Raw genomic sequence first — 56,290 nt, forward strand, 5'->3', positions numbered from 1 at the left:
GATGTTCCGCGCGCTGCTGCGCCAGCGCCGCGACCCCGAATACTACATCCGCAAGGAACTGCCCCCCACCGCGAAACCCTACCGCGAGGAGTTCCACGACCTTCACATCGCAAGACCGGGAGTATGAGGCGGGCGCGACGGCCGCACGTCGCCCCGGGCACAGCCCGCGCCCGAGCGCCACCCGCGGCCCGCCGCACCGTCCGTATCGGCGCAAGGACGGCCCGACCGCCGGGCAAGCGCGGGATTCCGCCCGCGCCGCCCGGCCGCAAGCGACCCTAGGCCGCCTCGAACCGGATCGGTTGCGCCCCTTTCCAGAGCACGAGGTTGCCCAGCTCCATCAGGTTTTCCTGCCCGCTGGTCACGGTGATGAAGTGGTTCCCCGCCAGCTGGCCCATCTTGGACGAAAAATCGACGCCGCCGTAGGCCAGCAGGATCTCGGTCTCGCTGATGCCGCCGGGATAGAGGATGAAATGGCCGGGCGCGGGATGGCTCGTGTGGTTCTCGTAGCCGAGGCCGAAATCGGTATCGCCCAGCGGGATCCAGACGCCCTCGCCGCTCCAGCGGACATGGACCAGCTGTCCTTCATAAGGCAGCAGGGCCGCGAAGGCGGCGGTGGTCTTGGGCGCGGCCTCGGTCTCGAGCTTGGCGTCGAAGCTGAACGGCCCCGCGGTGATCTTGAGCGTCGTCATGTCGTCATCCTTCAGTCATTGAAATCTGTCCATGGAAAAGGCGCCCAGGTCCTGCCTGGCGCGCCCGGTCATGGCGATGGTCACGGCCTCCCGGCCCATGAGAGGGCCAAGCGTATAGCCATTCGCCGTCGCCGCAACCGTCACGCCGGGATGCCCCGGCAAGGGTCCTATCAGCGGGGCGCCGTCGATGTCGATGTTCATCGCGGCCCAGCTGCGCAGCACGGACAGGCCACCCAGCGCGGGCACCGTATGGGCCGCGACCCAGGCGTTGCCTTCCAGGCTTTCCGGCAACACCAGCGGCTGGCCCGAGGGGCCGGTGACCGCGGGCCAGGCGCCGCCGATCAGGACCGTTCCCGCATCGGTCTGTTTCATCGTCAGGTGGCGGTCGGCATGGGCGATCAGGCAGGGCACCAGGGGCGGACCGGGCTCGGTCACGACCATTTGCAGCGGTGCGCCCCGCACCGGGATCTCCGCGCCCAGCAACCGCGCGATGCGGGCCGACCAGCCCCCCGCCGCGATCAGCACCCGGCGGGCCCGGACCCGGCCCCGGGGCGTGTCGATCACATAGCCATCGCCCTCGGCCGCGATGCCGGTCACGTCGGTCTGTTCCTCCAGCCGCGCCCCCTGGGCCATCGCCGCCCGGGCGAGCGCCTGCGTCGCCGCGAGCGGGTTGATCTTGCCCTCGCCGGCGCACCAGGCCCCGGCCACCACCCGGTCCGAGATCGCCGGGACGATCTGCCGGATCCGGTCGGCGCCGATCACCTCGGAGGCGATCCCCATCCGGGCCTCCGCCGCGCATTTGCCCTCGAGGAAGGCGATCTGGGCCTCGGTCTCGGCCACCATCAGCCCGCCGGTCACGCGCATCTCGAAATCGGCGCCGGTCTCGGCCTGCAGGTCACGCCAGAGCGCGATCGATTCCTTCTGCAGCGGCAGGGTCCGCAATTGCGGGGAACCGCCGGCGACCGCCTTGGCGCCGAAGTCCCACGACAATAGCTGCAGGTGAAGGCTGCCGGCGTTGCCGCCCGACGCCTCGCCGTTGACACGGCCGCGGTCGAGGCAGAGCACATCCACCCCCTGTCGCGCGGCAAAGAGCGCCGCCGAAATGCCCGTGACCCCGCCGCCGATCACCACGAGCTCCGCCTCGGGGCGCGCGATCGGCGCCACGGGGGGCCGCGCGGGCCGGGCCGAGGGGGCGCTTTCGCGGTGCCCGCCCCATTCCGGCTTTTCCCGCGCGAGATGGCCCAGGGGGACCGGCCGCGCGGGGATCTGCGGGGCGAACAGCGCCTCGGGCGGCTGCGGCGCCCCGGCTTCGGCCAGCATCCGCAGCGCCATCGCGGTGCAATAGCGGCCCTGGCACAGCCCCATCCCCAGTCGCGTCGCCCGTTTCAGCGCCCCCGGATCGCGCAGCCCCGAAGCGATGGCACCGCGTAGGGTGGCCGCGTCGACCTCTTCGCAGCGGCAGACGATGGTGTCGTCCTCGGGCAGGGCCCGTAGCGGCGCGGCGAAGAGCCCCCGCAGGCCACGCTGAAAGGCGCGAGCGCGGCGGGCGGCGGCGCGGGCGGTGGCGGTGGCGCGGCTCGGGACGGGAACGCCGAGGTGGGCCAGAACCCGCGCCGCGGCCAGCCTGCCCTGCGCTTCGGCCAGCGCGGCGCCGCCCAGCCCGCCCGCGTCGCCCGCGATCCAGAGGCCCGGCACCGGCGTGGCGCCGTCGCCGTCGCGTTCGGGCACCACGAGGCCGGTGCCCGGGTCGGCCGAGACCGGCACGCCAAGCAGCCGCGCAAGCTCCGCCTGCGGGGCGAAGCCATCCCCGAGGCAGAGCGTCCGCGCCGCGATCTTCCGGGTGCCGGCGCCGCCCACGCGCCGCAGACGGGCGCCCGTGGCGCGGCCGTCGCCCAGCACGTGGTCCACCTCCCAGCCGGTCAGAACCGGGACGCCGGCCCGCAGCAGCGCCGCGCGATACCCCAGCCCGTCCCGAACCAGCCCCGGATCGCTCGCCAACATCCGCGCCAGTGCGCCCGGCGCCCGCATCCGACCGCGTTCGGCCACGGCGACCACCTCGCCGCCCGCGCGGATCAGCTCCACGGCGAGCTGCAGGCCAAGCGGGCCGTTCCCGGCGATCAGCACCGGGCCGGGCGGCACCGCACCATAGCGCCGTACCAGGGTCTGCCCCGCGCCGATGGTCAGCACGCCGGGCAGGGTCCAGCCCGGCACGATGGCGGGCCGCTCTGCCGCACCGGTGGCGAGGATCACCGCCCGTGCGGTCACCTGTGCGCCGCCCGCAGCGCCATCGCTGCGCAGGGCGAAGCCGTTGTCGCCGGCGCGGGCGTACCAGACGGTCTGCCCGGTCAGGATCTCGGCGCCACTGTCGGCCGCGCGGCGCCGCAGGCCGGTGCCGCGGCGGTGCTGGCCGTCGGGCGGGACCACGCCGCGAAACCCCGTGCTGCGCGGCTTGAAATATTGCCCGCCGGTCTCGCCCCGTTCATCCAGAACCGCGACCGAGAGCCCCCCCGCCCGCGCCAGGATCGCAGCGTTGAGCCCGGCGGGACCGGCACCGACGATGGCCAGGTCGACCGCCAGCACGCGGGGCGCGGGCGGCGTCCGCGTGGCGCGGGGGGGCGCTCCGCCCAGCGCGGGCTGGGCCACCGCATCCATGCCCTCGGTCACTTCGGTCATGCAGGCCCGGCGGGAGCGGATGCCGTCGATCGTCACAAGGCAGTCGTGGCAGACCCCCATGCCGCAGAACACGCCGCGGCCCGCCCCGCTGCGCCGCGCCCCCAGCCCGGACACCCCCGCGGCAGCCAGCGCCGCGGCGACGCTGTCGCCCGGCGCGGCCGCCATTGGCTCTCCGTTCCAGAGGAAGGTCGGCATGGTCCCGGCGTCCTACCCGTAGGCCACACCGGCGCTGTCGAGCGCGGCCCGGACCTTGGCCCAATCCTCGGCCGGCAGCGGCAGGCGCGGCGACCGCGGATCGCCCATGGCAAAACCCATCAGCGTCAGCGCCGCCTTCGAGGCCGAGACATAGCGGTGCCCGCCGACCAGCCGCACGACCTCGAGGATCTGGCGGTAGATCGCCCGCCCTGCGTCGAGGTCCTTGCGGTCCGCCGTCACGGTGAAGAGATCCGCCGAGAGACGGGGCAGGATGTTGGAGCCGACGGCCACCCAGCCGTCCGCCCCCTCGCAGAAGCTCTCGAAGCCCATGATGCCGCCGAAGACGGTCATCCGGTCCCCGCAGAGGTCGATGATGTCGCGCACGCGGGTCACGTCCATCGTCGATTCCTTGATGTAGTCGACGCCCGGGATCTCTGACAGCCGGGCGACGATGGGCGGCGTCAGGTCAACGTTCGCCGTGGCCGGGTTGTTGTAGATCATGATCGGCAGGTCGGTCGCAGCGGCGATGCGGCTGTAATGGGCGACCAGCTCGTCCTCGGTGGGTGTCGAATAGAACGGCGGGATGATCATCACCCCGTCGGCGCCGAGCTCCTGCGCCATGTGGCAATTGTCGATCACGTCCTCGGTCCGTTCGGCGCCCGCCCCGACCAGCACCGGCACCCGGCCCGCGGTCGCGTCGATCACCGATTTTGCCACCGCGCGACGCTCCTCGGCGGTCAGCGACAGGAATTCGCCGGTGGAGCCCAGCGGGATCAGACCGTGGATTCCCTCGGTGACCTGCCAGTCTGTGAACCGCGCCTGGGTATCCAGATCAAGCGCTCCGTCATCGTCGAAGGCGGTGACCATCACCGTGTATGTCCCGCGGAAGCGCTGTGTCATGCTGGTCTCTCCAATAGTGTCAGGTATCGCAACGGGGTGTCCCGCAGGAGCGCCCGGATCAGGTCTTCCGCAAATCCCGCCCGTGCCATCAGGGGGCGCATGTTGCGCAGGATGTGGCCATAGCCGTGCCCGCCCCAGCGCCGCATCCGGGTCTTGGTGCAGATGTCCTGCGAGACCAGAAGCTGATCTGCATGCCCGTGCGCCGCGAACCCGCCGATAAGGCGCAGACGGCCGAGGTCGGTCGGCAGCTCGACCTCGCCCATCCAGTAATGCGATTGCTCGATGCCGAAGAAATCCCACTCGACCGCAGCACCGCGGTCCAGCAGCGCCTGGATGCCGGTGCCGTCGGGATGGGTGCGGTCCATGTGGCACAGGATCACGCGCGAAAGGTCCGCGCCGGCCCCATCTAGGATGTCGAGGATCTGGCCGCAGGCGGCCGCATCGCGGCCCGGATGAACACTGATCGCGGCCCCCGTCGCCTGCTGGGCCCGGGCGGCGGCGATCAGGGCGCGGTGCTCGACCGGGGCCAGCGGCCAGGAACAGCCGATCTCTCCGATCAGGCCGGCGCGGACCTCCGTGCCGTCGAGCCCTTCGGTCACTTCGGCGATGAACCGGGCGGCCAGGGCGTCGGCGTCCATCGCCGCGGTCGCCGGATCGAGGAACGGCGCGGTATAGATCCCGGCAGCCGCGACCACGTGAACCCCGCTCTCGCGTGAGATCCGGGCCAGGCCCTCGGCATCGCGGTGAATACCGGCCACCGACTGGTCGACGATCAGGCTGCCGCCGTCCTCGGCGAAGGCCCGCAGCTCTGCCACGGCCACGTCGGGTTCGGTCTGGTGCGCGTTGGCCGGCGCCTCGTTGGAGCGGTAGTCGATCTGCCAGCGATCCTCGGCCCGGATCGGGGCGCCCCGATCGCCGGTGGCGCCGGGCGGGACGATGTCGAACAGCAGGTGCTCGTGGATCATCGCGTTGCCGATTCGCGCGGCGGGCACGTCGCCGAGGACGGTGCGGACAGATCCCATGCCGGCCTCAATGCGCCAGTATCTTGGAGAGGAACAGCTTGGTATGTTCGCTTTCCGGGTGGTTGAAGAAGGTCTCGGGGGCCGCTTCCTCGACGATATGGCCCTCGTGCATCAACAGCACGCGGTCCGCCGCCGCGCGGGCAAAGCCCATTTCGTGGGTGACCACGATCATCGTCATGCCCTGCCGCGACAGATCCACCATCACGTCGAGCACCTCCGAGATCATCTCGGGGTCGAGCGCCGAGGTCGGCTCGTCGAACAGCATCACCTTGGGCTGCATCGCAAGGGCGCGGGCGATCGCCACGCGCTGTTGCTGTCCGCCGGAAAGCTGCCGGGGATAGGCGTTCTCCTTGTCGGGCAGGCCGACCCGCTTGAGCAGCGTCCGCGCCTCGGCCCGGGCCTCGGCCTTGTTGCGTTTGAGGATCCGCACCGGGGCCAGGGTGATGTTGTCGATCACGCTGATATGGGGAAACAGGTTGAAGTTCTGGAACACCATCCCGAGGTCGCGCTGCTGCCGCGCGACCTGGGCGTCGCCCAGGGGGATGCGCTTTCCGTTCTTCTCGCGAAAGCCCATCAGGTGGCCGGCGGCGTGGATCGTGCCGCCGTCGATGGTCTCCAGCTGGTCGACGCAGCGCAGCAAGGTGCTCTTGCCGCTGCCCGAGCGGCCGCAGATCACCACGACCTCGCCCCGGCGCACGGTCAGCGAGACGTCCTTGAGCACGTGATGGGCCCCGAAGTATTTCTGCACGCCGTCGATCACGACGATCGGCTCGCCCAGGGTCTTGTCGCCGGGACGCGCGTCCGTGGGCGGGGTAAGGTCTTGCGTCGTCATGGGTCTCTCCCTCAGGCCGGCCCGGCTTTCTCGATCGCTTTCGCGAGCTCTTTCTCCGCCTCGGGCGAGACGGCGGCGGCGGGGCCGAACGGCTTTTCGTAATGCGCCTCGATCCGCACCTGGATCGCGCTCCATATGCTGACGAGCAACAGATACCAGAGCGCCGCGACGAGATAGACCTCGAGAACCCGGAACTCGATCTGCGCCAGCATCTGCGCATTGCGCATCAGCTCTTCCATCGAGATCACCGAGGCGAGCGAGGTGGTCTTGAGCATGCCGTTGAACTGGTTGCCCAGCGGCGGAATGATGGTGCGGGTGGCCTGCGGCAGGATCACCAGCCACATCCGTTCGCGCCAGGTCATGCCGACGCTGCGGGCGGCGTCGTTCTGGCCCTTGTCCACCGACATGATGCCGGCGCGGATGATCTCGGCCAGATACGCGCCCTCGTTGAGCGCGAGGCCCAGGATCGCGCTTTCGATCACGTTGAGTCGGATCCCGAGCTGCGGCAGGCCGGTGTAGATGATCACCAGCTGGATCAGGATCGGCGTGCCGCGAAACAGCCAGATGTAGAACTCCGCGATCCAGCGCAGGGCCCTGTTGCCGTACATCTTCATCATCGCGGCGATGACCCCGAGGCCGAGGCCCAGAACCATGGACACCACGGAGAGCCAGATGGTCGTCCAGGCGCCTTCGACCATCAGGCCGTTGGTCAGGTATTCAAAGAAGTAGCTCCAGCTCCAGTTCACATCCGGCTCCTGCTCTGGGGTATGTCACACGGATTGACCGGGCACGTCCGCGGGAGCCGGACGTGCCCGGAGACCGCCCCGCTCGCCCGTTTCGCTGCGCGATCGGGGCAAGGGGTCGGGGCGATTTGGACGGGCCTATTCGGGCGAGTAGTAGACCTCGATCTGGCCGTCGTACTCGTCCCAGTACTGGATCTGCGTGGCGCCGTAGGCGCTCATCATCTCGTCGTAGGTGCCGTCGGCCACCATGTCGCGCAGGACCTGGGCCACGGCTTCGGCCAGGACCTCGCCGGTTTCGCCGTCAAAGCCGAACGACGAGGGCAGGCCCGGGTTCAGACCGGAGGCGCCGACATCGAAAGAGCCGCGCTCGGCATAATAGGCCGCCGTCGCATCGGGGCCGAAGACCGCCTTGACCTGGCCCGCGCCCAGCGCCGCGAAGGCCTCGGCGAAGGAGTTGAAGGCCTGGATGCCCATGGGCTCCATGCCCTCGGCGACCTGTTCCTCGTTGATCGTGCGGATCAGGTTGTCGGCGAAACCGGCGATCTCGGTGCCAACGGGCTCACCGGCCAGATCGGCGTAGCCTTCGACCCCCATCGGGTTGCCGCGCTCGACGACGACGGCCAGCGCGTTCACGACATAGGGCACCATGCGCATGATCTTCACGCGGTCGGTGTTATAGTACATCCCGGTGTTGACCATGTCCCAGCGCTGGTTGGCGAGACCGGGGATCTGCACCGCGAAGTCCACGTTCATGTAGACCGGCTCCAGGCACAGGCGGCGGGCGATCTCGTTGCCGAGGTCGGGGTGCAGGCCTTGCAGGTTGCCTTCGGTGTCGATGAACTGCCGCGGCGGGATCGTCGCGTTGATCGACATCGTCAGCTTGCCCGGCTCGACGGTCGGCAGGTCCTCGGGGCAATCCTGCGCCGCGGCAATGCTCCCCGAGACGCTCAATCCGAGCGCGACGGCTGCGAGGGTCAGATTTTTCATGGGTTTTGTCCTCTCCTGTTGGGTCGTGTCGTTTCCTGGGTCGGGTGCGCCGGTCATGATCCGTCGCCGCGGGCGCCGCCGCACCAATCGCGGGCGACGCGGGCGGTGACGGCGACCATCTTGTGAAAGTCGTCGAGGTCGACCCATTCGTCATGGCAGTCGTTCTGGCTGAGATCGCCCCCCAGACAGCCGAGCCCGACGCAGGCAATCCCCGCCTCGATCATCGGGTTGCGAATGTCGCTGGAGGTGTGCATCGGGTTCACGTGGGGCGCGTCGCCGGTGACCGCCCGGACCGCCGCATGGGTCGTCAGGTAAAGCGGATGGTCCTGCGGCACCTCGGCACCGGTCACGCCAGAGCGCCAGGTGACGACGGGCCGGTGGGTGGACAGGAACGGATCGGCATCCGCTGCGGCGGCCACGGCGGCCTCGACCTCGGCGCGGACCTCGTCCATGGTCTCGCCCGGCGGAAAGGACAGCGCGCAGCCCATCTCGCAGGTCTCCACCAGCTTGGAGAACCGCCGCATCTCTCCGCATTTCATGTTCGAGACATGCAGGTTCGTCGCCCGGCCCACGACCGCCTCGATCAGCGGGTGGCGGATCCGCGCGGCCCGCGCCTCGGCCAGAGCCATCAGCGCGTCGCGGATCACCAACGCTTTGTCGAGCGGATTGACCCCGAGATGCGAGAACGCCGTATGCCCCGGCTCTGTCGTGTCCGGCAGGCGGCCCGTCACGGTGATGGCGAATTCCAGCTGGCCGGAGGCGACGGCCTTGATCTCGCGCATGCCCACGCCGCTTTCGGCCGGGTGGAGATAGAGCGAGGCATCGGCCTGCAACCCCTGATGCAGCAGCGCGGCCACCCCGCGGGCGTAGCGCTTGCTGGGCGTCGAAGCAAAGACCGCGCGACCCATCGGCACCGGCGACCGGGCCAGCGCCTCGAGTGCCAGCACGGCGGCGGCGCAGCCCGCGAGGTCGTCGGCGATGCCCCAGCCGTAAAGCCGGCCGTTCTCGACCTCGCCGCCGAAGGGGTCGTGGGTCCAACGCTCGGTGCCCGCGACCGGCTCGCCGTCGGGATGGGCGAACATCAGCAGGCTCGGCAGGTCAGGATCGCCCGGCAATTCGCCGATGATCGCGCGGCGCTGTCCGGTGCTGCCCGCCTCCTGCGAGGCAAACTCGCCGCGCACCGGCACCGTCGCCGGCTCGTAATCCACCGCGCGGACACTGCATCCGCTGTCCGTCAGCCGCGTGGAGATCAGCGCCTGCACGGCCGCCTCGCCCTCGCGTTGCGCCGCGACAAGGTCGCGCAAGAGCGCGGTGGCACGTGCCGCGTCGGTTGACTTTTCGAGCGTCTCGGTCAAATTCTGCCCCATCAAGGTGGATACTACGTGTATACAATTCGTCTCACGGAATACGTTTGGACCGCAAGAGGGATTTGCTTAGCTTACCTTGTGAAATCCGTTTGCGGTGACTAATCATTCCGCGTTGATCGGGTTTTAGGCAGTAATGAGTCTGATGGCCGGGGGCGCGCGGCGATCGTCACGCCAGCGGCCCGCAGACGATACAACATGAAGGGGGCAGTTTTGGATCAGGCCTCACCGCTTATAGACCGACGGACCTGGACGCGTCGGGACGGCCCCCTCTGGCAGATCGCCTATGACACGCTGCTCCGGATGATCCAGCGCCGGGAGCTTCCCGCCCACGTGCCCGTCGTCGAGAACCAGCTTGCCCAGCAACTGGGGATCTCGCGCACGCCGCTGCGGCAGGCTCTGCTGCGGCTCGAGATCGAGGGGCGGCTGCAGAAGACCGTCAACCACTCCTATGTGGTGCGCCGGGTCGAGCTGAAGGAATACCTGCAAAGCCTGCGCGTCCGCCAGTTCCTGGAACCCGAGGCCGCCGCGCTGAGCGCGGGCCGCATCCCGGCCGACCACCTTGCCGCGGCCCATGCGAACCTGCTCGCCGTCAAGGAGACCGAGCCCTACAGCATGCCGCTGCATTGGAAATCGGACGACGAGGTCCACGACCTCTTCATCGAAAATTGCGGCAACGACACCATGGCGGACATCCTGCGCTCCCTGCGGGTCACGACCAACCTCTTCGAGATCGAGCGGCTGTCCGAACGGCTGATCCCGGATTCGCAGCAGCACGAGCGGATCCTCGAGACCCTCGAACAGGCCGATGCCGGCGCGGCCCGCGAGGCGGTGGCCGACCACATCCAGTCGCTGTTCGAATTCGCGGTGCGCACGGTCGCCTGACCGCCGCCGCCGGGCGCCGGGCGCCGGCGAGCCGTCCCGATCGCGCGGCGGGGCACAGGGCCGCCGGCCGTGCCTGAAATTTGTGCGCGTTGACACCCACCCTCCAGCGCCTAAGGTCGGTCGGCGCTCCCAAGGCGCGGGAGGTGACCATGGACGTTTTTCTCAACGCTGTCGCGACGGCCGTGCCGCCCAATGACGTGCACGGCGCCTTCCTCCAGATCGCGCCCCAGTTCCTGAAGGATCCCCGGGAACGCGCGGTGTTCTCACGGATGGCGACCCGCTCGGGGATCGAGCATCGCTATTCCTCGCTCGAACCCTCCGCCGAAGCCGACCGTCACGACGTGGTGGGGTTCTACAAGACCGGGAATTTTCCCTCGACCGGCGCCCGCATGGCCCGCTTCAAGGCCGACGCCATCGTGCTGCTCGACAAGGTCCTCGCGGAGCTGGCAAAGCGCGAGGGCGCCGACTGGGCCGATGGGATAACCCATGTGGTCCTGGCGACCTGCACCGGCTTTGCCGCGCCCTGGATCGACGCGCACCTGGTCAGGGCCCACGGGCTGGCCCCGACCGTGCAGCGCCTGCTGATCGGCTTCATGGGCTGCAATGCCGCGCTCAACGCGTTCGGCACCGCCGGCAACATCGTCACCGCCAACCCCGAGGCGCGGGTCCTGGTGCTCAACATCGAGCTCTGCACCCTGCATTTCCAGGAGGGCACCCCCCTGGCCACGGCCCTGACCTTCATGCTGTTCGCCGACGGCGCGGCCGCCAGCATCGTCAGCGCAGACCCCCACGGCCTGCAATTCGAGCGTTTCGCCTCGCGCATCGCGCCCGACAGCGAAGAGGCGATCAGCTGGCATATCGGCGACAGCGGCTTCGACATGGTGCTGTCGGGCGAGGTGCCGCGGATCGTGGGCGACGTCTCTCCCGCCCATGTCCGGGCGCTGGTGGACGACCCCGACGAGGTCGCGCTCTGGGCGATCCACCCGGGCGGGCGCACCATCCTCGACGCGGTCGAGCGCCATTGCGACCTGCCGCCCGAGGCGCTGGCGGTGTCGCGCGGCGTGCTTCGGGATTTCGGCAACATGTCCTCGGCCACGATCCCCTTCGTGCTGAACCGCATGCTGGAGGAGCCGAGCCAGGGCCGGCTCGGGGTGTCGCTGGGCTTCGGCCCCGGCGTCAGCGTGGAGGGCATGGCGTTCCGGGAGGTCCCGTGACCGGGCTGTCCCCACCCGGCCCGTCCGTGCCCACGCTCTCGCTGCCCGGACGGATCCAGGCAGACGAGCTGATGGACATCGAAGAGGTCACCGACGCCGACCTCGCGCGCTGCCTGCGCGACCTGGAGCGGGTGAACCGCGCGAGCCTCGGCTACCGGCCGACCCTGCGCTGGCTCGATCGCGCGGCGCGGGGGCGGACGCATCTGACGATCCTCGACGTGGGCTTCGGCGGCGGCGACATGCTGCGCCAGGTCGCCCGCTGGGCTCGCCGGCGGCGCAAGACCGTCACCCTGATCGGGCTCGACATCAACCCTGCCGCGGCGCGGGTGGCCGCCGCCGCGACGGACACGGGACTCGGCATCGCCTTCGAGACCGCCGACCTCTTCGACTGGCCCGCCGACCGGCCCGTCGACATCATCCTGAATGCGCTTTTCGCCCATCACCTTGCCGACGCGGACCTGCCGCGCTTCCTGCACTGGATGGAGGAACGGGCCCGCGTCGGCTGGTTCGTGAACGATCTGCACCGTCACTGGATCCCCGAATGGGGCCTGCGGATCCTGTTCGCGATCCTGCCGGTGCATCGTTTTGTCCGCCATGACGGGCCGGTGTCGGTCCGCCGCGCCTTTTCCGCCGCCGATCTGAGGGCCGTCGTCGCCGCCGCGGGTCTGGAACCGGGGGCGGTGACGCTCCGCTGGTGGTTTCCGTTCCGCTGGGGCCTGGGGCGGCTGAAACCCGCACCCCCCCGGCCATGACCGATGCAATCGTCGTGGGCGGCGGGCTGTCGGGCGCCACGGCCGCGGCGCATCTGGCCCGGGCGGGCCGGTCCGTCTGCCTGCTGGAGCGGGAGGCCGCCCCCGCTCACAAGGTCTGCGGAGAGTTCCTGACCGCCGAGGCCATGTCAGAGCTGGCGCGGCTCGACATCGACCTGCCAGCCCTGGGCGCGGTGGCGATCACCGACGTGCGCCTCTTCGCCGGGGGCCGGTCCGCCGCGGCCGCCCTGCCCTTTGCCGCGGCGGGCCTCTCGCGCCACGCGCTCGACCCCGCGGTTCGCGCCGCGGCCGGGGCCGCGGGGGCGGACGTCCGACTTGGGGCGCGGGCCGTGGCCATCGACCGGACGGGGGTGACGCTGTCCGATGGCCTCCGGCTCTCGGCCCGGCGCATCCTGGTCGCCACCGGCAAGCACAGGGTCCGGGGCCTGCCGCGCCGCACGCCGCCGAGGCCCCACGACGCCAAGGTCGGGTTCAAGCAGCACCTGCGCCTGTCGCCCGCCGCGCAATCCATCGTGGCGGGGACGGTCGAGCTGCATCTCTTCAAGGGCGGCTATGCCGGGCTGATGCCGGTAGAGGGCGGGCGCTGCAACCTCAGCCTGGTGGTGACGCCGGGGGCCTGGGCGGCGGCTGGCCGGCGGTTCGAGCCGTTGCTTGCCGGGATCTGCGCCGAGGCGCCCGGTCTTGGCGACCGGCTCGCGGGGTCCGAGGCCATCTTTCCCCGTCCGCTCGCGGTGAGCGACGTGCCCTATGGCTACCGCGCCTGGGCCGACCCGCTGGCGCGGGACGACGGGCTATGGTGGGTGGGGGACCAGGCTGCGGTGACACCCTCGCTGACCGGCGCCGGGATGGCGCTCGCCTTGCGCGGGGGGCGCCTCTTGGCCGAACGGCTCGCCGACGAAAGGGCCACGCCGGGCGATGCGACCGCGATGCTGCGGCGGCAGTTCCGGCGGCAGATGGCCTGGGCGCGTCTGTTCGAGGGCCTGCTGGAAAGCAGCCCCTCGGCGCGGGGGCTCGTGATGCTGGCGGACAGGTTTCCGGGGCTACTGACCGCGGCAAGCCGCCTGACCCGCCTGCCCGCCTGATCCGCCTGCCCGCCTGACCCGGCCAGCGCCTGATCGGCCACCGGCCTGCGCGTCATTGCAGCCTGACGCCCCGCGCCCCCCAGATCAGCAGGCTGGGGAACAGGAACAGGTCCGTGACCAGCGCGATCACCAGAACCGCCGCCGTCAGCTGGCCGAAGATCGACACCGTCGGCAAGGTGCTGAAGATCGTTGTCCCAAAGCCGGCGAACAGCACCAGGCTGGTCCCGACGATTGGCGCCACCGAGGTCTCGAGCGCCGCCGTCATGCTGGATCTGTCCAGCGGGCGGCCCCCGCGGCAGGCCAGTCGAAGGCGGTTCAGAAGGTGGACGGTATCGTCCACGGCGATTCCGAAAGCGATGGTGAAGGCCATGGCGCCGACGATCGTCAGCGGCCGGTCGGTCAGCATCAGCCATGCCTCCACCCCGAGGATCGGCAACAGGTTGGGCACCAGCGCCAGCACCGCGACCCGGAGCGAGCCCAGCAGCCAGCCCCCCAGAAGCGGCAACAGCGCGATCGCGATGTAGAACGACAGCCGCAGGTCCCGGACGACCTGCGGAAGCTCGGTGCTGGCCATCAGCGAATAGCCGGCGATGCGGGCCTCGGGCAGCCCCTCGGCCGTCAGCGCGGTGCGGGTGTCCTCGGCGGCGGCGAGGATCTCCGCGCCGCTTCGGCCCAGTGGCCCGGCAAGCGGCAGGGCGAAATCGGCGCCGTTGGCGGCCTCGAACCGGCGCAGGAGGGGCTGACCGCCGGCGGGGCCGGCCCCGTCCGGCACGATCAGCCCCCCGTCGTCATAAAGCGCCCGGCTCGCCCGGGTCAGCATCGCGCTGTCGGCCGCCGAAACACCTGGCTCGGTGTCCGCCGCGGGCAGCAGCACATAGGCGAGGTCGCTGCCCGGCAGCGCGCCCGCCATATCCGCGATGGTCCGGTGCAGGGCGCTGTCGCGGGGAAGGTGATCGGCCAGGCGCGAGCCGATGACCGTCCGCGACTGGGCGACCAGCAGCAGCGCCAGCAGGCCGAGGGCCAGCACCGACACCAGCCGCGGCGCCCGAAGAACGCGGGTCGCGGCGGCGGTGACCTGCGCAAACATCAGCGCAGGCGCCGCGGTCAAGGCGCCCCGGCCCAGCATCGCCAGCGTCAGCGCCGGCAGGACCAGGTAGACCGCAAGCACCGTCATCCCGACGCCCAGCGCCCCGGCATAGGCGACATTGGCCAAAGTCGGAGAGCCCACCGCCCGCAGGCACAGGAATGCCAGCGCCGTGGTGAGCGCGGCCAGGATCACCGCCGGCATGGTCTCGTGCAGGCCCCGGGCCAGGGCGGTGGCCACCGGCACGCCCGCATGGCGCTGCACCGCGTGGTGGACATGCACGCAGCCCGCCACCCCCAGCACGAGAACGATGGGCGGCACGATCGCCATCAGCGGGTCGAGCGGCAGCCCCAGCAGCGCCATCAGCCCGAAGGTCCAGGCCAGCGCCGCGATGCTCGGCACCGTGCACAGGACCGCCGCCCGCCAGGACCGGAAAATCAGCAAGGCGACAATCGCGCAAAGCAGCGTCGAGGCCGGAGTGATCATCGCCTGGTCGCGCACCAGCCCGGCCCCGATCTCGCGCTGCATGGCGGCGATCCCGACCGGCCGGATCCGCAGCCCCGCATCGGCCAGCGCCAGCTCGGCGGCCAGCGCCTCGTGCCGCGCCCCGGGCGGCATGGACAGATCCGGCAGGACCGTCAGCAACACGGCGCGGCGATCCTCGGACACGAGGTATGGGCCCAGCGGCGAGGCGGTGCGCAGCGCCGACAGCCTCTCGTCCGGCGGCAAGGCCCCGATGTCCGGCCGCGACAGGAAACCGGGGGCAGCACCGTCGGGATCGGGCACGGCAAACGGGCTCAGCACCCCGCGCACCCCGTCGGTCAGCTGCAGTCCGACGACCAGATCCTCGAGCGCGGCGAAGCTATCCGCCGTGCCGAAATCCGCCGCCTCGACCAGAAACCCCTCGTCCTGCGACGGGCTGCCGAAACGCGCCTCAAGCTGTTCATAGGCGGCAAAGGCCGGGCTGGTGCCGCGGATCGCGCGGGCGATGTCGCCGGTCACCTGCAACCGCGTCACAGCGATCACCACACAAAGCGCCGTCAGGGCGGCGAGGACCGCTGTGACCCGCGCCGGCCGATGCAGGACATGGTCCAGAATTGCAGGCCCCTCCGCTGATCCGACCATCGAGCGTTAGAGCATCGTTTTCGCGCTGTCTATCGCCATGGCAGGGGCCCAAAGGCCGGCATGGGCCTGCGGAGCTGCGGTCGGCGCCCCCGTCGCCGAGGCCGAAGATGGGTCGGACAAGCGGCGATCCGGGCGACAGCGGCCGCGAAATCGCGTGGACCGGGGCGCCGCGCGGCCCCGCCAGGCGCGGAGGATCACACTGTCGGATCGCGGCCCCGGGCGCCCGTGCAAGGCGCAGAGCGGGGCAATTGGGGCGCAAGGGACGGCCCCCCTGCGCCCCGCGTCCTCACTTGAAGCGGGACATCGCGTCGCGGAACGAGGACTGGATCTCGGTCCAGGATTTGTCGAACCCGGCCTGCAGGTCGTCCCAGGCCTGATCCCCAGCCTTCTGCATCTTGCGCAGCTGATCCTCGGCCTCGTCGCGCTGCTTGCGCATCTCTTCCAGATGCTGCTGATACTTGATCTTGGTGTCGGCCTCGGCCTCCTTCATGCGGGCCTGAAACTTGTCAATCTCCGCATTCCATTGGTCGATCTGGGCCTTTGTCTTCTCGACATATTCCTGACGATCAGCCACGGCATCTCCTCCCGTAAAGTTGCAGTTTGCGGGACGACACTAGCACAATCCAACCGCGAGCGATGCCCCCTTCCGGACAGATCGGGGCGCGACCGGCCGGGCTGCGGTCAGGCCGGGCGGAGGATCACCGCCTCATCGGGGCCAAGACGCAGGTCCGTGACCACCGTCCCCTCGCGGCCGGGAACCGAAGAGAGCCGCACGGTGCCCCCCACCCCGGCGGGCCGGTCCTCGCCCGAGAAGTTCAGGCAGACGACCAGCCTGTCGCCCCCGGCCCGACGCTCAAAGACAAGCACGTCGTCGGTCGCCGTCAGCATGCGGTAGCTGCCATCGGTCAGCGCGACCTCGGCCCGCCGCAGGGCGATCAGCGACCGGACGAAAGTCAGCATCGTCCCCGGCGCGCCCTCCTGGGTGGCGACGTCGCCCTCGGGCGGCAGGAACACCGGCAGCCACGGGCTGGCCGCGCTGAAACCCGCGTTCGGCGCCCCGGACCACGGCATCGGCGTGCGCACAGGGTCCCGCCCCAGCCCGAGCCCCGGCACCTGCTTTTCCCAGGGGTCCTGGACGGCCTCGGGCGGGATCTCGGCGCTTTCCATCCCCAGCTCGTCCCCCTGGTAGAGCGTGGGCGTCCCGCGCAACGTCAGCAGCAGCGCCGCCGCCACCCGCGCCTGCGCCGCCCCAACGCGCGAGGCGATGCGGGCCACGTCATGATTGCCCAGAACCCAGTTCGGCCAGGCGCCCTCCGGCAGGGCGGCCTCATAGGTCTCGACCAGCCCGGCGATCCCGTCCGCCGACCAGGGCGCCCCCACCAGGCCGAAGTTGAACGGCAGCTGGAACAGGTCGAGATCCGGCCCGTAGTAGCGCATCACGTCCTCGAGCGCCCCGTTGGTCTCGCCGATCAGGACGCGGCCCGGAAACGCGTCCGAGACCTGCCGCATCAGGCGCACGATCTCGTAGCATCCCGGCGTGTTCTTGGAATGGACCTGCAGGAGGCTGTGCGTCGGACCCATGTCCGGCGTCCAGTCCGGGTTCGGGGGATTGTCGCCGGCATCGACCTCGGGCGCGATATGGGTGATCGCGTCGACCCGCAGGCCGTCCACGCCGCGGCCATACCAGAAGCGGATGACGTCCAGCATCGCCGCCCGGACCTCGGGGTTTTCCCAGTTCAGCGCCGGTTGTTCGGACAGGAAGGTGTTGTGGTAATACTGCCCCGTGGCCGCGTCCCAGGTCCAGGACGGGCCGCCGAATTCGCTGATCCAGTTGTTCGGCGGGCTGCCGTCGGGCTTGGCGTCGCGCCAGATGTACCAGTCCCGCTTCGGGTTCCGGCGCGAGGCGCGGCTCTGGATGAACCAGGGGTGCTGGTCCGAGGTATGGCTGGGCACGAAATCCAGCAGGATCCTCAGGCCCTTGCCGTGTGCAGCCCGAACCAGCCGGTCGAAATCGGCAAGGGTGCCGAACATCGGATCAATGTCGCGATAATCGGTGATGTCGTAGCCGAAATCGACCATCGGCGAGGGAAAGATCGGCGAGATCCAGATCGCATCCACCCCGAGCGCCACGAGGTAGTCGAGCCGCGCCTCGATCCCGGCCAGGTCGCCAATACCGTCGGCGTTCGAATCCTGGAACGATCGCGGATAGACCTGATAGACGACGCCCGCCTTCCACCACGCCGCGTCCGACGCGGCCGCCCGAACCTGTTCCTGTTCCAAGGTCATGTTGCACCCTCCGTTTGCGTATCGCGTTCGCCCCGCGCCGCCAGCAGAACGGCGACGGCCTCGAACGGGGCCAGCGTGATCCGGCCCGACAGCTCGGACCGCGGCGCATGATTGGCCACAAGGCAGGTGCCGGCGCCCGCCAGCCCGTCGGGCACGTCGAACTCTGCCGGGGTCCCCGTGAAATTGGCGATCACCGCGACCCGCTCCCCGTCGAGATCGCGGGCGAAGGCGAACACCGCAGGGTTGTCCTGCGCAAAGGACAGGTAGCGCCCGGCGACGACCACCGGCCGCTCGCGGCGCAGCGCGATGAGGTTGCGGTAGAAGGCGAAGATGCCGTCCGGGTCGGCGCGGTCGGCCGCCACGTTGATCGTCCGGTGGTTCGGGTTGACCTCGATCCAGGGGGTGCCGTCGGTAAAGCCCGCCTGGGCGCCGGCCGTCCATTGCATCGGCGTGCGGGCATTGTCGCGGCCGTTCTCGTTGGCTCCGGCAATGAAGGTCTCGGGGGCCATCCCGGCCGCCACCTTCCCGGTGTATTGGCGCAGCGTCTCGACGTCTCGGAACTGGTCTATCCGCTCGAACCGGACATTGGTCATGCCGATCTCTTCGCCCTGGTAGACGAAGGGCGTGCCCTTCATCAGGTGGATGACCGTGGCCAGCATCTTGGCCGAGGCCACGCGGAATGTGCCGTCGTCCCCGTATTTGGAGACCTGGCGCGGCAGGTCGTGGTTGCTCAGGAACAGAGAATTCCAGCCATCCTCGGCCATCACCCCCTGCCAGGTCGCGAAAATCGCCTTGAAACGCCGCAGGTCGAAGGGCTTGGGCTTCCACTTGCCGGCGACCTCGTCCTCGAAGGCGGTGACGTGGTTGAACTGGAACACCATGTCGAGCTCGTGGCGGTCGCGCCCGCAATAGGACAGCGCCGTCTCGGGGCTGACCGACCAGCTCTCGCCCACGGTGACGACGTCGCGACCGGCAAGCGTCTCGCGGTGCATTTCCTGCAGGAAGCCGTGCAGATACGGCCCTTCCTCGTAGACGCCCGCGTCCACGTCCTTGCCGATCACGCTGATCACGTCCATCCGGAAGCCGCCGATACCCCGGTCGAACCACCAGTTCATCATGTCGTAGATCTCGCGCCTGAGCTCGGGGTTCTGCCAGTTCAGGTCGGGCTGCTCGGGGCTGAAATGGCCCAGGTAATAGCGTTCCACCTCGGGCACCCAGGTCCAGGCCGAGCCGCCGAAGCAGGCCTGGTGATCGCTCGGCGGGCCGCCGTCCGGCGCGGCGTCCCGCCAGATGTAGAAGTCGTGCTCGGGTGCGCCGCGCGAGGCGCAGGCGGCCCGGAACCAGTCGTGCGCCGACGAGCTGTGGTTGACCACGAGGTCCATCACGATCCGGATGTCGCGGGCTTTCGCCTCGGCCACCAGGCGGTCGAAATCCTCCAGCGTGCCGAACTCCGGGGCGATGTCGCGGTAATCCGAGATGTCATAGCCGTTGTCGGCCATCGGCGAGGCATAGACCGGCGACAGCCAGATGAACCCGATGCCGAGGTCGCGCAGGTGGTCGAGCCTCGAGATGATGCCGGGGATGTCGCCGATCCCGTCGCCGTTGCTGTCGCAAAAGCTGCGGGGATAGATCTGGTAGCCGGTCGCGGTCTTCCACCAAGGCGCCATCTGCTGTCCGGCGACGGTCGTTTCGGTCATGGCGGGATCTTTCGCTTTGAAGGGCAGTCAGGCGCCTGCGCGGGCACCGCCGGTCATTGATCGGACACGCCGTATCGGATGCCGCCGGGGTGTTCAACGCGCGCCCCCCCGACATCGCCGACCGCGCAGCAGTCAGGCACCGGCGGTGACCGGTTTGCAGGCAGGGCGCACCCGGCCCGCCGCGGTCTTGATCGCGGGGCAAACCCGTAAGGACGCCGGCGGGCCCGGCCGACCCCCCCCCCCCCCCCCCACCCCCCCGCCAGACCGGGTGCGGAATTTGTCACGAGATGACTACCGATTGGTAGCCAAAGACTGGCGCTGTCCATGCTCCGGCCATATGGTGAACGTGTTTGCCCGGTGGCGGCGGAACGAAGAAGGATGACGATGGCAGGGCGCAAGGAAGAGCTATCGGGAAAACCGAAGCCCCGCAAACGCGACGCCTCCCGCTCGCGCGGGTTGATCCTGCAGGCGGCGCTCGAGGAGTTTTCGGAGCACGGACATTCGGGCGCAAGGGTTGACCGGATCTCGCGCAGGGCGGGGGTCTCGAAGCCGCTGATCTACGATTACTTCGGCGACAAGGACGCGATCTATGCCGCGGCGCTCAAGGAATCCTACGTCCAGATCCGGCAGGCCGAATCCGAGCTCGATTTCGATTCCGTGGACCCCGAAGAGGCGATCCGCAAGCTGGTGCGCTTCACCCTCGGCCATTTCCGCGAAAAGCCCTGGTTCATCGCCATGCTGAACACCGAGAACCTGCGCGGCGGCTCGACCATCCGCACCCTGGAGGATGCCGCCGGGGTGCAATCGGTCCTGCTTCAGCGCCTGACCGAGATCCTGCGCCGCGGGGCCGACCAGGGCGTCTTTCGCGACAATGTCGATCCGCGCGACTTCTACGTCTCGATCGCGTCGTTGTGCTGGTTCCCGGTGTCCAACCGGTTCACCCTGGCCTCCGTCTTCGGCCTGGAGATGGATGATGAATGGTATGCGCAGCGGGCCGAGACCGCGGCGGAAATGCTCGTGGCCCATCTCAAGAACCCCGCCTGATCCGCCACAGGGCCGATCGCCCCCCCTTCCCTCCCCCAAAGGACCCCGCCATGAAGCTCGAGATCATCAGCGTCCGCACCGCGGAGCGGCCCGTCACCCTCCGCCTGCCCTTCCAGTTCGGCAATACCGAGGTGCGGCGCACCGCCGAGGCCTATGCCGAGGTCGCCGTCCGGGTCGGCGGCGAAACGGTCACCGGCAAGTCGGCGCAGCTCATGGTGCCGCGCTGGTTCGACAAGCGCGCAGAGCTGAGCAATGAGGACACGGTCGACGAATTGCGCGAGACGGTGGCCGCGGCTTCGGCGCTGGCACAGGGAATGACGGGCACGGTCGCGGGCCTGTCCGGCGATTTGCGCGGGGCGGTGCCCGCACGGCTGCCCGACGACTTGCCGCCCCTGGCCGCCGGGTTCGGGCCCGCCCTGATCGAGATGGCGCTGATCGACGCTGCCTGTCGCGCGGCGGAGCTGCCGTTCTGGCAAGCGGCCCGCGACGATCTGTTCGGCCTGGTCGCGCAGTGTCCGCCCGACCTGTCGCCGGACGCGCTGCGCGACGCACTCTCCGGGATCGGGGCGCCGGGGCGGCTGACCATCCGCCATACGATCGGCTTCGACGCGCCCCTGGTGCGTGCGCCCGGCGAGGGGCCGCAGGACGGCCTGCCCGTCTCCTTGCAGGAGATCATGGCCGAAACCGGCATCCGCGCCTGGAAGATCAAGCTCAAGGGCGCACCCGAGGCCGACCTTGCCCGCCTGCGGGCGCTGGCGGAGCATCTTGACCGTGGGCCGGACTATGCCGCGACGCTCGATGCGAACGAGCAATACACCCCCGACCACTTCCGCGATCTGCTGCAGGGGCTCGCGCAAGATCCCGCCCTCGCCCGCCTGCGCAGCGCGCTGAGGTTCGTTGAACAGCCCTTCGACCGCGCGGTCGCGCTGCAACAGGATGCCCGCGACTACGACCTGCCGCTGGTGATCGACGAAAGCGACGGGTCCGACGGGGCCTTTGCGCAGGCGCTGGCCGGTGGCTGGTCCGGCACCTCGATCAAAAGCTGCAAGGGCGTTCTGCGGGCGCTCGTGAACATGGCCCGCGCCCGGGCGGCCGGCGCGATCCTCTCGGCCGAGGATCTGACCTGTCAGCCGGGCCTGTGCTGGCGCCAGGACAGCGCGATGGCCGCGGCCTGCGGCGTGCTGGACGCCGAGCGCAACGGCCACCATTTCGCCGGCGGCATGCAGGGCGCGACAGAGGCCGAAATCGCGGCCACGCTCGGAACCTTCCCCGAGATGTTCGGCGCCGGCGCCTCCGGCCGGCCGGCCCTGAAAATCAAGGGCGGCGCGGTGGATATCCGGGCGCTCGACCGGGCCGGTTTCGGCGGATCCGAGATCGTCACGCTCTAGGTCCAGCCCGGGTCTTTCAGGGGCCAATTCCTCTTCGTCGAAGGTGCGCCGGCCCACGCCCGACAGGCGTTTGCGCCGCCCCTGCGCCAGCGCGGAAACACAGCCGTTGACTCACCTCGTAATACAAGTAACCTACTAGTAGGTAGCTACGGGAGGAACCAATGCCTACAACGTCAAAAGCGGCCCTGATCGCCGCGATTTCGGTGCTCTGCACCCCCGCGTTCGCGCAGGATTCGGGCTATAGCTGGCAGCCGGATCGCCCGATCAACATCATCGTGCCATGGTCCGCCGGCGGATCGACCGACCAGGTCACGCGCGTGGTCGCACCGATTCTCGAAGAGGCCCTGGGGGTCGAGGTCGTGGTCGTGAACCAGCCCGGCGCGTCGGGTTCCATCGGCACGCAAGCCGCGCTCGACGCCGAGCGTGACGGCTACACCTGGACCGCCAACGCGATCGCCAACAACGCGACCTACGCGATCACCGGCCTGCTTCAGGATACCTCGATCGAGGATTACCACATCTACCTGAGCGTCGCGAACGTGCCGGTCGTCAGCGTCAACACCGATTCTCCCTATCAGACCTTCGACGATCTGCTCGAAGGGATGCGCAGCGGCGACGTGACCGTCGGCACGGCCGGGATCAACAGCTCGGGCGGGATGGCCCTTGCCGCGATCAAGGAAGGGTTCGGAGAAGAGTTTCCGGGCGCCCGGATGATCACCTACGACGGCGGCAACCCCGCCGTGATCGCCACGGCGAGCGGCGAAGTCGTCGCCACCACCCAGCTGGCCGTCGAACAGGCCGAGATGATCCGCGCCGGCCGGCTTCGCGCCCTGACGGTGCTTTCCGACCGCGAGCTGGTGATCGGCGACACGCCGCCGATCCCGCCAGTGACCGACTTCGACCCCGATTTCCACGTGGCCCCCGATTACTTCGGGATCTTCATCCCGGTCGGCGCCCCGCAGGAGGTCTATGACACCATGGACCAGGTCTGGGCCGATCACGTGATGGACAGCGAGGCGGTGCGCACCTACGCGTCCTCCAACGGTGCGGTCTTTGCCCCGTCCTACGGCGAAGATGCCCTGGACGCCGCGATGCCGGTGGTGATCGGCGAGGCCTGTGCCCGCGTCACGCGCGGCGAAGCCGTGGTCGATCCGTCCGAGCTCGGGATCACCTGCCCCTGATACGGGCAGAAACCCAGATGGCCGGCGCCCGATCGCCGGCCATCCATTCCCCCCGCGGCGTCACAGAATATCGAGGTTAACACTGTGCGAATGGCGACAGCCGACCGGATAACCGCGGTCGTTTTCTTCGCTTTGGGTATCGCCATGCTTGTCGGCGGATACACCATGGACCGGCTGCCGATCCGGCAGATCCACCCCCTGTCGATCCCCGGCCTCGTGCCGATGATTCTGGGGGCGCTGCTGGCGCTTTGCGCGGTGCTGCTGCTGTTCCAGGCCGGCGACAGGGAAGAGTCGAGCCCCGAAATGCTGATGGTCGGCGGCTCGATCACCCGGCTGGTGCTGACAATCGTGCTGACCGTGGGATACGGCGCGATCATGGTCGACCGGCTGCCGTTCTTCTGGGCCACCGCGATCTTCATCACCGCGTTCATGCTGGTGTTCTCGTGGTCGGCGGCCAGCGACGGCCGCGCCCGCGCCGTCGTGATCGCGAAATCCGTGGGCTTCGGCGGGATCGCGGCCTTCGGCATCGTGATGCTGTTCCAGGAAGCCTTCCTGGTGCGCCTGCCATGACCGCGCTCTCCGATCTCGGCTCGGCCCTCTGGGCGCTGAGCACGCCGATGATGCTGTTCCACGTGGCCTGGTCGATGCTGCTGGGCATCGTCGTGGGCGCCCTGCCCGGCCTGACGGCCACCATGGGCGTGGCGCTGATGGTGACCCTGACCTATTCGATGGACACGACCGCGGCGATCCTGGTGCTGATCTGCATGTATGTCGGCGCGATCTACGGCGGCTCGCGCAGCGCGATCCTGCTGAACATCCCCGGCACCCCGGCCAGCGCGGCCACCTCGCTGGACGGCTATCCGCTGGCGCGGGCCGGACGTGCGGGCCAGGCGATGGGGCTGGCCACGGCGGGGTCGATGCTGGGCACGCTGGTGGGCATCCTGGTGATGGTCATGGTAGCGCCCCTGCTGGCCGAGCTGGCGCTGGAATTCGGCAGCTACGAGATGTTCTGGCTCGCGGTCTTCGGTGTGCTGATCTCGGGCCAGCTTACCGTCACCAACGCGCCGGTCAAAGGCTATATCGCCGGGATCCTCGGCCTGATGGTCGCGATGATCGGCTCCGAAGGGCTGCATGCCTACGTGCGCTTTTCGCCGACCCAGCAGATGAACGGCGGCATCGGGTTGATCCCGGCCATGGTCGGGGTCTTCGGCCTAGCCGAGGTCATGACCGCGATGTGGCAGCGCCAGGGCGTGCTGGCCGCGGCAAGGGACAAGTCCGACCGCATCGTGCCCTCCTTCGGCGAGGTCTGGCGCTATCGCGCGACGGTCCTGCGCTCTGGCGTGATCGGCACCATCGTGGGCGTGATCCCCGGCGTCGGCGAGGACATCGGCGCCTGGGCGAGCTATGCCACCGCCAAGCGCCTGAGCAAGAAGCCCGAGGAATACGGCCAGGGCAGCACCGAGGGGCTGATCGCTGCCGAGACCGGCAACAGCGCGGTGGTCCCCGGCTCGCTCATCCCGGCGCTGACGCTGGCGGTGCCCGGCTCGGCCTCGGCCGCCGTGCTGATCGCCGCGCTCTTCATCCACGGGATCCGGCCCGGCCCGATGATCATGATCGAACAGCCCCAGTTCATCTCGACCATGGGCGCGATCCTGATCCTCGCCGTCATCGCCATGACGATCTACGGCATCACGATGACCAGGCTTTTCGTGCAGGTCCTGCGGGTGCCCTATGCCTACCTGATGCCGCTGGTCTTCACCCTCTGCGTGGTGGGCACCTACGCCCTGTCGCAGCGGATGTTCGATGTCTACGTGATGATCATCTTCGGCCTCGCGGGCTTCGTGCTGCGCCAGATGAAATACCCGATGGCGCCGCTGGTGCTGGGTATCATCCTGGGCACGATGCTCGACACCAACCTGCGCCGCAGCCTGATGCTGGGCAACGGCGACCTCTGGCCCTTCGTCACGCGGCCGATTTCGGCGGTCTTCGTCGCAATCATCGTCATGGCGATCCTGCTCAACTTCGGGTTCACGCGGCGCTTCCTTGCCGGCATCCGGGCCCGCGTGATGCGCAGAACCGATGCTTGAGCTGACGCTCTGCAACGAGCTTCTGGCGGCCGAGGGGCTGACCCTGGCCGAGCAATGCGCGGTGGCCCGGGACCTGGGCTATGTCGGGCTGGAGCTGGCGCCGGCCACCTTGGGCCCGGTCCCGCACCTGCTGGAGCCCGCCGTCCGGGCCCAGATCCGCGCAACGGTCGAGGCCGCCGGGCTGCGCGTCACCGGGCTGCACTGGTTGCTGACCGCCTATCCGCAGCTGTCGGTGACCGACCCCGCCGCGCACCAGGAGACGTCCGAGGTTCTGATGGCGCTGGTCGGGCTTTGCGCCGACCTCGGGGGGGCGGTCATGATCCACGGATCGCCGAAACAGCGGATGCGGCCGGAGGGCATGACCGACGCGGATCTGCGCGAAAGCCTCGCCGCGTTCTTCGCCCCCGTGGCCGACGCGGCCGCCGGGCGGGGCATCACCTATTGCATCGAGCCCCTGTCCCGCGCCGAGACCGATGTCATCACCACCGTCGCCGAGGGCGCGGCCCTGGTCGATCTGGTGGACAGCCCCGCCTTCCGCACGATGATCGACATCTCCGCCGCCGGTCAGACCGAACCGCCGGTCGCCGACCTCATCCGCGCCTGGGTTCCGGGCGGCAAGATCGGCCATATCCACGCCAACGACACCAACCGCGGCGCCCCCGGCATGGGCGACGATCCCTTCCCCGAAATCGTGGCCGCGCTGGACGCCACAGGCTGGCGCGCACCCGTGGGGGTGGAGCCGTTCCGCACCCTGATCGACGCGCGGGTCACGGCCGCCGTCGGCGCGGCCACGCTGCGGGCCTGCGAGCGGGCCCTGCCGCGCCCCGCCCCGCGCCCGGGCACGCCCCGCACCCAGACATGACAGGGCCGCGAGATGAAACGATATTGACAGCAAAAGCCTTTTTACCTACCAGTTGGTAATAAGGGAACGAGCGACGCGATCAGGAGAATTCAGGCGATGGAACGAACGAAACGCATTGGCATCATCATGCACGGGGTCACCGGGCGGATGGGTATGAATCAGCACCTGATCCGGTCGGTTCTCGCGATCATGGCCGAGGGCGGCGTCGCGCTGAAAGACGGCACCATGCTGATGCCCGATCCGATCATCGTCGGACGCAACGCCGACAAGATCGAGGCGCTGGCGAAGAAGCACGGCGTCACCCGCTGGACCACGGACCTCGAGGCGGCGCTCGCCGATCCCGAGGACGAGATCTTCTTCGACGCCGCCTCGACCGCGATGCGCCCCGGCCTGCTGCGCCGGGCGATCGACGCGGGCAAGCATGTCTATTCGGAAAAGCCGGTGTCGGAAGGTCTGGACGAGGCCGTGGCCATCGCCCGGCACGCGCAGGCCAAGGGCGTCAAGAACGGCATCGTGCACGACAAGCTGGACCTGCCGGGGCTGCTGAAGCTCAAGCGCCTGCGCGACCTGGGCTTTTTCGGCAAGATCCTCAGCGTGAAGGGCGAATTCGGCTATTGGGTCTTTACCGGCGACGACCTGACGCCGCAGCGGCCCAGCTGGAATTACCGGGCCGAAGATGGCGGCGGCATCATTTCCGACATGCTCTGCCACTGGCGCTACGTGCTCGACAACGTCATCGCCCCGGTGAAATCCGTCAGCTGCCTGGGCTTTACCCATATCGACAGCCGGCTTGACGAAAGCGGCGACCGCTACACCGCAACCGCCGACGATGCGGCCTACGCGACCTTCCTGCTCGACGGGCCGGACGGCGATATCGTGGCCCATATCAATTCCAGCTGGTGCACCCGCGTGCGGCGCGACGACCTGGTGACGTTCCAGGTCGACGGCACCCATGGCTCTGCCGTGGCCGGCCTGCACAAGTGCTACAGCCAGCACCGGGTGAACACGCCCAAGCCGGTCTGGAACCCCGACCAGCCGCAGACGCTCGATTTCTACGAGGGCTGGGACGAGGTGCCCGACAACACGGTCTACGACAACGGCTTCAAGGTGCAGTGGGAGCAGTTCCTGCGCCACGTCGCCGAGGATGGCCCCTGGTCCTACACCCTGGTCGAGGGCGCCAAGGGCGTGCAACTGGCCGAGGCCGGCTACCAGAGCACCAAGGAGCGACGCTGGATCGACATCGAGGATCTGGGGCTATGAGCGGCACGACCCTGAACCTGCCCGGCGGTGCCGTCACCCTGACGGCGGGCCCCGCGGCGCAATCGGGCGGCGACTGGACCCGCACCGCCTATGCCGCGACGCATATCGTGGCCGACCCGTTGGCGGACTGCGACCCCTGGCTCGACGCCGCGATCGACTGGGACCGGACGCTGGCCTTCCGCGATCACCTCTGGGGCCTCGGCTTCGGCGTGGCCGAGGCCATGGACACCGCCCAGCGCGGCATGGGCCTCGACTGGCCGACATCGCTCGAGCTGATCCAGCGGGCGACACGGGCCGCGCAGGCCGGCGGGCACCTGATCGCCTCTGGCGCCGGGACCGACCACCTCGCGCCGGGACAGGACGTGACCATCGACGACGTGATCGCCGCCTACGAGATGCAATGCGAGGCGGTCGAGGCCGCGGGCTCCCGCGTGATCCTGATGGCCTCGCGGGCGCTGGCTGCCGCGGCGACGGGCCCCGAGGATTACGCGCGCGTCTATGACCGCGTCCTGTCGGGCCTCGCACAACCCGCGATCCTGCATTGGCTGGGCGAGATGTTCGACCCCGCGCTCGCCGGCTACTGGGGCAGCGCCGACACCGACGCGGCGATGGACACCGCCCTGCGCGTGATCGAGGCCAATGCCGCCAAGGTCGACGGGATCAAGATCAGCCTGCTGTCGGCCGACAAGGAAATCGCCATGCGGCGGCGGCTGCCGGCCTCGGTCAAGATGTATACCGGCGACGATTTCAACTATCCCGACCTCATCAAGGGCGACGACCAGGGCCATTCCCACGCGCTGCTGGGCATCTTCGATCCCATCGCCGGCGCGGCCGCGCAGGCGCTGTCGCAAATGGCACGCGACGACATGGCCGGGTACGAGGCGACCTTCGCCCCCACCGTCCCGCTGTCGCGCCACATCTTCAAGGCGCCCACGCGGTTCTACAAGACCGGCGTGGTGTTCATGGCCTATCTCAACGGCCACCAGGACCATTTCACCATGGTCGGCGGGCAGGAGAGCACACGCTCCACCCTGCACCTCGCCGAGCTGGTGCGCCTGGCCGAGGCCGCCCGGCTGTTCACCGATCCCGACCGCGCCGCGGCCCGGGTGCGCCATGTCATGGCCGCGCGGGGTGTCGAGGCATGACCGGCGTTCCCGCCAGCCGCCTGTCGCTGAACACCGCGACGGTCCGCGAACAATGGAGCCTCGCGCAATGCATCGACGGGGTTGCCCGGCACGGGCTGGGCGGCATCTCGCCATGGCGCGACAAGTTGCAGGAGATGGGCGCCGAGGCCGCCGCGCGGGCGATCCGCGAGGCCGGAATCGGCGTCTCGGGCCTCTGCCGGGGCGGGTGGTACACCGCCGAGGGCAGCCTGACCCAGGCCGTGCGCGACGACAACCGACGCGCGGTGGACGAGGCCGCGACCATCGGCGCCGAGTGTCTGGTCATGGTCGTCGGAGGGCTGTCCCCGGACAGCCGCGACCTGCCCGCCGCCCGCGCCCTGATCGAGGACGGGCTGGCCGACACGCTGGACTACGCCCGCACCGTCGGCGTCAGGATCGCGATAGAGCCGCTGCACCCGATGTATTGCGGCGACCGGTCGGCCATGTCCACCACCGGTCAGGCGCTGGATATCTGCGACCGGCTGGGGGACGGCATCGGCGTCGCGCTCGACGTCTATCACATCTGGTGGGATCCGCAGATCGAGGCCCAGATCGCCCGCGCGGGTCGTGACAGGCTGATGGCGTTCCACGTCTGCGACTGGCTCGTGCCGACCCGTGACCTGCTGCTGGACCGCGGCATGATGGGCGACGGTGTCATCGACATCCCGCGCCTGCGCGGGCTGGTCGAGGCGCAGGGCTTCGACGGGCTGGTCGAGGTGGAGATCTTCTCGGCCAAGGATTGGTGGACGAAGGACCCCGACGCCGTGCTGCAAGAGATGATCGCCCGCGGCGCGACCGCCTGCTGACCGCGCGGGGCCCGGTGCCCCTGCCCCGGCATAGAGCCTGCCGGCTGCGCGACGCGCCCTAGCCGGGCGTCTCGGCGTCCGACCCGAGGCTTTCCCGCAGGCCGGCGATTTCGGCCGCGATCCGGTCGCCTGGCTGTTCCGAGGCCTCCGACCAGGCCGAAAACCGCTCCAGCAGCGGGATGAACGCGGCAAGCTCCGCCTCGGTCCAGTCCTTCAGGAAACTGCCGAGGATCAGGAACTTGTAGTGCCGCACCGCGCGGACGATGCGGTCGCCTTCGGCCGTCAGCTCCAGCACCGCGCGGCGGGCGTCGGCCTGGCTCACCGCCCGGCGCACAAGGCCGAGCCGGATCAGCTCGGAGGTCAGCCTGCTGGCCCGTGACGGGTCGATCCCAAGTCGCGTCGCCACGGTCGAGACCATGACCTCGCAGCCCGGGTCCTCGCCGAATTCCTGCGCCGGGCCCCAGACCGCCATCAGCACGTCCAGCAGCGGCATCTCCAGGGTCAGCCCGAGGTCGGCCAGGGCCCGCTGGCCCAGCTCGCGTTTGATCACCCGGCGGCGCCAGTGCTGCATGATCGCGTCGAGCTCCAGCGCCGACCGGCTGACCGCCTCGTCGATCCCGGCCTTGCTCAGCTGGTCCGTCAGCTCGTCTTCGCGCTCGGCCACGATGTCCCTCCCAATTACGTGATGTTGACATACATATGCCCTCGGCACATATCCGCAACAAGACCGTTGCTGCATGAGCTGCAATCCGGCAGCCACAGGAGAGTTCAAGTGACCAATGCGACACAAGAGACACCGACCGACACGGGGACGCGGGCGCCGCAGACCCGGATCGCCTTAGCCGCCGTGGCGGTGACGCTGCTGTTCGCCTCGCTGGGCCAGACCATCGTCACCACAGCGATCCCCACCATGGCCGCCGATCTCGGCGGCATGGACCAGATGACCTGGGTCATCACCGCCTACCTCTTGGCGTCCACCATCGGTGCGCCGATCGCGGGCAAGCTGGGCGACCTCTACGGCCGCAAGCTGGTGGTCCAGATCGGGATCATGGTGTTCCTCGCTGGGGCGACGCTGGCCGGGCTGGCCCAGTCCATGGGCGTGCTGATCGCCGGCCGCGCGGTGCAGGGGCTTGGCGGCGGCGGGCTGATCGTCGTGTCCATGGCGGTGGTCGCCGATGTCCTGCCCGCCCGCCAGCGCGGCCAGGCGCAGGGCCTGCTGGGCGCGGTCTTCGGCGTCTCGACCGTCATCGGCCCTCTGGTCGGCGGCTTTCTGGTCGAGGCGCTGAGCTGGCACTGGATCTTCTTCGCCAACTTCCCGATCGGCCTTCTGGCGCTGATCGTGCTGCACGCCGCCCTGCCCAACGTAAAACGCGAGGGGCCGGTCAAGCTTGACATCGCGGGGGCGTTCCTCTTGGCGACCTTGCTGTCGGTGGCGGTCCTGGTATCGAACCTGGGCGGGTCGGTCCTGTCCTGGGGCAGTTCCGAGATGATCTGGCTGATGGCCTTCGGCCTCGCCGCGCTCGCGGGCTTCATCGCGGTCGAGAGCCGCGCGGCCGAGCCCGTGCTGCCGCTCAGCCTCTTCGGCAACAACACCTTCCTGATCGTAAACACGGTCGGGTTCATGGTCGGCGTGGCGATGTTCGGCACGATCACCTTCATGCCGCTCTACCTGCAGGTCGTGCAGGGCGTGTCCCCGTCGCTGTCCGGGCTGTTCCTGACGCCGATGATGGCCGGGCTCATCGCCTCCTCAGCGGGCGCTGGACGGGTCATGAGTCGCACCGGCCGCTACAAGTGGATGCCTGTCCTGTCGACCGCGCTACTGGCGCTTGCGATGCTGTCGCTCTCGACGCTGTCGGCCAGCTCTTCGCTATGGACGGTCGCGCTGTCCATGGTCCTCGTCGGGCTGGGGCTGGGGCCGGTGTTCTCGATCGGGGTCGCGGCGATCCAGAACGATGTGCCGCGGCACATGCTGGGGGTGGGGACCGCAAGCGCCAACATGTTCCGCCTGATCGGCGGCTCCATCGGCACGGCGGCTTTCGGCGCGTTGTTCAGCGCGAACCTCGCACGGAACCTGGACGGTCACCTGCCCTCCGGCACCCTCGATGGCATCGGGTCGATCAGCGCCGACATGGTGGCGCGCCTGCCGGTCCAGACCCAGCGCACGGTCTTCGCCGATTTCTCGGCCGCGCTGCACCCGGTTTTCTGGATCGCCGCCGGGCTGGCCGTGGTCGCCTGCATCGTCTCGATGCGGCTCCGGGAAGTGCCCATGACGGACGGCTATTCGAGCTAGTTCGGACACCCGATCGGCGCGGACGCGCCCGCGCGGGCGCCGTTCCGGCCGCCGGGGCGCCTCCGCGATGTCTTGCGGGTCGGTGACAGCCGGGCTCTTGCCCGCTTTGCGCCGCCTTACGCCGCCTCGCAGCAAACATCTGAAAAACATACGAGTCTCCGCCCCGGGCCTGAAACCCGGTGTGCGCCGCGCGACGATCCCTGCCGGCCCGGGCCGGGGCGATTCTGCCCTGGGAAAACGAATCGTTGGACAGATCCGTGCTAAAAGGTGCAAGGTTTAGACATTAAACCTTCTGGAGGCCGGACGGCTGACCCTGGACCACGCCATCGACACGCACGCGGAGCGGGCCTTCGACTTTCTCGAGGCGCTCGTCGCCTGCCCCAGCACCGTCGGGCAGGAGCAATCCGCCCTCGACGTCTTCGCGGCCGAAATGTCGGACATCGGGCTCGCGGTGACGCGCCTGCCCTTCCCCAATGGCCAGCTCGACGATGTGCGCGCGGGCGTCTCTCCCGCCTCCTGCGACGTGACGGCCGACCGGTTCCAGGTGCTCGCCGCGACCGAGGGCGCCGGGCCGCTTCACCTGCTGCTCAACGGCCATATGGACGTGGTGCCGGCAGAGACGCCGGAGATGTGGACCTCTCCGCCGTTCGAGGCCGCGCGGCGCGACGGACGCCTGCACGGTCGCGGGGCGGCGGACATGAAATGCGGCTTTGCCGTCGGGGCCCTCGCCCTGCGCGGGCTGCACGACGTCGCCCCGGACCTGTTCGCGGACCGACGGCTCGGCTTTCTGGCCGCGATCGAGGAGGAATGCACCGGCAACGGCACCTTCCTGTCGGTCCGCGATCACGGGGTCATCGCGCCGGAGGTGGTCGTGCTGGAACCGACCGGGCAGGGCCTGCTTGTCGGCGGGGTCGGCATCCTCTGGCTGGAGGTCACCGTCACCACCGAGGCCGGCCATGCCCATGGCGCGGGTGGCCGCGCCAACGTGGTCGATCTCGGGATGCAGCTTTTTGAGACGCTGAAGGCCTGGGCCGCCGAGACCAGCAGGACCCATCCCGATGCCGCGCGCCCGGAGACGGCGCATCCCTACGCGGTCAACCTGGGCAAGGTGCGGTCGGGCGACTGGACATCCACCGTGCCCTCCAGCGCGGTCTTCAACCTGCGCGTGGCCTTTCCTCGCGGCTGGACCCCGGACGATGCCGAGGCGCGGGTGCGCGACGTGATCGCGGGCTTTGCCGCGGCCCGGCCCGAACTGCGCCCCGCGCCGGACGTCCGGCTGACCGGCTTTCGCGCCCCGGGCTACCTGCTGGACCGCGACGCGCCGCTCGCCCGCGACCTCTCCGCCGCGCACCGCGCGGCCCACGGGGCGGACCCGGAGGTCTTCGCCATGGGCTCGACCACGGACGCCCGCACCTACTTGGAGTTCTTCGACACGCCGGCGATCTGCTTCGGCGCGACCGGGCACGACATGCACGGCACCGACGAGTCGGTGGAGCTGCAAAGCATCGTCGACGCGGCCCGCACCCTCGCCCGCTTCATCCTGATGCGCTTCGAGCGGACAGGAGGCCCGGCATGAGCCGCCGCACGGACGGACCGAGCCGGTCGGCGCTGTTCTCGGCCCCGATCGTCAACCGCCATGTGGCCGACGACGTGGTCGACAGGCTGGTCACTGCCGTCGCCCTCGGCCTCTACGTGACCGGGCAGCAATTGCCGACCGAGCGGGAGCTTGCGACGATGCTGGGCGTGTCGCGCACCTCGATCCGCGAGGCCCTCAAGCAACTGACCGAAAACGGCTATCTGGAGGTCCGGCGCGGCCGCAACGGCGGCTATTTCGTGTTGTCGGACTGGGGACCGAAATCGGCAGAGCACGTCCAGCGGCAGCTGGTGGCCAATTGGGACGAGTTCGAGCAGATCTTCGACGCGCGAGAGCTGGTGGAGCCGCTGATCGCCCGCACCGCCGCCCAGCGCCGGACCGAGACCGACCTGACCGCGATCCGGGCCGCGCTGCAGGATTACATCGACGCCCCCGATCACGACGCCTCGCGGAGCGCCGACAGCAGCCTGCACCTGGCTATCGCCCGCGCCACGCAGAACCATATCCTGGTCGAGATGTCGGTCGATCTGCGCACCCGCATCAGCCTCAACCTCGGCGCCGAGCCCTATACCGACGAGGTGCGCAGGCGCGCGATCGAGCAGCACAAGGATCTTGTGAGCGCCGTCGCCGAGGGCCGCGCGGAGGATGCCGCCAATATCGCGGCGGTGCATTTCACCCTGTCCGAGATGCTGATCCGCGACCTGGTCGAACGCGCGGCCAAGGTCGCCCAAGACAAGGAAACGGCGCCATGAGCCGGATGCTCTCCTTCACCCTGCGGCGGCTGCTGATCACGATCCCGGTGATGCTGGCGATGAGCGTGCTGGTCTTCATGATCATCCGCCTCGTGCCCGGCGACCCGGTCCGCACCATGCTGGGCTTTCGCGCCACCGACGCCAACGTGGCGGAGCTGCGCGATCAGCTCGGGCTCGACCGCAGCCTGTTGTCGCAGTATCTCTCGTGGCTCGGCAACCTTCTGCAGGGCGATCTCGGCACCGACATCATCAGCAAGGCGCCGCTGACGGAACTGCTGGCGCAGCGCCTGCCGGTGACGCTGGAACTGACGGGGCTGTCGATGCTGACCGCCATCGCCATCGGCGTGCCGCTGGGCGTCTGGTCGGCGACGGGCGGCCCTCTGGTCCGGCGCCTGACCGAAGGCTTCGTCATCCTCGGCATCTCGATCCCGGATTTCTGGCTGGGCATCATGCTCGTTCTACTGTTCTCGGGGATCTTCCTGCTGTTGCCGCCGTCGGGTTGGGTGCCCTTCGCCGAAGACCCGGTCGAGAACCTGCGGCGCATGATCCTGCCGGTCCTGACCCTTGCGGTCGGCGAGGCGGCCTATTTCCTGCGCACCACGCGCAGCGCCGTCGGCACGGTGCTGGAGCAGCCCTTCGTCACCTTCCTGCGGGCCAAGGGCGTCAGCCCCCGCCGCATCGTCTATGGCCACGCGCTGCGCAACGCGGGCCCCTCCATCGTCACGGTGATCGGCATCCAGGTCGGCGTCCTGCTGGGCGGCGCGATCATCATCGAGACCCTGTTCGCCCTGCCCGGCGTCGGCCGGCTGGTTGTCACCGGGATCACCCAGCGGAACTACCCGGTGGTGCAGGCCGGTGTCCTGACCATCGCCACGATCTTCATCGTGGTGTCGCTGCTGATGGACCTGCTCATCGGCTGGCTCGATCCGCGCGTGTCGGACGCGGGCACGTCATGAGCGCCGCGGTCGAGATCCGGGCCCGTCGGGGCCGGCGCAACCCGGCGCTGATCGTGGGCCTGGCGCTGCTGGGACTGCTGGGCGGCATCGCTGTCTTCGCGCCCTACCTCGCGCCGTTCGACCCCGAATCCTACGACATCCAGCAGATCATGGGCGCCCCGTCCTGGACCCATCCGTTCGGGTCCGACGTTCTGGGCCGCGACGTCATGAGCCGTATCTTCCACGGGCTCCGGGTCAGCCTGCTGGTGTCGCTCTCGGCCGTCGCGGCCTCGCTTCTGGTGGCGGTGCCGCTGGGGCTTCTGGCGGGCTATTTCGGATCCTGGGTGGACAGCGCGATCTCGCGGTTCCTGGACATGATCCTTGTGCTGCCGGCGATGCTGCTGGCGATCACCTTCATCGCCATCCTCGGCCCCGGCAGCGCGGTCGCGGCCCTGGCCATCGCCGTGATCTACCTGCCGATCCTGGCCCGGGTGATGCGCACCAGCACGCTGGTGGTGACACGCAACGACTACGTTCTGGGCGCCCGGGCGCGCGGGGCCAGCCACCTGCGGGTCATCGTCGGCCATGTGGCGCCCAATGCGCTGGGCCCGGTGATCGTGCAGGCCTCGGTGCTCAGCGCCTTCGCGATGCAGCTGGAGGCTGGCTTGAGCTTTCTGGGCCTCGGCACCCAGCCGCCCACGCCCTCGCTGGGCGGGATGCTGTCGGACGGCCGCGACGTGCTGACCGTGGCCCCCTGGGTCGAGATCTTTCCCGGCCTCGCGATCATGGCCGCGGTCCTCGCCTTCACCTTCATCGGCGCCGGCCTGCGCGAGGCCTTCGATCCGGCGGGGGTGTCGGAATGAGCCCGGTCCTCGATATCGCGCAGGCCGGTGTCCGCTTCGGGACGGGACCCGCCGCGGTCAAGGACGTCTCGCTTCGCGTCGCGCAGGGAGAGATCTTCGGCCTCGTCGGCGAAAGCGGCAGCGGCAAGAGCACCATCGCCAATGCCGTCATGGGTCTGCTTCCCGCCACGGCGCGGCTCGACGGCAGCATCCGTCTGAATGGCGAAGAGCTTGTGGGGCTGTCCGAATCCGCCCTGCGGGTGCGCCGGGGCGACGAGATGGCGATGATCTTCCAGGACGCCTCGGCCAGCCTCGATCCGACCTGGTCCGTCGGCGACCAGATCGCCGAGACCATCCGCGCCCACCGCCCGGTGTCGCGGGCCGAGGCGCGGGCCCGCGCCATCGCCCTGATGGGCGAGGTCGGGATCGCGGACGCGGCCCGGCGCTATCGCGACGTGCCGCACCGGTTCTCGGGCGGGATGCGGCAGCGGATCGTCATCGCGGCGGCGCTGGCCAACCACCCCAAGCTTCTGATCGCCGACGAGCCGACGACGGCGCTGGATGTCACCATCCAGGCGCAGATCCTCGAGCTGATCGACAGGTTGCGGCGCGACCACGGCACGACCGTCCTGCTGATCACCCATGATCTGGGCGTCGTGGGCCAGGTCTGCGACCGGGTCGGCGTGATGTATCGCGGCGAATTGCTGGAGGTCGCCACGACCGAAGACCTTTTCACCCGGCCGGCACATCCCTACACCCGCGCCCTTCTGGCCGCGAACCCCGCGGGGGCCGTGCGCGGCAGCCGCCTGCCGGTAATCCCGCAGGAATGGAGCACCGAGAGCCTCGATGCCGCCAACGCGGCCCGGGACCGGAGGGCGGCCCATGGCTGAGCTCTTGCAGGTCACGGGACTTTGCAAATCCTATCCCGCCGCGGGCCCCTGGTTCCGGCGCAGGCGGGCAGTGGCCGTCGACGACGTGTCGCTGTCCGTGGCGCGGGGCCGCACCCTGGGCCTTGTCGGCGAATCCGGCAGCGGGAAAAGCACCCTCGGCCGCTGCATCCTCGGCCTGACGCGGCCCGAGCGCGGCTCGGTCCTGTTCGACGGCACCGAGGTCCAGGACCTCTCCGGCAAGGCCCGGTCCGAGTTCCGCCGCCGGGTGCAACCGGTGTTCCAGGATCCCTGGGGCAGCCTCGATCCGCGCTGGCCCGTCGGGCGCAGCGTCCGCGAGGCGCTGGATTGCTTCGGCATCGGAACCCCGCGGGACCGCGCCGCCCGGGTGCGCGACCTCTTCGATCGCGTGGGCCTCGACCCCGCCCTGGCCCATCGTCGGCCCGACACCCTCTCGGGCGGCCAGCGACAGCGCGTCGCGATCGCCGCGGCCCTGGCCAGCGAGCCCGACCTGATCATCGCCGACGAACCGGTCAGCGCCCTCGACATGAGCGTGCAGGCACAGATCCTCAACCTGTTCATGGACCTGCAGAGCGACCTAGGCGTCGCGGCGATCTTCATCACCCACGACCTCGGCGTGGTGGAGCATGTCAGCGATGCGGTCGCCGTCATGTACCGCGGTCGCCTGGTCGAGACCGGCGATACCGACCAGGTCATGGGCGCCCCGCGCCACGACTACACCAGGACCCTGCTTGCCGCGATTCCAAGACCTCGCCACCTCGCCTGAAAGGAGACCCGAATGCCAAGCGCGACACTGAACGGCCTCACCATCAACTACGCGGTCGACAACCCCGATGGGGCCGAGACCATCGTCCTCGTCAACGGCCTGGCCGACGACCTGGAAAGCTGGGGCTTCCAGGTGCCGGCCTTCGTCGAGGCCGGCTACCGTGTGGTCAGCTTCGACAACCGCGGCATCGGCAAGTCCGACCGGCCTGCGGGCCCCTATACCTCCCGCCAGATGGCCGACGACGCCAAGGCGCTGGTCGACAGCCTCGGGATCAGCGACTTTCACCTGATGGGCGTGTCGATGGGCGGGATGATCGCGCAGGAATACGCGCTCGCCTACCCGGGTGACCTCAAGTCGGTGACGCTCGCCTGCACCTACGGCGTGGCCGACCCGTTCTGCCAGACCATGTTCGCCATGTGGGCCGACATCGCCCGCCAGATCAGCGTGCCGTTCGTGATGCGCGACGTCGCGCTCTGGGCCTTCACCGGTCCGTTCTTCGAGGACCGTCCCGCGGACGCGGCCGAGTTCGCCGACGCGATGGCGCAGCTCGACATGTCGGTCGAGGCCTATCTCTCGCAGCTCAACGTCATCCAGCAGCACGATGCCCTGTCCCGCGTCAGCGAGATCAAGGTCCCGACCCTCGTGCTGGCCGGCGAGGAGGACATCCTGATCCCCGTGCGCCTGTCCCGGCGCCTCCATGAGGCGATCCCGGGCGCGACCTGGGCCACGACGGCCGGCGGCCACGCCTGCCTTTGGGAAAGCCCCGACCCGTTCAACGCCACCTACCTCGACTACCTGGGCAGCCTTTCTGCCTGACGACACCCCCACACTGGAGAATGTTTCCATGACAGACGTTTCTCGACCCCCGACACCGCGCCCCTTCGGCGCCCGCCTGCTCGAGACCGCCGGCGCCCTTGCGACCGCGGTCGTCCTGGCATTGCCCGGTTCGGCCGCGCTCGCGCAGGATATCGTCCAGGGCGGCGACCTGCGCGCGGCCCTGACCGGCGAGCCCGACGTGCTCGATCCCGCGACGTCGTCGATCTATACCGGCGCACAGGTCTACGAGGGGATCTTCAACAAGCTGATCGACATCGCCCCCGACGGCACGTTCATCCCCGATCTCGCCACCTCGTGGGAGCAGACCGCCCCCACCACCTGGACCTTCACCCTGCGCGACGACGTGACCTTCCACAACGGCGAGGCTTTCACCTCGGCCGACGTGAAATACAGCTTCGAGCGCATCCTCGACCCCGCGACGGCCAGCGCCTATGCCGGGCTCTATACCCAGATCGACAGCATCGACACCCCCGATCCGACGACCGTGGTGTTCAACCTGAAATCCACCTTCGGCCCGTTCCTCACGAACATGGCGACCAACGGCCAGATCGTGAACCAGACCGCGATCGAGACCGGCGACCCGGCGCGCAGCCCGGTCGGCACCGGCCCGTTCGAGTTCGTGGAATGGGTGCAGGGCGACCACATCACGGTCACCCGCAACGAGGATTATTTCAAGGACGACCGTCCCTACCTCGACAGCATCACCTTCCGGTTCCTGCCGGTCGACCAGAGCCGGATCACGGCGCTGAGCACGGGCGAGCTTGACTGGGTCGATGCGATTCCGCTGCAGCTGGTCCCCAGCCTCAGCCAGGACGAACGCTTCAACTACGTCACCAGCCCGGTGGCCGGCATCCCCGACTACCTCGCAATGAACACCCAGGTCGCGCCCTTCGACGACGTGCGGGTCCGGCAGGCCGTGGCCCTCGCCATCAACCGCGAGGACATCCGCGCCGTCGCCTATCTCGGCACCGGCGAGCTGGGGCTGATCGAGATGCCGACGGGCTCCAAGTGGTATGACGACACCGGCGTCTTTGCCGCCGAACGCGATGTGGAGGCCGCCCGCGCCCTGCTGGCCGAGGCCGGCTATCCCGATGGCCTGAGCATCGAATACCTGGGCTTGACGCAATACCCCGAACTGCTCAAGACCGGCCAGGTCGTGCGTGAATCCCTCAAGGATATCGGCATCGACATGAATATCCGGGCGGTCGAGGTCTCGGTCTGGTTCGACGCCTTCGTCTCCGGCGGCTACCAGATCACCAGCGCCTACCAGGAGCGGACGATCGATCCGGACAACTTCTACACGCTGGTCCTGCGCTCGGGTGCGCCGGTCAACACGACGGGCTACGTCAATCCCGAGCTCGACGCCCTGATCGACGAGGCGGCGGCCGCCACCGACATGGAGGAGCGGATGGCGCTTTACCGGCAGGTGCGCGAGATCGCCCTGACCGACGCGCCCCTCGTCTTCACCCATTTCGAGACGCTGAACTACCTGATGAACGACAACGTCGCAGGCTCGACGATCACCCCGACGCTGAGCCTTCACATGGAAGACGTGGGCTTTACCGAGTGACCTGACCGGCCACCCCGGACGCACGACATCGCGCCATGCCCCGCAGACCGCCGGGGCATGGCGTCTTTCTTTCCGCAAGCGGCGCCAACCGCAAGGGCCCCAGGGCCCGCGCATTGCCCGCGGTGGCAATCGCATGCATGGTGGCCCGGGCCGGAACCAAGCGGACAACACTGGCGGAGACGCGGCGTGAGCAGCCATGATTTCGATACGATCGTGATCGGCGCGGGGGCCATCGGGCTGGCCTCGGCCCGGGCCCTCGCCGAACGCGGGCAGAGTGTTCTGGTGGTGGAAGCCAACGACCGGCCGGGCGAAGGGACCACCTCGCGCAACAGCCAGGTCGTTCATGCCGGGCTCTACTACCCCACCGGCAGCCTCAAGCACCGGTTCTGCGTCGACGGGCGCCGCATGCACTATGATTTCATGGAGGAAACCGGCGTCGACCACCGCAAGTGCGGCAAGCTGGTCGTCGCGACCAGCGAGGCCGAGGAAGAGCGGCTGGCCCGGATCATGGCGCTTGGCACTGCAAACGGGGTCGAAGGGCTGACCCTGTTGTCGCGGCAGCAAAGCGAAGAGATGGAGCCGGAGGTGACGGCCACGGCCGCGCTCTGGTCGCCCGAAACCGGGATCTTCGACGTGCACGGCTACCTGATGCGGCTGCTGGCCATCTTCGAGGACAACGGCGGGCTGCTCGCCCTGCGGACCCCGGTCACGCGGGTCGAGGCGACGGGCGACGGCTTCACCGTCACCACGGGCGGCGACGATCCCGCCACGGTCTCCGCGCGTCGGCTGGTCAACGCGGCCGGGCTCCGGGCGCCGGAAATGGCCGCGAAGATCGAAGGCCTGCCGCGTGAGGCTGTGCCCGAGCAATGGCTCGCCAAGGGCTGCTATTTCAGCCTGCAGGGTCGGGCGCCGTTCTCGCACCTGATCTACCCGGTGCCGGTGGATGGCGGGCTCGGGGTTCACGCGACGCTGGACATGGCCGGCACCATCCGTTTCGGGCCCGACGTGACCTGGCTGAAGGCCGGGACCGCGCCGGCCGACCTCGATTATTCCGTGCCGCCCGAACAGGCGGCGGCCTTCGAGGAGGCGATCCGGCGCTACTGGCCGGGCCTGCCGGACGGGCAGCTCTCGCCCGATTACAGCGGGGTACGCCCGAAGCTGCGGGGGCCCGGCGACGGCTTCTTCGACTTCGATCTGCAGACCGAGGCGGCGCATGGCGTCCGGGGCCTCGTCAACCTCTTCGGCATAGAGAGCCCCGGCCTGACCGCCTCGCTCGCGATCGGTAGGGCGGTAGCGGACGACCTCGCGCCGGGGTCCGGCTAGCCGGACCCCGACCTCCGGGCCGGGCACCGATCTCCGGGCCGGACCCATGATCCTGGACGCCGGACGAGTCGCCTTGCGCCCGGCGTTGCCGACCGTCCCTTTGTCCCGTCCCTTTGTCGACTTACTTGCGCTTCTTGGCGCCAAGGGTCAGCGGCGCCACCACGCCGGCATTCGCCGTCGCCGGCACCTTGGTCTTTTCCTGCTTGGGCTTCTTCACTTCCTTGTTGCCGCGCTTGTTGTTGCCTTTGCCCATCTTGTCCTCGCATGTTGAGATGACCCGGCCGCGATCTGCGGTCCGGGCGGTTCGCCTTGAAAATCCCCTTGAACGTCAGGGGTGTCTGACAAGAAGTCAGGGTAATGATCCGGAAAAGCGTGCAAGGCGCTTTCTGCGGCAGCGATGCACCTCTCGATGATATGACCGGCCGGGCCGGCCTGCAAGCGACCTTGCCATCCGGGCCGGTTGATGTTCTTTGCTGGACCGCCCGTCACGGACGGACCCGCATTGTCTTCGAGGGCCCCGCAGGGCGCATGTGATCCGGGCCGATCCGTCGGCAATGGACGCCCATCGGCCCGATCTTTCGGCCCGGTGGCCCGCCGAAGGGGACGCATCAGACCGGAGAGGCGTGCAGGATGCCGCTGACCACGTAGGCTTTGACACCAAAGGAACGGTGAAGGAATGACCGAAACAGATCTCAAGGGGGTTGTCGCGGCAATCCCGACGCCTTTCGACGCATCGGGTCAGCCCGATCTGCAACGCTTCGTCAAGCTGGCCGAGCACCTTCTGGCCAACGGCTGCGACGCGCTCAACGTCTGCGGGACGACGGGCGAGGCGACCTCCATGAGCCTGCGCCAGCGCCAGGACGTGATGCAGGCCGCCTCCGCCTCCCTGCCCAAGAGCAAGCTCATGGTCGGCACCGGGGCCGCGGCGACCGCGGATGCCGTGGAGCTGACGAAAACGGCGGCTGAGATGGGCTTTGCCGGTGCGCTGTTGCTGCCGCCGTTCTACTACAAGGGCGTAAGCGACGACGGGATCGCAGCCTACCTGCGCGAGGTCATCACCGCGACCGAGGCCTCCGCCCTGCCGATCTACCTCTACAATTTCCCCGCCCTGTCCGGCCTGACCTATACGCCCGAACTGGTGGGCCGGCTGATGGACGAGTTTCCCGGCCGGATCCGCGGGGTGAAGGATTCCTCGGGCGACATGCCGTATGCCCGCGCCCTTGCCGGGTTGAAGGACGGGGCGCTCGACGTCTTTCCCAGCAACGAAGGCACCCTGTCCGAGGCCCGCGGCGGCGCTTTCGCCGGCTGCATCTCGGCCACGGCAACACTGTCCAGCCCCTGGTGCGCGGCCGTCTTCCACAAGGGCGATGACGCGGCGCTGGAGACGGCCGTGGCGATGCGGAAAGTGCTGTCCACCGGCGCCCTCATTCCCAACATCAAATCCGCAGCCGGCGGGATGATGGATGACGACGCCTATGCCCGGGTCCGCCCTCCGTTGGTCGCGCTGAACGAGACCGAGGCTGCGGAGCTTGCCGCAAAGCTGGCGACCCTGACAAAGGCATAGCGCGGCCGAAGGCGCGTCACCGCAGGCATCTGGGCGCATATCCCCCGGTCGCGGTGACGCGGGACCACCGGCGAATAGAGCGGACGATGGGATGCAGAGTGTTTTCGTGCCGCAGATCGACGAGGCCCTCGGCCCTGCGCCGACGCCCGACACGACCCTGCATCCGACCGGCACCGCCGAGCTGCCCTCCTGCTTCGCGGTCTCGGATCTGGCCACCGCCAGCATCGGCGCCGCGGCGCGGGAGCTGGCGGCACTGATGGGCGCCCGGCAGGCGCAGGTCGACCGGCGCCTGGCCTCCCTGTGGTTCGGCATGACCTTGCAGCCCGAGGGCTGGGATCTGCCCGCAGCCATGGACCCGCTGGCCGGCGACTACCCTGCGCGGGATGGCTGGATCCGGCTCCACACCAACGCGCCCCGCCACCGCGAGGCGGCGCTCGGGGAGCTGGGGTGTGCCCCGGACCCGGCCGAGGTGGCGGCCCATGTGGCCGCGTGGTCCGGCCCGGCGCTGGAGCAGGCGATCATTGACGCGGGCGGTGCTGCCGCCGCGATGCGCAGCCTTGCGGACTGGGCGCAGCACCCGCAGGGCCGGGCGGTCGCCGCCGAACCGCTGATCGCCTGGCAGGTGGCGGGCGATCGTCCCCGCCCGGCAGCACTGCAGGGGCTGAAGGTTCTGGACCTCACCCGGGTGCTCGCCGGGCCCGTCGCCACACGATGCCTTGCGGGCTTCGGCGCGGACGTGCTGCGCATCGACCCGCCATGGTGGCGCGAACCGGGGCTGGAGCCCGAGGTGACCCTCGGCAAACGCCGAGCGGGGCTGGATTTGCGGGACCCGGAGGATCGGAGCCTGTTCGACACGCTTCTGTCTCGGGCCGATGTGCTGGTCCATGGCTATCGGCCCGGCGCCCTCGCGGGGCTCGGATATGACGCGGCACAACGGCGCAGGATCGCGCCCGGGATGATCGAGGTCAGCCTCTGCGCCTACGGCTGGACCGGGCCCTGGGCGCGGCGGCGCGGCTTCGACAGCCTGGTGCAGATGAGTTGCGGCATCGCCGATCACGGCCAGCGGCTGGCCGGGGCCGGGCGGCCGCAGCCCCTGCCGGTGCAGGCGCTGGACCATGCCACGGGCTACCTGATGGCCGCGGCCGTGCTCCGGGCGGTCCGGGCCGCGAACGAGACCGGAGAGGTTCGATCGGCCCGACTTTCCCTCGCCCGGGTCGCGCAGCTGTTGGTGCAAACCGCGCGAACGGCGTTTTCGGGGGCCGAGGTCAAGGTCGCTCCCGCGGACCTTGCGCCCGGCACCGAAGCGACCGACTGGGGCCCGGCCCGTCGGCTGCGGTTCCCGATCCGCATCGACGGCCGGGGTCCCGACTGGCCCCGTCCCGCGGGCCGGCTTCGAACGGGGGGCGCCTGTCTGGTGACATGGCGCCCGTTGCGCCGAAGCGAGGGCGTGCCCGGCACCCGGTGGATGGGCAGAATGCCGGGCGTGCCCTGAAAGGGCGCGGGGCCGGAGCCCCGGGACCACAAAGCGGCCGTCGCCTCAGGCCGTTCGGGCGGCGCGGAAGGAGACGAGCCGGCGGCTCTTTTCGTCCCAGAGCTGCTTGCCGACGCAACCCAGGCTGTCGCGCAGGGTCAGGCGCTGGCTCTCTGCAAGCTGGGGGTGATCGCGCAGGATCTCGGGCAGGCGGTAGAACGGCACGCGGCTTTGCAGGTGGTGCACGTGATGCATGCCGATATTGGCGCTGAACCAGCGCAGCGGGCCGGGCAGGACGTAGTAGGAGCTGCCGTGCAGGGCCGCGTGCTGCAGCTGCCAGTCGTCCTCGTGATCCCAGTTGGTCTCTTCGAACTGGTGCTGGACGTAGAACAGCCAGACGCCGATCGACGCGGCGACCAGCATCGTGGGCAGGAAGACCAGGCCGAGCACGGCAAGCCCGCCGTAATAGCCGATGACGACAAGCAGCAGCGCGATGGCGGCATTGGTCCCCATGGCGCTGATCCAGTAGCGGGCCCCCTCGCGCATCAGGCCCACCGGCATCCGGTACTGGACAAAGAACAGAAAGAACGGCCCCAGGCAAAAGAGCACGAACGGGTTGCGGTAGAGGCGATAGCGCAGCCGGCCCGCCGCCGAGAGGCCCCGGAACTCGGCGACGGTGAGGGTATGGACATCGCCCATCCCGCGCTTTTCCAGATTGCCCGCAGAGGCGTGGTGCTTGGCATGCACGCGGCGCCAGACGTCATAGGGGGTAAGCGTGACCACCCCGATGACCCGCCCGACCCAGTCGCTCAGCCGGCGGTTCCTGAAGAAGGCGGCATGCCCGCAATCGTGCTGGATCATGAAGAGCCGGACCAGGAACGCCGCGTTCAGCACCGCGAGGGACGCCGCCAACAGGTAGCTTACCTGCAGGCTCCACCAGGCCAGCGCCCAGAGCGTCACGAAGGGGACGGCCGTGACCAGCAGCTCCCAGGAGCTTCGCCAGCCGGAAGGCTCGCGATACTGTGACAGGATGACCACCCAGTCCCGCGCGGCGCGGGTCTCGCCCCCGGCCGGAGGATCCGCATCGGGGCGAGGTTGGGGCGGGGTTAGGTCTTGCATATGGGGCGGTTCGCTTCATTGGCCGAAAGTGACGGTCCTCCGCCCGGGCGCTCTGCCTGCCGGGCAGCGCCCTTGATGCAGCCTCTGCTCGTGGCGCAAGATCCCGGTTCGATCCCGTGGAAAAGGCACACGCGCGGCATCGAACCGGGCGCATCGGCGGATCGCGGCCGTCCTCGGACCGCAACCTGCCGACCCGTCCCTATCCCGGATGATCGCGGGCGTCCACTCGTTCCGGCTGCGCCGCCCGCGGTCCGCCGCAAGCCTTGCACCTACGGGGTGCCGGCCAGGGCCCCGCTGCGCCCTTGGCGTAGCAGCCGCAGGCCCGCGCCCCTGTAGATCGTCACTGCGTCGGCATCAGGAAGATCTCGTTGGTGGCGCAGCGCGGATCGGCCTCCAGCGCGAAGAGGGCTGCGCGGGCCACGTCCTCGGGCTGCAGCTTGTCGGGCTTGGGCTCATCGAAGAAGCCGGTGTTCACCATGCCCGGCGCGACGATGGTGCAGCGGCCGCCGAAGGACTTCATCTCTTCGGACAGGTTGCCGCCGTAGCCGTGGATGAACCATTTCGACGCGCCGTAGACCGATCCGGGGATGTGGACGCGTCCCGCAGCCGAACCCGTCAGCAGCAGGTGCCCCGCCCGGTCCTTGAGGTGCGGCATCGCGGCCTTGACCGTCCAGAGGACGCCCATGATGTTCACGCCGATCATCTTTTCCCATTCCTCGGGATCGCCCGCATCGGTGCCCGAGGCCGACAGCCCCATCCCGGCATTGGCGAAGGCCGCATCCAGCCCGCCGGTCTTGTCGACCAGCTTTGCGATCGCGGTCTTCTGGCTGTCGAGGTCGGTGGCGTCGCCGGGCAGGGCGAGGGCCTTGTCGCCGAGCTCGTCCACCAAGGCGCCCAACTTGTCTTCGGAGCGCGCGAACAGCCCGACCTGCCAGCCCTTGGCAACTGCCTCGCGGGCCGTGGCCGCCCCGATGCCGCTCGATGCGCCGGTGATGAAAAGTGTCTTGGTGCTCATGTCTTGTCCATTCTGTGCGTGTCTGTGGCGGGCCCCTGAGAGCCATGTGCAGGGCCAACGCGCCCGCGCCGGTTCCGTTGCATGGCCTGCCCCTGCCGCCGCGTCAGCCGGATCGACGGAGCCGGGCCAATGCCCGGAGGTCCGGCCGTCGCGACATCGCAGAGACGGAACGAAGGCCAGCACGGCGCGTTGATCGGGGGACATCCTGAAGGGAACCCCATGCAGACGATCACGACCATCAATCCCGCCACCGAGGAAAGCCTCAAGACCTACGACCTGATGACGGAGCAGGAGGCGACGGACCGCGTCGAGGCCTGCCACGCCGCCTTCGAGGACTGGCGCAAGCAGTCCCACGAGGACCGCGCGACCTACCTGCAAAAGCTCGCCGCGACCCTGCGTGAGCATGCCGACGAGCTGGCCGCCCTGATGACCCGCGAGACCGGCAAACTGCTCAAGGACGGGCACACCGAGGTCGAGATCTGCGCCGCGATCTGCGACTACACCGCGCAGACCGGCCCCGGGGCGCTGGCCGACGAGGACCGCACACATGCCGGCGGCGACAAGCCGGGGGTCGTCAGCTACCAGCCGATCGGGGTGATCTACTCGATCCAGCCCTGGAACTTTCCGCTCTATCAGCCGATCCGGGTGCTCGCCGCCAACCTGATGGCCGGCAACGGCTGCGTGCTGAAGCACGCCACCATCTGCACCGGCTCGGCGCTCCGCCTGCGCGAGCTCTGCATCGAGGCCGGGCTGCCCGAGGACCTGTTCCAGGTGGTGGTGATCGACCACGACGTCAGCGACAGGCTGATCGCCCACCCAAGGGTTCGCGGCGTGACCCTGACGGGCAGCGACGGCGCCGGCCGGCATGTCGGGGCCGAGGCCGCCAAGGCGCTGAAGAAGACCGTGCTCGAGCTGGGGTCGAACGACGCCTACCTGGTGCTCGAGGATGCCGATATCGAGACGGCGGTGAAATACTCGCTGATGGGGCGGCTCTACAACAATGGCGAGACCTGCGTGTCCGCCAAGCGCTTCATCGTAACCGACAAGGTCTATGACGCCTTCGTCGACGCGTTCGTGGCCCAGATGAAGGCGGTCACCATGGGCGACCCGACCGAGGAGTCGAGCCAGCTCGGGCCGCTGTCCAGTCAGGACCAGTTCGACGCGGTCAAGTCGCAGGTCGAGGACAGCGTCGCCAAGGGCGCCAAGGTGCTCTGCGGTGGCGACGCGCCCGACGGCACCGGCGCCTGGTACCCGGCCACGGTGCTGGCCGATCTGGCACCCGGCATGCCGGCGTTCGATGACGAGATCTTCGGACCCGTCGCCTCGATCATCCGCGCCAAGGACGACGCGGATGCCATGCGCCTTGCCAACGACAGCCGATACGGCCTCGGCGGCGGCATCTTCTCGAAGGACGAGGCCCGCGCCACCCGGCTGGCACGCGACCATTTTGACACCGGCATGGTCCATATCAACTCCTTCGGGGCCGCCGATCCCAACATGCCGTTCGGCGGGGTCAAGGACTCGGGCTACGGCCGCGAACACGGCGGCTTCGGCCTGAAGGAATTCGTCAACGTGAAGTCGATCTTCATGCCCTGACACTCCGTGGCCCGCCGGGGGCGCGGCCAATCCGACACCCGGCGTTCGGGCGGTCCTTCGGGGGCCGTCCCGGACGCGCATCCAGACAGTCAGGAAATACCCATGAGCATGACCATCCTCGTCGCCGGCGCCACCGGCAAGACCGGCCAACACCTCGTCCGCGGCCTGCTGGCGCAGGGCCACGAGCCCACCGCCCTCGTCCGCGAAAGTTCCGACACCAGCGCCCTGCCCGAGGGCGTCGCCCTGCGCCACGGCGACCTTGCCGACCTGCAGCCGGGCATCTGCGACGGAATGCAGGCGGTGGTTTTCGCCGCAGGCTCCGGCGGCTCCACCGGCCCCGAGATGACCGACAAGGTCGACCGGGACGGCGCGATCCGCCTGATCGACCTGGCCCGCGGCGCGGGGGTGGAGCGTTTCGTTATGCTCAGCTCCGTGGGTGCGGACCAGTCCGACCCGCAGGGCAAGCTCGCGCACTACCTCAAGGCCAAGCACGACGCCGACGCGCATCTGCAGGGCTCGGGCCTGACCTATGCGATCCTGCGGCCGGTCGCGCTGACCGACGAAGGACGCGGAGAGGACGTGATCCTGGGCGCGGAGGTGGACAAATCCGCCAAGGCCTCCCGCGCGGACGTGGCCCATGTGCTGGCCGAGGCCGCCACCTCCGGCCGCTACGACGGCACCGCGCAGGACATGCAATCCGCCTGACCCTGCGCAATGGTCGCGGGGGCACGAGAGGTCCCCGCGACACGAGACGTCCGGCCCCCTGGGTCCCGACGAATCGCGGCCCGGCAAGCGGCGTCACCGCCCCCGGCGGACAACGAGGGGTCCTTGTCCTGTTCGGCAAGGGACATGGTCGTCCGGGGTCGGACCATGGCACACAATGAGACATTTCGGACCGGGGGCCCGACCCGCAGCGTCACGATGGTCACCTACGCCGACGCCCAGATCCTCGATGTGGGCGGCCAGCTCGAGGTCTTGACCGGGCGCGGTATTTCCTGCCCGCGGGGCCGGCGCCGTATTCGGCGTGCTGGACGGCCGCCGGGCCAGAACCGACTGGTGTTGGTGCCCAGGTGGTGGTGCCCGATCCTCGAACAGCGCGACCCGAAGGTGCACGTGGGCCAAGATGCGATCTTCCTGCGTGACGGCAACGTCTGGACCTCCGCCGGATTGACGGCCGGGATGGACCCGGCGCTGACGCTGGTCGAGGTGCCGTCGGACATGAGATCGCCCTCCAGGTCGCCCGCTACAACGTGATGTACATGATGCGCCCGGTCGGCCCGTCGCAGTTGCGTCCACCTTTCGGGCGCAACGGGCCGAGGACCCGGCGATCAACGCCACCCTCCCCCATATCCTGCCCCCCCCGGTGCGCCGCTGTTCGTGACGGCGCTGGCCGGGGTCGAACAGATCGCGCTGCAATTCGGGTTCCGGAACGCCGGACGGATGCGCCGCGCGGTGCAACGCCACCTCGCCGTCGACGACACCGATTATCGCGACCGGTTCCGCGGTCGGCAGGCCGATGCCACCGGGTCGTCGGCTGAAGAGCCGACTTTCCGGATCATGCCATTTTTTCGGATCCTGAATCGATTGCGAGGCCACACATTTCGTTTCCCTGTCATCCATGACTGGAAACGCGAGCGCGACGGACCCGCGTGCGGACAAGGGGACGACTGGCGCAGTGTCCACTTTCGTTCACTCAAGCGACCGGGCGTATTCCTCAAGCTGTGTCGCGACGATGCCCCAGCCATCGTGGAACCCCATGTCTTCGTGGCTCTGACGGGCTTCCGGGGATCGGTGCCGCGCTGTCGCGGTGTAGGTCGTTCCGCCATCCCCATTGTCGGCAAACTCGATGATGGCCGTCATGAAGGGATCGACGGCGGGCTTCCATCCTTCGCTATAGGTGTCGGTGAAGACCAGGCGTTCCCCGTCGACAATTTCGAGATAAACGCCCTCGCTGTCGATCTTCTTGCCGTCGACGTCCATCGTCATGTTGAACCTGCCGCCCACCCGCAGGTCGATTTCACAGGCATCGACGCGATGGGGTTTCGGCACGAAGAAGTTCTTGATGTGTTCCGGTGTTGTCCAGCACTCCCAAATCACGGCACGGGGCGCATCTATCGTCCGGGTCAAGGTCAGGTCAGTTTTCGGGTCGAGTCTCAATTGCTGCGCTCCTGCATGGGGTTCTTGATATGGTGATAAAAGCAGTAGAGCCGTCGCGCCCGGGATTCACTCTGTTTGGTCAGCCAATTCTTGATGGGCGTGAAGGCATCGGGGGCCAGTTCGCACCTCGGCGGTCGCCCTATTTTCTTCGATGTGACGAGCTTGGAGCCTTCGGGCTTCTTCAGATTCTCCATGAACGAAGGCAGCGACATGTCGTGCGGCTTGGCCAGCCCGCGCACGGTCGCATCGCCCCGGGCCAGACGTTGACGGATCATGCGGCGCGTCGGTCGGCAAGTGCCGAGAAGCAAGGGTCCAGTCTGGCATCATGCTTGGGCATACGCCGAGGTATTGCGAAAAGCTTGCGCGATCAAGTTACTCAGGAAAAACCCTTGGTGATGTCGGGGCTGCCGTTCGCTGCATCCCGACGAATGAGCATCACGGGTTCGGAGCCGACTGTGCCTTGAAGAGACAATGGTCATCGCCCCCCCAAATGGCGTGGGCGGATCCGCTGGCGTGCGGCCTCGCGCATGGTCCACCACCGGGATCGGCGTCCGGACCGTCGGGGTCCCGGCCGAAGGAAGGCCGGAAAAAGGCTTGTGCTTCCGCACCCTTGCCTCTGGGAAAGAGTGGGGCCACCGTCAGATGGTCTCGTTTGGATGTCCCTGTAGGTGCTTCCTGACAGGTCGGAAGACAGGACAGCTCCCCGATATCTCAGAGCGTTGGCGGCCTCGCCGCGCTGGTCTGCGGCGCCACATGCGTGATCGGCTTCGCCCTGGTCGTCACGCTGCCCGCCCCGCCGGGCGATCGCACAGCCATGATCGACGCGCGAGCCGCGGTCGATTTCAACGCCGTTGCGCACGGGCTGCCGATCGCCAGGAACACCGCGATTTACCTGGTCAGCGCCATGACGATGGCGGTGCCGGCGATGGCCGTCACAGCGGCTGTCCGGGGCCCTGCCGGGCTGGGCGGCGGTCGCGCAGGGCTTCGGCCTGATCCAGGCGGCGCGGGCCCTGGCCGCGGGCATGAACGCCGATGTCGCGGTGGAACAGGCCGCGTATCTCCGGCCTGCCGACCCCGGGGCCACGGCCCTTGTCCAGAGTCTGCTGCATTTGGTCGGACCGGGCCTCGGTGGCGGCAATATGATCGCGGGCAACGTCTGGATCGCCTGCGTTGGCCTCGCCGGAGGGACAAGCCGCCTGGGCGAGGGGATCGTCGGCCTGGGCCTGATGACCGGCACAGGCGGCGTGCCGACCCTGGTGCCGGTCATCATCGATGCGGCCGGCGGCGTCCCCGGCCTCGGGCCATCGCCTGGTTCCTGTCGGTCGGGGTGGCCGCGCGGCGCGCTCCCTCTCGCCGACTGGCCCGCGCCGGGGCCGATAGAGCCTTTCATCGCGGGCCGGCTTGGGCCAGAACGCCACAAGGGTCGGGACAGCCAGCGTCTCGACCGACACGCAGGAGGCCGACATCCGATTTTCGACGACAATCGCACTGATACTGGTGCTGTCCGCCGTGGGTCTGACCTACGAGATCGCCGCGGGCCGGGTGCTGGCGCCCTTTTTCGGCACTTCGCTGCTGACCTGGACGGTAGTGATCGCCACCGTTCTGGCCGGCTTTTCGCTTGGCAGCGCCCTCGGCGGGCTGGTGGCGGAACGACCTCGGCCCCGCGCCGTCCGAGGCGTCCGCAACGCGCTGATCGCGACAGCCGTGCTGATGGCGGTCTCTCCGACCATCCTGGGCCTGGTCCATGCCGGGGGCGCACGGGGGACGGGCGGCATGCTGCTGAGCGTCTTCGTGACCTTCTTCCCCGCCTCGGTGTTCGTCACCGTGCCCTCGCCCCTGCTGGCCAGGATCGCGATGGAGGCCCGGCCGGGACGCGAGGGCTCGTCCCTTGGCCTGGTCCTGGCGGCCGGATCGCTGGGGGCGATCCTTGGTGCGATCCTGGCCGGGTTCGTCGCCCTTCCCCTCGCGGGCTCGGTGGCGACCTTCGCCGGTTGCGGGGCGGCCGCCCTTCTTTGCGTGCCGTTCGTCCGCGACGGCGGGTCCGGCGGCACGCGGCCCGGGCCGAGCGACGGCGAGGCCCCGACCCAGCCGGTGGTCGCCATCGCCGCGGCGGCCTTCATCGCCGTTGCGGGTGTCGCCGGCGCGCCGGCCTGCATGTACGAATCCGGCCTCTCCTGTCTGCATGTCACGCGCGAGGACGGCGAGGTCCGACTGTTCTCGGACCGCACCATGCAGGCGGCAGAGCGGGTCGCCCGGAACGGCGCGGATACCGCGACCGGCCCCGGGCTCGCCCTGCCCTACACGCAATGGATCTGGGCGCGGATGGAACGCGACCTCGGGCCGGCCCCCACGGTGCTGTTCATCGGTGGGGGCGGCTATACGCTGCCGACGAAACTGCTGGCCATGCGGCCGCGGGCCGAGGCGGTGGCGGTCGAGATCGACCCGCTGGTGACCCGCGTGGTGCAGCGGCACATGCCCCGGGCCGGAGAGATGATCGCGCAGGCGGGCCATGACCCGACGCAGGCGGGGGCGAGCGGGCGGCTGGGCATCGTCCATGCCGACGGACGGGTCTATCTGGAGGAGACGGAGCGCCGCTTCGATGCCGCCGTCATGGATGCCTTCTCCTCCGGCTCCGTCCCCGCCCATCTGGTCACGCGCGAGACTTACGAGCGCCTGCGGAGCATCGTCGACGGCCCTGTCTATGTGAACCTGATCGACGCAACCGACGGCCCGCTGGCCCGCGGCGTCCATGCCATCCTGGTCGAGATCTATCCCCATGTGGAAGCGGTGCAGGGCCCGCTGAGCTCTCGCGGGCGGCGCAATATCGTGCTGGCCGCCGCGCCGGGGCCGCTCGACACCCTGGACGACCTGCCCGAGGGCTATGAGCCCGCCCGGATCTCGCCCGCCCGCGCGTTCACCGACGACAAGGGCTGGGTCGGGCATCGCTAGATTTGGCGCATGGAGACGCATCGGCATGCCGACAAACGTAGCCCCGGATCGCAAGGCGGTGCGGACAGATCTGTCGTGCTCGGAGGTTGGAAGCGCGACGGCGCACTTCGCAGAGAGGTCGTGCCCGTTTCAGACGCCCCCGGCCATCGTGATCATTGGTGCCCGGCCGGGCAATCGTCCTTCCACTGGCGACCACACTTCCGGACCGCAATGATCGGGAGGGCCTCGTGCGCAAGGATGGCGGCGCGAGCCACGCCATGCCCTTGCAGATGCGGATCAGCAGCGGTCTCCGCCACAGGAGCAACGCGTCGTCGCCCGACTAGCGCCTGAAGCGGGAGCGGGCGGGTGGTGGCTGTCCCATGCGCGGCGCCCGACAGCATGGGGTCAAGACGGGCATTCTTCGCCGTCAGGATCGTGACAGGACGCCCATCTGTCTCGTGTCACACGTTCTGCCCAATCGGACCTTGCAAACGGGCCATGTCTTCGCCGCCCGGCCCGCCCACGGCCCGCCCCCCCTCAGCGAGGGGACGCGGGAGGTTGGCCTCGCCCGTCAGGCTTCGCGGCGGACGACCTGCAACGGGCTGACCGGATCTGCCAGACGCGCCGAGGCCAGCGCCGCGAAGCAATTGGCCAGCGAGTCGAGGTTGCCACGCGCCGCGTTCCCGGGCACGCCGCCGGTCTCGAAGGCGACCAGAAGCGCCCCCATGGTCCCCGCGAAGCCGTCGTTGAACCACTGGCCCGTCAGCGTCGGGCGGGCAAAGGCGCCCTCGGTGTGACGCTCCTCCACCCGAGATCCGAGGTCCGGCCCGTATGACGGCAGGCTGCCCCTGGACCCGGCGAAATGGGTGCGGTCCCGTGCCCCGAACCGGGTGGCGGCGTCGAAGTCGAGACTGGCCCGGGCGTCTTCGAAATCCATCATCGCGAAGGCGCCCATCGGCGGCGCCACCCCCGCGGAGGGGATCGTCTTCGCCCGGGCGAAGACGCTGTTTGCCCGGCTGCCGGTGATCGAGGTCTCGAAGTCGACCCAACGCACCCCGAAGTCATGGAGCACCAGATCGCTGACCGCTTCGACCGGCGTCCGCTTGACCCACCGGTTGACCCACCGGTTGACTCTCAGGCGGCTCCAGTGAAGGCCGCAATGCAGCCCGACGACCTCTCCGTTCAAGTCCCCGCGCACGGCGGCCCGCATCCTGGCCATATGCGGCGCCCAGCGGCCGTTCTGGTTCACGGCGAGCGGCAGCCCCCGCATGTCGGCCAGGTCGCACGGCCGCTTGCGGGTCGCGGGACATGATGACCGGCACGGCAAAGCCATGGGCCCGACAGGCGTCGAGATGCGCGAAGGGATCCCCCCCCCGACCAGCGCGATGCCGTGGGGCCCGGTCGGCCTGGGGGGGGGGGGGGGGGTAGTCCACCTCCGGCCCCGGGACCTCGGTGGCTTTCGCCGCCACCATGGCGCAATCGTCGCGATCCGCCATGGCCCAGCCCACCAGCGGCAGGGTCTTGCCCGCCCGGGCCGGGGCATGGGCGGTGTCGACGATCTGCTGGCCCACCCGGGCAATGGCCGGATCGAGCGGCCCGCCCAACGGCGCCCCGGTTGCGAAGGCGTGCAGCACATGTTCAACCGGCGCGCGGTCCGGCGCCGCGGCCTGATCCCCGGGCACGGCGCGATCCTCGGGGGCGTCGGGGGGCTGCAGGGTCACGTGCGCTTCGAAATCGTGGGACGACAGCGTCCCCCTGCTGCCCACGATGACGAAGCCGCACCTGGGCCGAGGTTGCCGTCGTAGAAATGCACCCCAGCACGTCGCCGATGGTGCCCTCGTCGATCAGCCGCTTGGTGGCGACATGGGGCGGATACCAGGCCAGCGGCCAGTTGATCGCCAGCATCGCGCCGCCGGCCGCACAGGCCGCGATCATCCGGTTGGCCCCGGCGAGATCCGAGGCAAAGGGCTGCTCCACCAGCATATTCGCACGGAAGGGCGCCACCTGCGCGACGAACTGCGCATGATCCGCCGTCGCGGGGCACAGGATGACGAGGTCGGGCCCGGTCGCCGTGGCCGCCGCCACAGCTGCAAACACCCGGTCACCGGGGATCGCGAAATCGTCGATGGCGGCGGCCTTCCTTGTTGGGTCGGCGTCGCAGATGGCGGCGATCTCGGCCTCGGGGTGGTCGTAGCCCCGCCGCAGCAGATCGCCCATGTGCATATGGTCGACGTTGATCCCGGCACCGCGAAAGGTCATGGGGTGGTCCTCTCTGCAGTGACATTGAAACGGGCGCTGTCGAAGCGCAAGCCGCCGGGGGGGCCGGCAGGTGCCGGGCGCGGCCAATCCGGCCCCCGGCACCTGATCCCGACCCTCAAACCAGGGCCAGGGTCGCGCCCCGTCCGCACGTCCCTTTTCTGCCCCGCGCCACCGGCTAGCCCAGCGCCGACCTGAACGCCGAAAGCTCGTCCTCGGGCATGGACACGACCTGCGACCGCGCGGGGAAGGCGCCGCTTTCGATATCGGCGATGAACTCCGAGAACGCCGCGATCCGCTCCGCCTGAAGCCGCTCATACTCGGCGGCGAAGTTGCGGTAGACTTGGGCGTGGCGCGGCACGCGGCCGCGGGTCTCGCCCAGGATGTCCTCGGCGAAGAGGTATTGCGCGTCGCATCCCGGCCCCGATCCCATGGACCACAGCAGCAGCTTCTTCATCCGCGCGGAAATCTCGGTGGCCACCTCTTGCGGCACGACCTCGATCTCGACCGCGATGGCGCCGGCCTCCTCAAAGCGGCGACACTGATCGAGGATCTCCAGAGCCTCGGCCGCGGTCTTGCCGACCGCCCTGTAGCCGCCGGTCCAGGTGACGCGGGCCGGCACGATGCCCACGTGACCCACGATCGGGATATGCTCCCGCGAGAGCCTGGCGACCGTCTCGAAGCTGCCCGAGCAATAGAGCGCGTCGGCCCCCTTCCCCAGCATCTCGCCGCTGAACCGCAGGTAATCGTCCGGTGTGCCGGCCTCCAGATGGGTCAACCCGGTCATCGAGAACAGCGACGGGGCCCGGTTGCGATACTCGGGGTGGGTCACAAGCTCGGGCGGGGCCGAGACGATGTCGATCCCCGCGGCCTCGGCGGCGGCGGCCTCGTCGAGGGTGAAGATCCGCAGCATCGACAGCTGGCGCTGCCCTTTCCAGGACAGAAGGTCATGAACTGTGGGGCGTTTTCGGGTCATGGTCTGCCTCCGATCCCGGTTTCGATACGGCCCGCCCGGGTCCGGGCGGGCG

General features: G+C 69.3%; 51 protein-coding genes. 29 read left to right on the top strand and 22 right to left on the bottom strand.

The genetic code is table 11. The features are described from left to right. Positions 1-275: 275 nt before the first annotated feature. The 8 genes from ROA7023_RS13850 to ROA7023_RS13885 all read right to left on the bottom strand — a co-directional run bounded on the left by ROA7023_RS13850 (position 276) and on the right by ROA7023_RS13885 (position 9,396). Positions 276-689, bottom strand: a complete 414-nt coding sequence (locus ROA7023_RS13850) for a DUF3830 family protein (RefSeq protein ID WP_085879636.1) — start codon at positions 687-689, stop codon at positions 276-278. A 15-nt stretch (positions 690-704) separates the two neighbouring features. Beyond that, positions 705-3,557, bottom strand: a complete 2,853-nt coding sequence (locus ROA7023_RS13855) for an FAD-dependent oxidoreductase (RefSeq protein ID WP_085879637.1) — start codon at positions 3,555-3,557, stop codon at positions 705-707. A gap of 12 nt (positions 3,558-3,569) precedes the next feature. Further along, entirely contained in the window at positions 3,570-4,457 is an 888-nt protein-coding gene (locus tag ROA7023_RS13860; RefSeq protein WP_085879638.1) for a dihydrodipicolinate synthase family protein, read from the bottom strand. After that, positions 4,454-5,479 (bottom strand): phosphotriesterase family protein, encoded by a 1,026-nt coding sequence (locus tag ROA7023_RS13865; protein ID WP_085879639.1) that lies wholly within the window; start codon positions 5,477-5,479, stop codon positions 4,454-4,456. The genes ROA7023_RS13860 and ROA7023_RS13865 overlap by 4 nt, the downstream gene beginning before the upstream one ends. 7 nt (positions 5,480-5,486) lie before the next feature. Next, positions 5,487-6,311: an amino acid ABC transporter ATP-binding protein gene (locus tag ROA7023_RS13870; protein ID WP_085879640.1), complete on the bottom strand. Its 825-nt coding sequence runs from the start codon at positions 6,309-6,311 to the stop codon at positions 5,487-5,489. 11 nt (positions 6,312-6,322) lie between these two features. Then, positions 6,323-7,057, bottom strand: coding sequence for an amino acid ABC transporter permease (locus ROA7023_RS13875; RefSeq protein WP_234992226.1), 735 nt, complete (start codon positions 7,055-7,057; stop codon positions 6,323-6,325). Between the two features lie 135 nt (positions 7,058-7,192). Continuing rightward, positions 7,193-8,041: a transporter substrate-binding domain-containing protein gene (locus ROA7023_RS13880; RefSeq protein WP_159458515.1), complete on the bottom strand. Its 849-nt coding sequence runs from the start codon at positions 8,039-8,041 to the stop codon at positions 7,193-7,195. A gap of 53 nt (positions 8,042-8,094) precedes the next feature. Beyond that, positions 8,095-9,396 carry a M20 family metallopeptidase gene (locus tag ROA7023_RS13885; protein ID WP_159458516.1) on the bottom strand — a complete coding sequence of 434 codons (1,302 nt, stop codon included), beginning with the start codon at positions 9,394-9,396 and terminating at the stop codon, positions 8,095-8,097. A 222-nt stretch (positions 9,397-9,618) separates the two neighbouring features. Here ROA7023_RS13885 and ROA7023_RS13890 point away from each other — a divergent pair, with 222 nt between their 5' ends. The 4 genes from ROA7023_RS13890 to ROA7023_RS13905 all read left to right on the top strand — a co-directional run bounded on the left by ROA7023_RS13890 (position 9,619) and on the right by ROA7023_RS13905 (position 13,356). Beyond that, entirely contained in the window at positions 9,619-10,290 is a 672-nt protein-coding gene (locus ROA7023_RS13890) for a GntR family transcriptional regulator (protein ID WP_159458517.1), read from the top strand. A gap of 149 nt (positions 10,291-10,439) precedes the next feature. After that, positions 10,440-11,504 (top strand): type III polyketide synthase, encoded by a 1,065-nt coding sequence (locus ROA7023_RS13895; protein ID WP_085879644.1) that lies wholly within the window; start codon positions 10,440-10,442, stop codon positions 11,502-11,504. After that, positions 11,501-12,256: a methyltransferase domain-containing protein gene (locus tag ROA7023_RS13900; protein ID WP_200812517.1), complete on the top strand. Its 756-nt coding sequence runs from the start codon at positions 11,501-11,503 to the stop codon at positions 12,254-12,256. Before ROA7023_RS13895 ends, ROA7023_RS13900 begins: the two co-directional genes overlap by 4 nt. Next, positions 12,253-13,356, top strand: a complete 1,104-nt coding sequence (locus tag ROA7023_RS13905) for an NAD(P)/FAD-dependent oxidoreductase (protein ID WP_085879645.1) — start codon at positions 12,253-12,255, stop codon at positions 13,354-13,356. The genes ROA7023_RS13900 and ROA7023_RS13905 overlap by 4 nt, the downstream gene beginning before the upstream one ends. 52 nt (positions 13,357-13,408) lie before the next feature. Here ROA7023_RS13905 and ROA7023_RS13910 read toward each other — a convergent pair whose 3' ends face one another. The 4 genes from ROA7023_RS13910 to ROA7023_RS13925 form a co-directional block, all read right to left on the bottom strand. Next, on the bottom strand, positions 13,409-15,565 hold the full coding sequence (locus ROA7023_RS13910; RefSeq protein ID WP_085879646.1) for an efflux RND transporter permease subunit: 2,157 nt from the start codon (positions 15,563-15,565) through the stop codon (positions 13,409-13,411). A 286-nt stretch (positions 15,566-15,851) separates the two neighbouring features. Next, a complete protein-coding gene (locus tag ROA7023_RS13915) occupies positions 15,852-16,139 on the bottom strand; it encodes a sll1863 family stress response protein (RefSeq protein WP_085879647.1) in 288 nt (95 codons plus the stop codon). A 107-nt stretch (positions 16,140-16,246) separates the two neighbouring features. Further along, positions 16,247-17,851 (bottom strand): alpha-amylase family glycosyl hydrolase, encoded by a 1,605-nt coding sequence (locus ROA7023_RS13920; RefSeq protein ID WP_085879648.1) that lies wholly within the window; start codon positions 17,849-17,851, stop codon positions 16,247-16,249. Then, positions 17,848-19,548, bottom strand: a complete 1,701-nt coding sequence (locus ROA7023_RS13925) for an alpha-glucosidase (protein ID WP_085879649.1) — start codon at positions 19,546-19,548, stop codon at positions 17,848-17,850. Before ROA7023_RS13925 ends, ROA7023_RS13920 begins: the two co-directional genes overlap by 4 nt. Positions 19,549-19,932: 384 nt before the next feature. Here ROA7023_RS13925 and ROA7023_RS13930 point away from each other — a divergent pair, with 384 nt between their 5' ends. The 9 genes from ROA7023_RS13930 (at position 19,933) to ROA7023_RS13970 (ending at position 29,339) form a co-directional block, all read left to right on the top strand. After that, positions 19,933-20,592, top strand: coding sequence for a TetR/AcrR family transcriptional regulator (locus ROA7023_RS13930; protein ID WP_085879650.1), 660 nt, complete (start codon positions 19,933-19,935; stop codon positions 20,590-20,592). A gap of 50 nt (positions 20,593-20,642) precedes the next feature. Further along, a complete protein-coding gene (locus tag ROA7023_RS13935; protein ID WP_085879651.1) occupies positions 20,643-21,980 on the top strand; it encodes an enolase C-terminal domain-like protein in 1,338 nt (445 codons plus the stop codon). A 161-nt stretch (positions 21,981-22,141) separates the two neighbouring features. Beyond that, a complete protein-coding gene (locus ROA7023_RS13940) occupies positions 22,142-23,161 on the top strand; it encodes a Bug family tripartite tricarboxylate transporter substrate binding protein (RefSeq protein ID WP_085879652.1) in 1,020 nt (339 codons plus the stop codon). A gap of 144 nt (positions 23,162-23,305) precedes the next feature. Further along, positions 23,306-23,731 carry a tripartite tricarboxylate transporter TctB family protein gene (locus ROA7023_RS13945; RefSeq protein ID WP_159458518.1) on the top strand — a complete coding sequence of 142 codons (426 nt, stop codon included), beginning with the start codon at positions 23,306-23,308 and terminating at the stop codon, positions 23,729-23,731. Next, the gene (locus tag ROA7023_RS13950) at positions 23,728-25,248 is read left to right on the top strand and encodes a tripartite tricarboxylate transporter permease (RefSeq protein ID WP_085879654.1); all 1,521 of its coding nucleotides are present in this window, start codon (positions 23,728-23,730) and stop codon (positions 25,246-25,248) included. Before ROA7023_RS13945 ends, ROA7023_RS13950 begins: the two co-directional genes overlap by 4 nt. Then, the gene (locus ROA7023_RS13955; RefSeq protein ID WP_085879655.1) at positions 25,241-26,110 is read left to right on the top strand and encodes a sugar phosphate isomerase/epimerase family protein; all 870 of its coding nucleotides are present in this window, start codon (positions 25,241-25,243) and stop codon (positions 26,108-26,110) included. Before ROA7023_RS13950 ends, ROA7023_RS13955 begins: the two co-directional genes overlap by 8 nt. Positions 26,111-26,206: 96 nt before the next feature. Then, positions 26,207-27,370 (top strand): Gfo/Idh/MocA family protein, encoded by a 1,164-nt coding sequence (locus ROA7023_RS13960; RefSeq protein ID WP_085879656.1) that lies wholly within the window; start codon positions 26,207-26,209, stop codon positions 27,368-27,370. Then, positions 27,367-28,515 (top strand): dihydrodipicolinate synthase family protein, encoded by a 1,149-nt coding sequence (locus tag ROA7023_RS13965; protein WP_085879657.1) that lies wholly within the window; start codon positions 27,367-27,369, stop codon positions 28,513-28,515. Before ROA7023_RS13960 ends, ROA7023_RS13965 begins: the two co-directional genes overlap by 4 nt. After that, positions 28,512-29,339: a sugar phosphate isomerase/epimerase family protein gene (locus ROA7023_RS13970; protein WP_085879658.1), complete on the top strand. Its 828-nt coding sequence runs from the start codon at positions 28,512-28,514 to the stop codon at positions 29,337-29,339. Before ROA7023_RS13965 ends, ROA7023_RS13970 begins: the two co-directional genes overlap by 4 nt. Positions 29,340-29,397: 58 nt before the next feature. Here the strand turns inward: ROA7023_RS13970 and ROA7023_RS13975 are convergent, their stop codons facing one another. Then, positions 29,398-30,003, bottom strand: coding sequence for a MarR family winged helix-turn-helix transcriptional regulator (locus tag ROA7023_RS13975; RefSeq protein ID WP_085879659.1), 606 nt, complete (start codon positions 30,001-30,003; stop codon positions 29,398-29,400). A 108-nt stretch (positions 30,004-30,111) separates the two neighbouring features. Between ROA7023_RS13975 and ROA7023_RS13980 the strand changes: the two genes are divergently transcribed. The 10 genes from ROA7023_RS13980 to ROA7023_RS14025 all read left to right on the top strand — a co-directional run bounded on the left by ROA7023_RS13980 (position 30,112) and on the right by ROA7023_RS14025 (position 41,156). Next, on the top strand, positions 30,112-31,629 hold the full coding sequence (locus tag ROA7023_RS13980) for an MDR family MFS transporter (RefSeq protein ID WP_234992227.1): 1,518 nt from the start codon (positions 30,112-30,114) through the stop codon (positions 31,627-31,629). 430 nt (positions 31,630-32,059) lie between these two features. Next, complete coding sequence (locus tag ROA7023_RS13985; RefSeq protein ID WP_085879661.1) at positions 32,060-33,205, top strand: M20/M25/M40 family metallo-hydrolase; 1,146 nt, start codon at positions 32,060-32,062, stop codon at positions 33,203-33,205. Further along, on the top strand, positions 33,202-33,975 hold the full coding sequence (locus ROA7023_RS13990) for a FadR/GntR family transcriptional regulator (RefSeq protein ID WP_085879662.1): 774 nt from the start codon (positions 33,202-33,204) through the stop codon (positions 33,973-33,975). The genes ROA7023_RS13985 and ROA7023_RS13990 overlap by 4 nt, the downstream gene beginning before the upstream one ends. After that, the gene (locus tag ROA7023_RS13995) at positions 33,972-34,931 is read left to right on the top strand and encodes an ABC transporter permease (protein WP_085879663.1); all 960 of its coding nucleotides are present in this window, start codon (positions 33,972-33,974) and stop codon (positions 34,929-34,931) included. Before ROA7023_RS13990 ends, ROA7023_RS13995 begins: the two co-directional genes overlap by 4 nt. Further along, positions 34,928-35,773 (top strand): ABC transporter permease, encoded by an 846-nt coding sequence (locus ROA7023_RS14000; protein WP_085879664.1) that lies wholly within the window; start codon positions 34,928-34,930, stop codon positions 35,771-35,773. The genes ROA7023_RS13995 and ROA7023_RS14000 overlap by 4 nt, the downstream gene beginning before the upstream one ends. Next, positions 35,770-36,642: an ABC transporter ATP-binding protein gene (locus ROA7023_RS14005; protein WP_085879665.1), complete on the top strand. Its 873-nt coding sequence runs from the start codon at positions 35,770-35,772 to the stop codon at positions 36,640-36,642. The genes ROA7023_RS14000 and ROA7023_RS14005 overlap by 4 nt, the downstream gene beginning before the upstream one ends. Next, positions 36,635-37,426, top strand: coding sequence for an ATP-binding cassette domain-containing protein (locus ROA7023_RS14010; RefSeq protein ID WP_085879666.1), 792 nt, complete (start codon positions 36,635-36,637; stop codon positions 37,424-37,426). Before ROA7023_RS14005 ends, ROA7023_RS14010 begins: the two co-directional genes overlap by 8 nt. Before the next feature lie 12 nt (positions 37,427-37,438). Beyond that, the gene (locus ROA7023_RS14015; protein WP_085879667.1) at positions 37,439-38,242 is read left to right on the top strand and encodes an alpha/beta fold hydrolase; all 804 of its coding nucleotides are present in this window, start codon (positions 37,439-37,441) and stop codon (positions 38,240-38,242) included. A gap of 28 nt (positions 38,243-38,270) precedes the next feature. Next, positions 38,271-39,833, top strand: coding sequence for an ABC transporter substrate-binding protein (locus ROA7023_RS14020; protein ID WP_085879668.1), 1,563 nt, complete (start codon positions 38,271-38,273; stop codon positions 39,831-39,833). 186 nt (positions 39,834-40,019) lie between these two features. After that, the gene (locus ROA7023_RS14025) at positions 40,020-41,156 is read left to right on the top strand and encodes an NAD(P)/FAD-dependent oxidoreductase (RefSeq protein ID WP_234992228.1); all 1,137 of its coding nucleotides are present in this window, start codon (positions 40,020-40,022) and stop codon (positions 41,154-41,156) included. 121 nt (positions 41,157-41,277) lie between these two features. On the opposite strand, the gene ROA7023_RS25490 is transcribed toward ROA7023_RS14025, so the two are convergent. Then, positions 41,278-41,409, bottom strand: a complete 132-nt coding sequence (locus ROA7023_RS25490; protein WP_268808002.1) for a hypothetical protein — start codon at positions 41,407-41,409, stop codon at positions 41,278-41,280. 423 nt (positions 41,410-41,832) lie between these two features. Here ROA7023_RS25490 and ROA7023_RS14030 point away from each other — a divergent pair, with 423 nt between their 5' ends. Continuing rightward, a complete protein-coding gene (locus ROA7023_RS14030; RefSeq protein ID WP_085879670.1) occupies positions 41,833-42,720 on the top strand; it encodes a dihydrodipicolinate synthase family protein in 888 nt (295 codons plus the stop codon). Positions 42,721-42,811: 91 nt separating this feature from the next. Further along, positions 42,812-44,212 carry a CoA transferase gene (locus ROA7023_RS14035; RefSeq protein ID WP_085879671.1) on the top strand — a complete coding sequence of 467 codons (1,401 nt, stop codon included), beginning with the start codon at positions 42,812-42,814 and terminating at the stop codon, positions 44,210-44,212. 45 nt (positions 44,213-44,257) lie between these two features. Here the strand turns inward: ROA7023_RS14035 and ROA7023_RS14040 are convergent, their stop codons facing one another. Beyond that, positions 44,258-45,310 carry a fatty acid desaturase gene (locus ROA7023_RS14040; protein ID WP_085879672.1) on the bottom strand — a complete coding sequence of 351 codons (1,053 nt, stop codon included), beginning with the start codon at positions 45,308-45,310 and terminating at the stop codon, positions 44,258-44,260. Between the two features lie 340 nt (positions 45,311-45,650). Beyond that, positions 45,651-46,325 carry an SDR family oxidoreductase gene (locus tag ROA7023_RS14045; RefSeq protein WP_085879673.1) on the bottom strand — a complete coding sequence of 225 codons (675 nt, stop codon included), beginning with the start codon at positions 46,323-46,325 and terminating at the stop codon, positions 45,651-45,653. Positions 46,326-46,544: 219 nt separating this feature from the next. On the opposite strand from ROA7023_RS14045, the gene ROA7023_RS14050 reads away from it, so the two are divergent. The 3 genes from ROA7023_RS14050 (at position 46,545) to ROA7023_RS14060 (ending at position 49,175) form a co-directional block, all read left to right on the top strand. Then, the gene (locus tag ROA7023_RS14050) at positions 46,545-47,921 is read left to right on the top strand and encodes an NAD-dependent succinate-semialdehyde dehydrogenase (RefSeq protein WP_085879674.1); all 1,377 of its coding nucleotides are present in this window, start codon (positions 46,545-46,547) and stop codon (positions 47,919-47,921) included. Between the two features lie 108 nt (positions 47,922-48,029). Next, complete coding sequence (locus ROA7023_RS14055; protein ID WP_085879721.1) at positions 48,030-48,626, top strand: SDR family oxidoreductase; 597 nt, start codon at positions 48,030-48,032, stop codon at positions 48,624-48,626. A gap of 165 nt (positions 48,627-48,791) precedes the next feature. Then, complete coding sequence (locus ROA7023_RS14060; protein WP_143535567.1) at positions 48,792-49,175, top strand: type 1 glutamine amidotransferase family protein; 384 nt, start codon at positions 48,792-48,794, stop codon at positions 49,173-49,175. 435 nt (positions 49,176-49,610) lie between these two features. Here the strand turns inward: ROA7023_RS14060 and ROA7023_RS14065 are convergent, their stop codons facing one another. The 3 genes from ROA7023_RS14065 to ROA7023_RS24475 form a co-directional block, all read right to left on the bottom strand. Beyond that, complete coding sequence (locus ROA7023_RS14065) at positions 49,611-50,078, bottom strand: SRPBCC family protein (RefSeq protein ID WP_085879676.1); 468 nt, start codon at positions 50,076-50,078, stop codon at positions 49,611-49,613. Beyond that, complete coding sequence (locus ROA7023_RS14070) at positions 50,075-50,353, bottom strand: transcriptional regulator (RefSeq protein ID WP_234992229.1); 279 nt, start codon at positions 50,351-50,353, stop codon at positions 50,075-50,077. Before ROA7023_RS14070 ends, ROA7023_RS14065 begins: the two co-directional genes overlap by 4 nt. 657 nt (positions 50,354-51,010) lie before the next feature. Then, the gene (locus ROA7023_RS24475; RefSeq protein WP_159458519.1) at positions 51,011-51,187 is read right to left on the bottom strand and encodes a hypothetical protein; all 177 of its coding nucleotides are present in this window, start codon (positions 51,185-51,187) and stop codon (positions 51,011-51,013) included. Positions 51,188-51,479: 292 nt separating this feature from the next. On the opposite strand from ROA7023_RS24475, the gene ROA7023_RS14080 reads away from it, so the two are divergent. Further along, complete coding sequence (locus ROA7023_RS14080) at positions 51,480-53,027, top strand: fused MFS/spermidine synthase (protein WP_234992230.1); 1,548 nt, start codon at positions 51,480-51,482, stop codon at positions 53,025-53,027. Between the two features lie 550 nt (positions 53,028-53,577). Here ROA7023_RS14080 and ROA7023_RS14085 read toward each other — a convergent pair. The 3 genes from ROA7023_RS14085 to ROA7023_RS14095 form a co-directional block, all read right to left on the bottom strand. Continuing rightward, on the bottom strand, positions 53,578-54,276 hold the full coding sequence (locus tag ROA7023_RS14085) for a Gfo/Idh/MocA family protein (protein WP_200812518.1): 699 nt from the start codon (positions 54,274-54,276) through the stop codon (positions 53,578-53,580). A 368-nt stretch (positions 54,277-54,644) separates the two neighbouring features. Further along, positions 54,645-55,265, bottom strand: a complete 621-nt coding sequence (locus ROA7023_RS24830; protein WP_200812519.1) for a Gfo/Idh/MocA family oxidoreductase — start codon at positions 55,263-55,265, stop codon at positions 54,645-54,647. Positions 55,266-55,440: 175 nt separating this feature from the next. Next, the gene (locus tag ROA7023_RS14095; protein WP_085879680.1) at positions 55,441-56,238 is read right to left on the bottom strand and encodes a 3-methyl-2-oxobutanoate hydroxymethyltransferase; all 798 of its coding nucleotides are present in this window, start codon (positions 56,236-56,238) and stop codon (positions 55,441-55,443) included. Between the last annotated feature and the right edge of the window lie 52 nt (positions 56,239-56,290).

The sequence above is a fragment of the Roseisalinus antarcticus genome (assembly GCF_900172355.1).
Classification (GTDB): domain Bacteria; phylum Pseudomonadota; class Alphaproteobacteria; order Rhodobacterales; family Rhodobacteraceae; genus Oceanicola; species Oceanicola antarcticus_A.

Bases quoted from the DNA above. Each gene is read 5' to 3' on its own strand.
- ROA7023_RS13850 (WP_085879636.1), bottom strand. From the start codon at position 689: ATGACGACGCTCAAGATCACCGCGGGGCCGTTCAGCTTCGACGCCAAG.
- ROA7023_RS13855 (WP_085879637.1), bottom strand. From the start codon at position 3,557: ATGCCGACCTTCCTCTGGAACGGAGAGCCAATGGCGGCCGCGCCGGGC.
- ROA7023_RS13860 (WP_085879638.1), bottom strand. From the start codon at position 4,457: ATGACACAGCGCTTCCGCGGGACATACACGGTGATGGTCACCGCCTTC.
- ROA7023_RS13865 (WP_085879639.1), bottom strand. From the start codon at position 5,479: ATGGGATCTGTCCGCACCGTCCTCGGCGACGTGCCCGCCGCGCGAATC.
- ROA7023_RS13870 (WP_085879640.1), bottom strand. From the start codon at position 6,311: ATGACGACGCAAGACCTTACCCCGCCCACGGACGCGCGTCCCGGCGAC.
- ROA7023_RS13880 (WP_159458515.1), bottom strand. From the start codon at position 8,041: ATGAAAAATCTGACCCTCGCAGCCGTCGCGCTCGGATTGAGCGTCTCG.
- ROA7023_RS13895 (WP_085879644.1), top strand. From the start codon at position 10,440: ATGGACGTTTTTCTCAACGCTGTCGCGACGGCCGTGCCGCCCAATGAC.
- ROA7023_RS13905 (WP_085879645.1), top strand. From the start codon at position 12,253: ATGACCGATGCAATCGTCGTGGGCGGCGGGCTGTCGGGCGCCACGGCC.
- ROA7023_RS13910 (WP_085879646.1), bottom strand. From the start codon at position 15,565: ATGGTCGGATCAGCGGAGGGGCCTGCAATTCTGGACCATGTCCTGCAT.
- ROA7023_RS13920 (WP_085879648.1), bottom strand. From the start codon at position 17,851: ATGACCTTGGAACAGGAACAGGTTCGGGCGGCCGCGTCGGACGCGGCG.
- ROA7023_RS13925 (WP_085879649.1), bottom strand. From the start codon at position 19,548: ATGACCGAAACGACCGTCGCCGGACAGCAGATGGCGCCTTGGTGGAAG.
- ROA7023_RS13930 (WP_085879650.1), top strand. From the start codon at position 19,933: ATGGCAGGGCGCAAGGAAGAGCTATCGGGAAAACCGAAGCCCCGCAAA.
- ROA7023_RS13935 (WP_085879651.1), top strand. From the start codon at position 20,643: ATGAAGCTCGAGATCATCAGCGTCCGCACCGCGGAGCGGCCCGTCACC.
- ROA7023_RS13940 (WP_085879652.1), top strand. From the start codon at position 22,142: ATGCCTACAACGTCAAAAGCGGCCCTGATCGCCGCGATTTCGGTGCTC.
- ROA7023_RS13945 (WP_159458518.1), top strand. From the start codon at position 23,306: ATGCTTGTCGGCGGATACACCATGGACCGGCTGCCGATCCGGCAGATC.
- ROA7023_RS13950 (WP_085879654.1), top strand. From the start codon at position 23,728: ATGACCGCGCTCTCCGATCTCGGCTCGGCCCTCTGGGCGCTGAGCACG.
- ROA7023_RS13955 (WP_085879655.1), top strand. From the start codon at position 25,241: ATGCTTGAGCTGACGCTCTGCAACGAGCTTCTGGCGGCCGAGGGGCTG.
- ROA7023_RS13960 (WP_085879656.1), top strand. From the start codon at position 26,207: ATGGAACGAACGAAACGCATTGGCATCATCATGCACGGGGTCACCGGG.
- ROA7023_RS13965 (WP_085879657.1), top strand. From the start codon at position 27,367: ATGAGCGGCACGACCCTGAACCTGCCCGGCGGTGCCGTCACCCTGACG.
- ROA7023_RS13970 (WP_085879658.1), top strand. From the start codon at position 28,512: ATGACCGGCGTTCCCGCCAGCCGCCTGTCGCTGAACACCGCGACGGTC.
- ROA7023_RS13985 (WP_085879661.1), top strand. From the start codon at position 32,060: ATGTCGGACATCGGGCTCGCGGTGACGCGCCTGCCCTTCCCCAATGGC.
- ROA7023_RS13990 (WP_085879662.1), top strand. From the start codon at position 33,202: ATGAGCCGCCGCACGGACGGACCGAGCCGGTCGGCGCTGTTCTCGGCC.
- ROA7023_RS13995 (WP_085879663.1), top strand. From the start codon at position 33,972: ATGAGCCGGATGCTCTCCTTCACCCTGCGGCGGCTGCTGATCACGATC.
- ROA7023_RS14000 (WP_085879664.1), top strand. From the start codon at position 34,928: ATGAGCGCCGCGGTCGAGATCCGGGCCCGTCGGGGCCGGCGCAACCCG.
- ROA7023_RS14005 (WP_085879665.1), top strand. From the start codon at position 35,770: ATGAGCCCGGTCCTCGATATCGCGCAGGCCGGTGTCCGCTTCGGGACG.
- ROA7023_RS14010 (WP_085879666.1), top strand. From the start codon at position 36,635: ATGGCTGAGCTCTTGCAGGTCACGGGACTTTGCAAATCCTATCCCGCC.
- ROA7023_RS14015 (WP_085879667.1), top strand. From the start codon at position 37,439: ATGCCAAGCGCGACACTGAACGGCCTCACCATCAACTACGCGGTCGAC.
- ROA7023_RS14020 (WP_085879668.1), top strand. From the start codon at position 38,271: ATGACAGACGTTTCTCGACCCCCGACACCGCGCCCCTTCGGCGCCCGC.
- ROA7023_RS25490 (WP_268808002.1), bottom strand. From the start codon at position 41,409: ATGGGCAAAGGCAACAACAAGCGCGGCAACAAGGAAGTGAAGAAGCCC.
- ROA7023_RS14030 (WP_085879670.1), top strand. From the start codon at position 41,833: ATGACCGAAACAGATCTCAAGGGGGTTGTCGCGGCAATCCCGACGCCT.
- ROA7023_RS14035 (WP_085879671.1), top strand. From the start codon at position 42,812: ATGCAGAGTGTTTTCGTGCCGCAGATCGACGAGGCCCTCGGCCCTGCG.
- ROA7023_RS14040 (WP_085879672.1), bottom strand. From the start codon at position 45,310: ATGCAAGACCTAACCCCGCCCCAACCTCGCCCCGATGCGGATCCTCCG.
- ROA7023_RS14045 (WP_085879673.1), bottom strand. From the start codon at position 46,325: ATGAGCACCAAGACACTTTTCATCACCGGCGCATCGAGCGGCATCGGG.
- ROA7023_RS14050 (WP_085879674.1), top strand. From the start codon at position 46,545: ATGCAGACGATCACGACCATCAATCCCGCCACCGAGGAAAGCCTCAAG.
- ROA7023_RS14055 (WP_085879721.1), top strand. From the start codon at position 48,030: ATGACCATCCTCGTCGCCGGCGCCACCGGCAAGACCGGCCAACACCTC.
- ROA7023_RS14060 (WP_143535567.1), top strand. From the start codon at position 48,792: ATGGCACACAATGAGACATTTCGGACCGGGGGCCCGACCCGCAGCGTC.
- ROA7023_RS14070 (WP_234992229.1), bottom strand. From the start codon at position 50,353: ATGATCCGTCAACGTCTGGCCCGGGGCGATGCGACCGTGCGCGGGCTG.
- ROA7023_RS24475 (WP_159458519.1), bottom strand. From the start codon at position 51,187: ATGCAGCAGACTCTGGACAAGGGCCGTGGCCCCGGGGTCGGCAGGCCG.
- ROA7023_RS14085 (WP_200812518.1), bottom strand. From the start codon at position 54,276: ATGCGGGGGCTGCCGCTCGCCGTGAACCAGAACGGCCGCTGGGCGCCG.
- ROA7023_RS24830 (WP_200812519.1), bottom strand. From the start codon at position 55,265: ATGACCTTTCGCGGTGCCGGGATCAACGTCGACCATATGCACATGGGC.
- ROA7023_RS14095 (WP_085879680.1), bottom strand. From the start codon at position 56,238: ATGACCCGAAAACGCCCCACAGTTCATGACCTTCTGTCCTGGAAAGGG.